49 protein-coding genes and 2 riboswitches are annotated in these 49,861 nt (G+C 37.5%); of the genes, 21 read left to right on the forward strand and 28 right to left on the reverse strand.

The genetic code is table 11. The annotated features are described in order from the left end of the window. The 3 genes from AC06OU_RS16645 to AC06OU_RS16655 all read right to left on the reverse strand — a co-directional run. A partial coding sequence (locus AC06OU_RS16645) for a cation-translocating P-type ATPase (RefSeq protein ID WP_475857271.1) occupies positions 1-2,488 on the reverse strand: 2,488 nt, incomplete at its 3' end. A gap of 151 nt (positions 2,489-2,639) precedes the next feature. After that, a complete protein-coding gene (locus AC06OU_RS16650) occupies positions 2,640-3,296 on the reverse strand; it encodes a hypothetical protein (protein WP_475857272.1) in 657 nt (218 codons plus the stop codon). 14 nt (positions 3,297-3,310) lie between these two features. Next, positions 3,311-3,754 carry an ASCH domain-containing protein gene (locus AC06OU_RS16655; protein ID WP_475857273.1) on the reverse strand — a complete coding sequence of 148 codons (444 nt, stop codon included), beginning with the start codon at positions 3,752-3,754 and terminating at the stop codon, positions 3,311-3,313. A 225-nt stretch (positions 3,755-3,979) separates the two neighbouring features. On the opposite strand from AC06OU_RS16655, the gene AC06OU_RS16660 reads away from it, so the two are divergent. The 6 genes from AC06OU_RS16660 to AC06OU_RS16685 all read left to right on the forward strand — a co-directional run bounded on the left by AC06OU_RS16660 (position 3,980) and on the right by AC06OU_RS16685 (position 9,250). Further along, the gene (locus tag AC06OU_RS16660) at positions 3,980-5,152 is read left to right on the forward strand and encodes an alanyl-tRNA editing protein (protein ID WP_475857274.1); all 1,173 of its coding nucleotides are present in this window, start codon (positions 3,980-3,982) and stop codon (positions 5,150-5,152) included. 61 nt (positions 5,153-5,213) lie between these two features. After that, positions 5,214-5,732: a hypothetical protein gene (locus tag AC06OU_RS16665; protein ID WP_475857276.1), complete on the forward strand. Its 519-nt coding sequence runs from the start codon at positions 5,214-5,216 to the stop codon at positions 5,730-5,732. A gap of 121 nt (positions 5,733-5,853) precedes the next feature. Continuing rightward, positions 5,854-6,258 (forward strand): MarR family winged helix-turn-helix transcriptional regulator, encoded by a 405-nt coding sequence (locus AC06OU_RS16670; protein ID WP_475857277.1) that lies wholly within the window; start codon positions 5,854-5,856, stop codon positions 6,256-6,258. 6 nt (positions 6,259-6,264) lie between these two features. Continuing rightward, the gene (locus AC06OU_RS16675; protein WP_475857278.1) at positions 6,265-7,440 is read left to right on the forward strand and encodes an MFS transporter; all 1,176 of its coding nucleotides are present in this window, start codon (positions 6,265-6,267) and stop codon (positions 7,438-7,440) included. A gap of 173 nt (positions 7,441-7,613) precedes the next feature. After that, positions 7,614-8,150 (forward strand): superoxide dismutase family protein, encoded by a 537-nt coding sequence (locus AC06OU_RS16680; protein ID WP_251555631.1) that lies wholly within the window; start codon positions 7,614-7,616, stop codon positions 8,148-8,150. Positions 8,151-8,167: 17 nt separating this feature from the next. Beyond that, entirely contained in the window at positions 8,168-9,250 is a 1,083-nt protein-coding gene (locus tag AC06OU_RS16685) for a CAP domain-containing protein (protein WP_475857280.1), read from the forward strand. Positions 9,251-9,303: 53 nt separating this feature from the next. On the opposite strand, the gene nfsA is transcribed toward AC06OU_RS16685, so the two are convergent. The 3 genes from nfsA to adh form a co-directional block, all read right to left on the reverse strand. Continuing rightward, positions 9,304-10,035, reverse strand: coding sequence for an oxygen-insensitive NADPH nitroreductase (gene nfsA, locus AC06OU_RS16690; protein WP_475857281.1), 732 nt, complete (start codon positions 10,033-10,035; stop codon positions 9,304-9,306). A 193-nt stretch (positions 10,036-10,228) separates the two neighbouring features. Then, positions 10,229-10,591 carry a DUF779 domain-containing protein gene (locus AC06OU_RS16695; protein ID WP_475857282.1) on the reverse strand — a complete coding sequence of 121 codons (363 nt, stop codon included), beginning with the start codon at positions 10,589-10,591 and terminating at the stop codon, positions 10,229-10,231. 22 nt (positions 10,592-10,613) lie between these two features. Next, the gene (adh, locus tag AC06OU_RS16700) at positions 10,614-12,134 is read right to left on the reverse strand and encodes an aldehyde dehydrogenase (RefSeq protein ID WP_475857283.1); all 1,521 of its coding nucleotides are present in this window, start codon (positions 12,132-12,134) and stop codon (positions 10,614-10,616) included. Positions 12,135-12,623: 489 nt separating this feature from the next. Between adh and AC06OU_RS16705 the strand changes: the two genes are divergently transcribed. Further along, a complete protein-coding gene (locus tag AC06OU_RS16705; RefSeq protein ID WP_251555656.1) occupies positions 12,624-13,442 on the forward strand; it encodes a YitT family protein in 819 nt (272 codons plus the stop codon). Positions 13,443-13,785: 343 nt separating this feature from the next. Here AC06OU_RS16705 and AC06OU_RS16710 read toward each other — a convergent pair whose 3' ends face one another. The 3 genes from AC06OU_RS16710 to AC06OU_RS16720 form a co-directional block, all read right to left on the reverse strand. After that, positions 13,786-15,303, reverse strand: coding sequence for an acetyl-CoA hydrolase/transferase family protein (locus AC06OU_RS16710; protein ID WP_475857284.1), 1,518 nt, complete (start codon positions 15,301-15,303; stop codon positions 13,786-13,788). 223 nt (positions 15,304-15,526) lie between these two features. Then, positions 15,527-16,171 carry a LytTR family DNA-binding domain-containing protein gene (locus AC06OU_RS16715; protein ID WP_169361267.1) on the reverse strand — a complete coding sequence of 215 codons (645 nt, stop codon included), beginning with the start codon at positions 16,169-16,171 and terminating at the stop codon, positions 15,527-15,529. A gap of 18 nt (positions 16,172-16,189) precedes the next feature. Beyond that, positions 16,190-17,149 carry a TRM11 family SAM-dependent methyltransferase gene (locus AC06OU_RS16720; protein WP_475857286.1) on the reverse strand — a complete coding sequence of 320 codons (960 nt, stop codon included), beginning with the start codon at positions 17,147-17,149 and terminating at the stop codon, positions 16,190-16,192. 152 nt (positions 17,150-17,301) lie between these two features. Here AC06OU_RS16720 and AC06OU_RS16725 point away from each other — a divergent pair, with 152 nt between their 5' ends. Next, positions 17,302-18,960 (forward strand): FAD-binding dehydrogenase, encoded by a 1,659-nt coding sequence (locus AC06OU_RS16725; protein WP_475857287.1) that lies wholly within the window; start codon positions 17,302-17,304, stop codon positions 18,958-18,960. Between the two features lie 60 nt (positions 18,961-19,020). Here the strand turns inward: AC06OU_RS16725 and AC06OU_RS16730 are convergent, their stop codons facing one another. Next, a complete protein-coding gene (locus tag AC06OU_RS16730; RefSeq protein ID WP_475857288.1) occupies positions 19,021-19,830 on the reverse strand; it encodes a serine hydrolase in 810 nt (269 codons plus the stop codon). A gap of 90 nt (positions 19,831-19,920) precedes the next feature. Here AC06OU_RS16730 and AC06OU_RS16735 point away from each other — a divergent pair, with 90 nt between their 5' ends. Further along, positions 19,921-20,823: an AraC family transcriptional regulator gene (locus AC06OU_RS16735; protein ID WP_475857290.1), complete on the forward strand. Its 903-nt coding sequence runs from the start codon at positions 19,921-19,923 to the stop codon at positions 20,821-20,823. A 22-nt stretch (positions 20,824-20,845) separates the two neighbouring features. Here the strand turns inward: AC06OU_RS16735 and AC06OU_RS16740 are convergent, their stop codons facing one another. Next, positions 20,846-22,072: an MFS transporter gene (locus AC06OU_RS16740; protein ID WP_475857291.1), complete on the reverse strand. Its 1,227-nt coding sequence runs from the start codon at positions 22,070-22,072 to the stop codon at positions 20,846-20,848. Between the two features lie 103 nt (positions 22,073-22,175). Beyond that, positions 22,176-22,368, forward strand: a riboswitch (cobalamin riboswitch). 228 nt (positions 22,369-22,596) lie between these two features. On the opposite strand from AC06OU_RS16740, the gene AC06OU_RS16745 reads away from it, so the two are divergent. Then, positions 22,597-22,815, forward strand: coding sequence for a hypothetical protein (locus AC06OU_RS16745; RefSeq protein WP_169361272.1), 219 nt, complete (start codon positions 22,597-22,599; stop codon positions 22,813-22,815). A 346-nt stretch (positions 22,816-23,161) separates the two neighbouring features. On the opposite strand, the gene AC06OU_RS16750 is transcribed toward AC06OU_RS16745, so the two are convergent. Then, on the reverse strand, positions 23,162-23,338 hold the full coding sequence (locus tag AC06OU_RS16750; RefSeq protein ID WP_169361273.1) for a hypothetical protein: 177 nt from the start codon (positions 23,336-23,338) through the stop codon (positions 23,162-23,164). A 290-nt stretch (positions 23,339-23,628) separates the two neighbouring features. On the opposite strand from AC06OU_RS16750, the gene AC06OU_RS16755 reads away from it, so the two are divergent. The 5 genes from AC06OU_RS16755 to AC06OU_RS16775 all read left to right on the forward strand — a co-directional run bounded on the left by AC06OU_RS16755 (position 23,629) and on the right by AC06OU_RS16775 (position 29,088). Further along, complete coding sequence (locus AC06OU_RS16755; RefSeq protein WP_475857293.1) at positions 23,629-24,546, forward strand: metal ABC transporter solute-binding protein, Zn/Mn family; 918 nt, start codon at positions 23,629-23,631, stop codon at positions 24,544-24,546. Positions 24,547-24,557: 11 nt separating this feature from the next. Further along, on the forward strand, positions 24,558-25,319 hold the full coding sequence (locus AC06OU_RS16760; protein ID WP_475857295.1) for a metal ABC transporter ATP-binding protein: 762 nt from the start codon (positions 24,558-24,560) through the stop codon (positions 25,317-25,319). Next, positions 25,319-26,212 carry a metal ABC transporter permease gene (locus AC06OU_RS16765; protein ID WP_475857297.1) on the forward strand — a complete coding sequence of 298 codons (894 nt, stop codon included), beginning with the start codon at positions 25,319-25,321 and terminating at the stop codon, positions 26,210-26,212. Before AC06OU_RS16760 ends, AC06OU_RS16765 begins: the two co-directional genes overlap by 1 nt. Continuing rightward, positions 26,205-27,092 carry a metal ABC transporter permease gene (locus AC06OU_RS16770; protein WP_475857298.1) on the forward strand — a complete coding sequence of 296 codons (888 nt, stop codon included), beginning with the start codon at positions 26,205-26,207 and terminating at the stop codon, positions 27,090-27,092. Before AC06OU_RS16765 ends, AC06OU_RS16770 begins: the two co-directional genes overlap by 8 nt. A 70-nt stretch (positions 27,093-27,162) precedes the next feature. Then, on the forward strand, positions 27,163-29,088 hold the full coding sequence (locus tag AC06OU_RS16775; RefSeq protein WP_475857299.1) for a GTP-binding protein: 1,926 nt from the start codon (positions 27,163-27,165) through the stop codon (positions 29,086-29,088). A gap of 155 nt (positions 29,089-29,243) precedes the next feature. Here AC06OU_RS16775 and AC06OU_RS16780 read toward each other — a convergent pair whose 3' ends face one another. From AC06OU_RS16780 to AC06OU_RS16790, 3 genes are read right to left on the reverse strand one after another with little or no spacing between them, the layout of a single operon-like run. Beyond that, positions 29,244-29,852: a class I SAM-dependent methyltransferase gene (locus AC06OU_RS16780; RefSeq protein WP_475857301.1), complete on the reverse strand. Its 609-nt coding sequence runs from the start codon at positions 29,850-29,852 to the stop codon at positions 29,244-29,246. A gap of 19 nt (positions 29,853-29,871) precedes the next feature. Continuing rightward, the gene (locus AC06OU_RS16785; RefSeq protein WP_342567315.1) at positions 29,872-30,933 is read right to left on the reverse strand and encodes a CapA family protein; all 1,062 of its coding nucleotides are present in this window, start codon (positions 30,931-30,933) and stop codon (positions 29,872-29,874) included. Between the two features lie 24 nt (positions 30,934-30,957). Continuing rightward, positions 30,958-32,157, reverse strand: a complete 1,200-nt coding sequence (locus AC06OU_RS16790; RefSeq protein ID WP_475857303.1) for an MFS transporter — start codon at positions 32,155-32,157, stop codon at positions 30,958-30,960. A gap of 395 nt (positions 32,158-32,552) precedes the next feature. Between AC06OU_RS16790 and tatC the strand changes: the two genes are divergently transcribed. After that, positions 32,553-33,326, forward strand: coding sequence for a twin-arginine translocase subunit TatC (tatC, locus tag AC06OU_RS16795; RefSeq protein WP_169361282.1), 774 nt, complete (start codon positions 32,553-32,555; stop codon positions 33,324-33,326). Positions 33,327-33,408: 82 nt separating this feature from the next. Then, a complete protein-coding gene (gene tatA / locus AC06OU_RS16800; RefSeq protein WP_251555642.1) occupies positions 33,409-33,612 on the forward strand; it encodes a twin-arginine translocase TatA/TatE family subunit in 204 nt (67 codons plus the stop codon). Between the two features lie 45 nt (positions 33,613-33,657). On the opposite strand, the gene AC06OU_RS16805 is transcribed toward tatA, so the two are convergent. Beyond that, complete coding sequence (locus AC06OU_RS16805) at positions 33,658-34,650, reverse strand: EAL domain-containing protein (RefSeq protein WP_475857305.1); 993 nt, start codon at positions 34,648-34,650, stop codon at positions 33,658-33,660. Positions 34,651-34,749: 99 nt separating this feature from the next. Between AC06OU_RS16805 and AC06OU_RS16810 the strand changes: the two genes are divergently transcribed. Next, positions 34,750-35,055 carry a hypothetical protein gene (locus AC06OU_RS16810; RefSeq protein WP_475857306.1) on the forward strand — a complete coding sequence of 102 codons (306 nt, stop codon included), beginning with the start codon at positions 34,750-34,752 and terminating at the stop codon, positions 35,053-35,055. Here the strand turns inward: AC06OU_RS16810 and AC06OU_RS16815 are convergent. Next, the gene (locus tag AC06OU_RS16815) at positions 35,042-36,208 is read right to left on the reverse strand and encodes a TraB/GumN family protein (protein ID WP_342567317.1); all 1,167 of its coding nucleotides are present in this window, start codon (positions 36,206-36,208) and stop codon (positions 35,042-35,044) included. The two genes, AC06OU_RS16810 and AC06OU_RS16815, sit on opposite strands and share 14 nt — an antisense overlap. Before the next feature lie 261 nt (positions 36,209-36,469). On the opposite strand from AC06OU_RS16815, the gene AC06OU_RS16820 reads away from it, so the two are divergent. Then, on the forward strand, positions 36,470-36,805 hold the full coding sequence (locus tag AC06OU_RS16820) for a heme oxygenase (protein ID WP_342567318.1): 336 nt from the start codon (positions 36,470-36,472) through the stop codon (positions 36,803-36,805). 50 nt (positions 36,806-36,855) lie between these two features. Here AC06OU_RS16820 and AC06OU_RS16825 read toward each other — a convergent pair whose 3' ends face one another. From AC06OU_RS16825 to safA, 8 genes are all read right to left on the reverse strand, one after another. Continuing rightward, a complete protein-coding gene (locus tag AC06OU_RS16825; RefSeq protein ID WP_169359776.1) occupies positions 36,856-37,563 on the reverse strand; it encodes a GNAT family N-acetyltransferase in 708 nt (235 codons plus the stop codon). Between the two features lie 13 nt (positions 37,564-37,576). After that, positions 37,577-38,551: a sensor domain-containing diguanylate cyclase gene (locus tag AC06OU_RS16830; protein WP_298468748.1), complete on the reverse strand. Its 975-nt coding sequence runs from the start codon at positions 38,549-38,551 to the stop codon at positions 37,577-37,579. A gap of 18 nt (positions 38,552-38,569) precedes the next feature. Then, complete coding sequence (locus AC06OU_RS16835) at positions 38,570-39,370, reverse strand: alpha/beta fold hydrolase (protein ID WP_298468745.1); 801 nt, start codon at positions 39,368-39,370, stop codon at positions 38,570-38,572. 168 nt (positions 39,371-39,538) lie between these two features. After that, a complete protein-coding gene (locus AC06OU_RS16840) occupies positions 39,539-40,273 on the reverse strand; it encodes an amino acid ABC transporter ATP-binding protein (protein WP_475857308.1) in 735 nt (244 codons plus the stop codon). Positions 40,274-40,290: 17 nt separating this feature from the next. Continuing rightward, positions 40,291-41,052 (reverse strand): amino acid ABC transporter permease, encoded by a 762-nt coding sequence (locus AC06OU_RS16845; RefSeq protein WP_475857310.1) that lies wholly within the window; start codon positions 41,050-41,052, stop codon positions 40,291-40,293. A gap of 105 nt (positions 41,053-41,157) precedes the next feature. Further along, entirely contained in the window at positions 41,158-41,994 is an 837-nt protein-coding gene (locus AC06OU_RS16850; RefSeq protein WP_298468736.1) for a transporter substrate-binding domain-containing protein, read from the reverse strand. Positions 41,995-42,121: 127 nt separating this feature from the next. After that, a riboswitch (Lysine riboswitch) is annotated at positions 42,122-42,304 on the reverse strand. A 135-nt stretch (positions 42,305-42,439) separates the two neighbouring features. Continuing rightward, positions 42,440-43,417 (reverse strand): M23 family metallopeptidase, encoded by a 978-nt coding sequence (locus tag AC06OU_RS16855; protein ID WP_475857312.1) that lies wholly within the window; start codon positions 43,415-43,417, stop codon positions 42,440-42,442. A 294-nt stretch (positions 43,418-43,711) separates the two neighbouring features. Continuing rightward, on the reverse strand, positions 43,712-44,320 hold the full coding sequence (gene safA / locus AC06OU_RS16860) for a SafA/ExsA family spore coat assembly protein (protein ID WP_475857314.1): 609 nt from the start codon (positions 44,318-44,320) through the stop codon (positions 43,712-43,714). A 302-nt stretch (positions 44,321-44,622) separates the two neighbouring features. On the opposite strand from safA, the gene pgeF reads away from it, so the two are divergent. Then, positions 44,623-45,384: a peptidoglycan editing factor PgeF gene (pgeF, locus tag AC06OU_RS16865; RefSeq protein ID WP_475857316.1), complete on the forward strand. Its 762-nt coding sequence runs from the start codon at positions 44,623-44,625 to the stop codon at positions 45,382-45,384. Positions 45,385-45,498: 114 nt separating this feature from the next. Here pgeF and splB read toward each other — a convergent pair whose 3' ends face one another. Beyond that, positions 45,499-46,527, reverse strand: coding sequence for a spore photoproduct lyase (gene splB / locus AC06OU_RS16870; RefSeq protein WP_251555649.1), 1,029 nt, complete (start codon positions 46,525-46,527; stop codon positions 45,499-45,501). Between the two features lie 12 nt (positions 46,528-46,539). Further along, positions 46,540-46,761 carry a transcriptional regulator SplA domain-containing protein gene (locus tag AC06OU_RS16875; RefSeq protein ID WP_475857318.1) on the reverse strand — a complete coding sequence of 74 codons (222 nt, stop codon included), beginning with the start codon at positions 46,759-46,761 and terminating at the stop codon, positions 46,540-46,542. A 348-nt stretch (positions 46,762-47,109) separates the two neighbouring features. On the opposite strand from AC06OU_RS16875, the gene AC06OU_RS16880 reads away from it, so the two are divergent. Beyond that, positions 47,110-48,519 carry a glycoside hydrolase family 18 protein gene (locus AC06OU_RS16880; protein ID WP_475857319.1) on the forward strand — a complete coding sequence of 470 codons (1,410 nt, stop codon included), beginning with the start codon at positions 47,110-47,112 and terminating at the stop codon, positions 48,517-48,519. A gap of 93 nt (positions 48,520-48,612) precedes the next feature. On the opposite strand, the gene mqo is transcribed toward AC06OU_RS16880, so the two are convergent. Beyond that, the coding region (mqo, locus tag AC06OU_RS16885; RefSeq protein WP_475857320.1) for a malate dehydrogenase (quinone) at positions 48,613-49,861 on the reverse strand (1,249 nt) is incomplete at its 5' end.

Below are 49,861 nucleotides of genomic sequence, written 5' to 3' on the forward strand. Positions count from 1 at the left end.
CAATGAGCACCTGTAAGACAACACCTAACAAAATCGAATATATTAATAACTTGTTTTTAAACAACCCCGCTTTAAACACTGACTGGTTCATAGATCGGAAATTTAAGGAATGAACTAGCTGAGAAAAGCTTAAAGTGATAAAGGCCATCGTCTGAGCATGTGTCAATACTTCATCGGAAACATTCTTTGTAACTCCCTCTAGTCCAATTAAAAAGGCAACTAAAGTTGCAACACCTATTAATAGACCGTTTAGCAATAAGAAAGGAATCATTCCATGAAATAATTGTTCCTTTTTAGGTCTTGGCTTTTCCTTCATCACTCCTGGTTCCTCAGGATCCATACCAAGAGCCAGAGCTGGGAAAGTATCCGTCACCAGGTTAATCCATAAAATATGAATAGAACGTAAAGGAGTGGGCCATCCAGCAATAATCGCAAAAAACAATGCAATGATTTCCCCGAGATTACAGGACAAAAGGAAGATAATAGATTTTTTAATATTTTTATAAATATTTCTACCTTCTTCAACCGCTTTTACGATGGAAGAAAAATTATCATCTGTAAGTACCATGTCTGAGGCACCTTTTGCTACATCCGTTCCGGTTATACCCATAGCAACTCCTATATCTGCCTCTTTTAAGGATGGTGCATCATTCACTCCATCTCCTGTCATCGAAACCGTGTTACCAGCGGCCTTCATAGCTTGGACAATTTTCACCTTGTGCTCTGGAGAAACACGAGCAAACACATTGATGTTTTGGCAGGTCTTAACCAATTGTTCTTGGTCTAAGGAGTCCAATTCAACGCCCTCCATAACCTCTGCATCAGAAGAAGCAATTCCAAGATCCTTGGCAATAGCAAATGCCGTATCCTTGTGATCTCCCGTAATCATTACAGTACGGATACCTGCACTCTTACATAGTGCAATAGAGTCTTTAACTTCTAATCTAGGAGGGTCAATCATTCCAACGAATCCAACGAAAATAAGGTCATTTTCAGCCTGCTCCAGTATTATCTCCGTATCCACCTTATATGCTGCAGCTAACACTCGCAGTGCCTCACTAGACATAGAGTGAGATGCATTTAAAATGATTACTTTATCCTCTTCCGTTAATGGTTTAACCTCTCCATTACTCCAAATTCTATTACATCGACCAAGTAATCGATCTATTGCCCCTTTGGTCATATAGTAATAGCCGTCTTCAGACTCGTGGAACGTCGTCATCAACTTTCGTTCCGAGTCAAATGGAATCTCTGCGACTCTTTTTAGCTCAGCTTCGAGGACATTTTTGTCTATCCCATGGCTTGCTCCTGCAGCGATTAACGCAATTTCAGTTGGGTCACCTGTTGCAGCACCCTTCGTATAGGTAGCATCATTACACAAAACGAAAATTCTCATTAAACGTTCATGCCCAGTACTAGCCTTTTTTAGATTAGCAATTTCCTGGGTCTCTCCATTTAAGAAAAACTTTGTTACGGTCATTTTGTTTTGCGTAAGCGTGCCCGTCTTATCAGAACAGATTACATTTACGGATCCTAAAGCCTCAACCGCTGGGAGCTTACGAATGATTACATGTTGTTTAATCATTCTTTGTACACCAATTGCCAACACAATAGAAACTATAGCCGGCATACCTTCAGGAATAGCAGCAACTGCAAGACTGATCGCAATCATGAACATTTCTAGTAAATCTCTTCCTTGAATCATTCCGATTAAGAAAATCAGCAAGGATATCCCCATTGCTGCAAAACCTAAATACTTACCTACTTGAGCTAGGCTTTTTTGTAAGGGAGTTTGCTCATCCCCTGTATGTAGCATGCCTGCTATTTTACCAATTTGGGTGTTCATACCTGTTCCTACCGCTACGCCTGTTCCTCTACCAGCTGTAACTAGGGTGGACATGAATAACATATTTTTTTGATCGCCTAGAGGAATTGTCTTTTCCTCTGTATTAAGCTTTACATGTGCATCCTTTTCAACGGGAACAGATTCTCCAGTTAAAGCTGCTTCCTCTACTTTAAGGTTGGCGGATTCAATTAACCTAATATCACATGGTATATACGACCCCGCACCTACCACAATAATGTCACCCGTTACTACCTCAACCGAATCTATCTCTTTGGATTGACCATCCCTTTTGACTACAGCCTTTGGAGTGGACATATTTTTTAGTGCTTCTAATGCTTCCTCTGCTTTTGACTCTTGAATGACACCTACAACTGCATTGATAATAACTACTATCCCAATAATAATTGCGTCTGCCACTTCTCCTACAAAAGCTGAAACTGCCGCAGCAACAATAAGTACATAAATAAGTACATTATTAATCTGGGCAAAAATTCTTTCTAGCCATGACTTCTTTTTAGCAGCTGCTAAACGGTTTGGACCATTTTTCTCTAATCTCTGTCTTGCTTCATCTGTGGTTAGACCAGCTTGTACATTAACTTGAAGCTCTGTTGCTATATCTTCCGTCTTTTTTTTATACCACATGAGTTTTCGTGCCTCCTTTTTATGTATATATCTTTCCCCTAGAAAAAATTATAATGTAAATAATTTTAAATATCAGTCGTACTTTAGGGTCTAAAAAAGCGACATTCTAAAAAAAAGCGACTGTAACACTAGAAGTGTTAACTAGCCGCTCTCATCCTTCCTCTGATATTTCCCCATTTTCATTAATTGCAACTCTTTTACCATTCGTAAAATGAATATCTATTTGAGAGGTAACACTCATCTTTCTAGAGAAATACCATCTGCGATGTGGAGGAACCAATAATATAAATGTATCCTTTCTACCTATAAAATTTAGCTCCTCCGGTTCAATACGAACGTGACCTGAAACGGCAATGCCTAGTTTTTGAAGCTGTTCACCTACTTGTTTCACGAAAGGAGTGGTTATACTTACTTCACTTATATTCAGCAAGGATTCAATACTGAAGTCACTCCATTTATCTACATGTCTTCTAGCGATAAACTCAATTACGTTACCAGCTGGATCCTCGAAGTAAAATGCGTCTGCGTCGAATCGGCTGTAATATATATCATCCAACCCATCCTCTCTATTTAGCAATACTCTTTCCTTTGCCCAGAGCTTAGCAAGTGTGTACTGGTTACCCGGAATGTTAATAGCAAAATGATATAATGAAGGATGTTCTGATTCTTGAAAAACAAGAGTAGACTCACCAATTTCCACTTGAAAGTAATGGTCATCTGCTTCCGTAATATTGAGCTCTAACACATTCCCATAAAATCCTCGCAGTTCCTGCAACTTATTTGTATACATGGTTACTCTTTTAAACATACTCGCACCCCTTTTTATTTAACATCAATTACTTCAAATCGTTCACAGACTAACAATAAATCTTCTTCAAACTTCAACCCAACTTTGTCTAATTCATTTGTGAAAAAATTTATGTGCGTTTTTTTCCAATAATCATAACTTCTGTCTCCTTCACCCTCTGCATGCGCAAATTCTTCAGAAATTCTATTCATTGGTTTAATGGTGACATCCTTTGTTTTTATAATACAAACTGGTTCATCCTTTGTATTTAAGATAATATTATACTCACCAACCTGTGGAAGTGGCTCATTTTCTATTTCATATAGTATATGAGCGGAACAAGTAGCAGTTTTTATTCTGTTTACAACTAGTTGTGCCAAAGTGTCCGCATCTTCTCCAAATTGCCAAGCGGAGACCTTGGGCTCATACTCTTTATCTTTCCAAAAACTGTCCCAATATTCTCTAACAGCTACATTCATGTTGATTACCTCTTTTATTTAATATTTCGTTAATTTTAGTATAGAGAAGGGTTTTTAAAAATACTATTGATATTTTCACTATTTCATTCAAGTTACCAGAACTAACTAGTAGTAATGCAGGATTTATAAGAGATGAGTGTATACAGTAAGACAAGAAGAACAATCATACAGGGATGCTATCGTTAATAAAGCGATCAGGACATCCTACATAAGGGAGCTAATGAAATGACTAAAAAATTATATTACGAAGATCCTCACCTAACTACTTTTACTGCCTCTATCATAAAAAAAGAACCTGAATATGTAATAATTTCAGAAACAGCTTTCTATCCTACTGGAGGTGGGCAACCATGTGATACTGGAAGCCTAAATGATATTTCCGTAGTCAACGTAGAGATTATAGATGGAGAACTAAGACATTTTCTAGCTGAGCCATTAGATTCTCAGTCCACAGAAGTGAAAGGGAATATCAACTGGATGAGACGTTTCGATCATATGCAGCAGCATGCAGGTCAGCACATCTTATCCGCGGCCTTTGCGGAGCTTTTCCAAATGCAAACAGTAAGCTTCCACCTTGGTAAAGAAACTGCAACAATAGATTTAGATACAACTGAAGTTACGACGGAGCAATTAAAAAAAGTTGAAGAATTAGCTAATCAAATAATTCTGGAAAACCGCTCTATTGAAACAAAGTGGGTAACAGAAGATGAGCTCGTTCAATACAAATTACGTAAGGCAACCAGTATTAAGGAAGACATCCGTTTAGTCATTATTCCTGATTTCGATTACAACGCTTGCGGCGGCACTCATCCATCCTCGACTGGACAAGTAGGTTCCATTAAAATCCTGCAGACAGAGAAACAAAAACGGCATATTCGAGTGGAATTTGTCTGTGGTAAAAGAGTGTTAACACAACTTGACCGTAAGCAGGATGTATTACTTAGCCTAATTAGCAAGCTGAGTTCACCAGAGGAAAAGCTAGTCGATGCTGCAAATAACCTATTGCATACTAACAAAACCTTAGAAAAACTATTAAATGAGCACAAACAGGAGCTTTTAAAGTTCGAAGCCAAGGAGTTATTAAAACAATCTTTTAACGATATAGTAGGTGTTACTTTTGAAAATAGAACTATTCAGGATCTACAAAGGCTTGCTCGCTTCCTTGTAGAGGAATCCCCTTCCTCCCTATGTGTATTAGTTTCACACAATGAAGAAAAGCTTCAAATCGTAACTGCCCGAGGTACAAATAGAGAAGAGAGTATGAAAGCATTGCTTTTACAGCTACTTCCTCTAATTAATGGTAAGGGTGGAGGAAACGATACACTTGCCCAAGGTGGAGGCGAAGCAGCGCTCTCTAGTACAGAGCTCTTAAATAAGGCTTTAACTTACATTAACTAGCCGTGCCATAAAAGCTCCTTCTACATATACTAACTCGACTAAGTAGAAGGAGGATATTATTTTGACGAATCAATTTAATTTTCCGGGTTTATTTCCCGGCGGATTTCCGGGAAGACCACCGGGAGGACCTGGAAGCACAGGAAGACCGCCTGGAGGGCCAGGTGGCTTTCCTGGTATACCAGGTTTTCCAGGATCACCGGGTTCGCCAGGTTTTCCAGGGTCTCCGGGTTTTCCGGGCTCGCCAGGGATGCCTGGATTTCCAAATAGACCTCCAGGTGGCGGCCCAGGTACACCAGGTAGGCCTCCTGGACAAAATACACAAGGAGGCCCTCCAACTAGCCCTCCACCCTCGTTTATTCCTCAACAAAGACAGGATGTAGGCGTGTTTGCGGTTGACCCTGGCGCTATTAGAAGTTGCTTGTTCCGAAACACCTATATTTGGTTAAACAATGGTAGAGGATTTTGGATTTTCCCAACCTATGTAGGAAGAAATTCAGTCTCTGGTTTTCGCTGGAATGGTTTTCGTTGGACCTTCTATGGTACAGATCTTGGAAGAATAACATCTTTTCAATGCTTCTAAAAAGCCGAGTCTTCTCGGCTTTTTTTTATTTTTTATAACATGTATTCCTTTACAGACTATGTAAGGAGTATTAAAATAAAACTTAGCTAGTTAAATAATTTTCCATGTTAGGGGCAATAAGATGACAAATCCACTTATTCACGAGCTTTTCCAAAAGACTCGTTATTTATCCTATGAGGTAAACAAAACGTTAAAGGATTATAATCTTTATTCATCACAATGGTCTGTCTTAAATTGTGTCTATCGACATAATGAAATGACACTGACTCAAATTTGGAAGTATTTAAATGTGGAAGCCCCTACAATCACTCGTACAGTCAATCGATTGGCCGTTTTAGGTTGGCTAGACATAAAGGCTGGAAAAGACCGTCGTGAAAAAATAGTAAGACTTTCAACTAAAGCGCTAGAAACCTTTCCTACTATTGAAAACTCTATGAATGTTTTCGAAAACGAAATGATTTCTGCCCTGTCTAAGGAAGACCAACAGCTTTTAATGGAGTTGTTAAAAAAAATTAATAAGGAGTAATGATTTTTGACTAACAAGGAACCAATATGGACTAAACCTTTTATCAGTTTGTTCAGTACAAACTTCTCCATATTTATCATCTTCTATGGCTTAGTAACTGTTCTTCCTCTTTACGCTACAGATGTATTAGAGCGTTCGGATGAAGATGCCGGTTTACTAATGACCATTTTTTTAATTTCTGCAATTGTTATGCGTCCGTTTACCGGTAAGCTTTTAGATTTAGCTGGTAAGAGAAAGATGCTTTGGATCAGTTTATTTTTATACTTAATTTGCACAGTTATGTATTACTTCATAGAACCCTTTAGTATCTTGCTTATTTTGCGCTTTGTCCAAGGTATTTGGTTTAGTATCGTTACAACCGCCAGTGGCTCCCTTGCTGCAGACAATATTCCACCATCTAGACGTGGTGCAGGATTAGGATACTTTACTATGTCTACAAACTTAGCTGTTGTAGTAGGTCCCTTCATCGCTTTGACGATTGTTCAGTACTTCTCATATGATATTTTCTTTATAGCTATGAGTCTACTTTTATTAATTGGTGCTGTAACGGCATTATCCATTCCACCGGAGAAACAACCAGCCGTGCCACCTGTCAGAGCAAAAATGACTTTAAACGATCTTTTTGAAAAGAAATCTTTACCAATCGCATTAATCGGGAGCTTAGTCGCTTTTTCGTATGCAAGTATTCTATCTTATCTTTCTATATACTCCCAACAAAAAGATTTGTTGTATCTAACTAGTAGCTTCTTTGCAGTTTTTGCTATTGTGATGCTTGTAAGTAGACCATTTACCGGAAGAATTTTTGATGAAAAAGGACCACGATACATAATAATACCGGGATTAGTCTTCTTTATGTTTGGACTTATTTTGTTAGCATATATGGATAGTCCCTTTACATTCTTATTGTCTGGCGCTTTAATTGGTTTAGGATATGGAGCTATTGTACCTAGCTTCCAAACACTGGCTATACAGTCTACTACTCATGAGAGAAGTGGCTATGCAACAGCTACCTTCTTTACATTGTTCGATACCGGTATTGCTATAGGTTCTTTTATCCTCGGAATTGTTGCATCAAAACTTGGGTATCAAGGGCTTTATCTGCTATCTAGCGGTATTGTTGCCTTGACCTTGATTGTATTCTTAATGCAAATGAAGCGATTGAGAGCAAACCTTAATCGGTAAGCTTAATACCTTTTGTGGGACAAACACTTTGTTCCGAGTTAATCCGTTTATATTATAAAAAGCACAATGCAGAAGTCGACTGCATTGTGCTTTTTATTTAAATAGATGTATATAAACCCTATATTTGGTAAGACTTATGTGGACTTAAAAATGTAAAATTAGGAGGGATATAAGTGTATAAACATATTACAGTTACTTTAGTAATTACTAGCGTTTTATTGGCAGGGTGTAGCTTTTCTTCAGTTGATGCAGATAAAGGTGAGATGGTGGATGTTTCATTGATGAATTCGGAAGGTAAACAAGTAGGAACTGCAACGCTTTCAGAAACCTCCAAGGGTACCCACATTTTGTTAAAAGCAGAGGGGTTAGCTCCTGGAATTAAGGCCATTCATTTTCATGAGAAGGCTAGCTGTGAAAAACCAACATTTGAATCCGCTGGAGGTCATTTTAATCCTACTGGAAAAGAGCATGGATTTCAAAATCATAAAGGGTATCACGCCGGAGATCTACCCAATATTGAAATAGACAAGGATGGAACTGTTGAGTTAGAAACTATTTCACCCGCTGTAGTGTTAACTCAAGGGAAAAGTAATTCTTTGTTAGATGCTGATGGTAGTGCTATTGTTATTCATGAAAGTGCTGATGATTATAAAACCGATCCTGCAGGTAATTCTGGCAAAAGAATTGTATGCGGAGAAATTAAGAAATAAGTTGGAGTGTGAAACACGTGAGAAAAGTAGGCTGGTTTCTTCTTTTGTTAGTAGCCATTTTCTTCTCCAGACCTTTGTGGGAGGAATATACAACTGAATATGTTGATCTTTCTTTTCTTCAGCCTGTAGATGAATGGATAGAGTCTATGGAGGTTGGTCAGTATCTAAATGAAGCGAAGGCTTACTGGCAAGAGATGAAATCTAATCCTACTTCCTCCCCAACTAAAACGAACATTCCTCTTTCTGATGCAGGCATTGAGCTAGATCAGATTAAGATGGGTATGAAAAAAAGCGAGATTGAAACGATATATGGAAAAGCTCAAAGAGTTAGTCTAAACGAATATGGATTAGTTTGGCATACTCACCATGAAAACTATCAAAATTTCATGATGGTTTCTTATGATTCTCAAAATAAGGTAAATGCCATGTTTACTAATCAGCCCTCTAACTCCATGTTTCTAGGGATGACTATGGATAGTAATAGAGATCAGGTGCTTGCTGCTTTAGGAGAACCTATTAAACGTTTAAAAAAGGGTAACATCGTCTATATACTCCCAGACTCGGGGGAATATGATTTGTTTTTGGTCAATAACAACTATGTTACTTTTTTTTATGATATACATGAGAGCAGTACTATTACAGCAATACAAATTGTAGAGGAATCCGTAGAAAAAAATCATAAAAAAACATTTGGTGAGCCTTCTGAGGAATTGAAAAAAGGATTTGAATATCAGCTTTTCGATTTAACAAATGCTGCTCGTGCGATTCGTGGTTTACCTATCCTCACGTACGATGAATCAGTAAGTGACACCGCTCGGAAGCATAGTGAGGATATGGCTGTCCATAATTATTTTAGTCATGATAACTTACAGGGGCTAACTCCTTTTGACCGAATGGAGCAGGATGGTCTTAGCTTTACCTATGCTGGTGAAAATTTAGCATACGGACAAAGCAGCAGTATTTTTGCCCATGAGGGATTGATGAACTCACTTGGTCACCGTAAAAATATCCTAAGTCCAAATTATAGGAACTTAGGAGTCGGAACAGCTTTTAATGATACTGCTACACCTTACTACACCGAAAACTTTTTTACCCAGTAATAGTTAAAAAGAGGATCACGACTAAATGTCGGAACCCTCTTTTTTTATTTCACTTATTTTAAGTTAAATCCTTTACTTGCTAAGAAATCTTTTACATGGGGTCTGCGAGGACTTTCTAGGAAATCTGCCATTTGACTTGTCCAAGTAGATACCTTTTGGTTAGATCCACGACTCAAGTAATATTCCTTCATCGTTTCATCATACTCTTTCAGAAGCTCTCCGTACTTACCAGAATTATAATCATTTTCATGGAGAATAGCCTCCACTGGTAGACGTGGCTTCACCTCATTTTGTTGGTCAGGCACACCTAGTGTAATTGCGAAGAGTGGAAATACCCCTTCTGGCAGATTAAACAAAGCACTGATTTCATCTAACGCGTTTCTTACCCCACCTATGTAGCAGATGCCATAGCCTTTGTCTTCGGCAGCAATAACAAGGTTTTGCGCGAACAGGGCCACGTCTACCGTCCCTACAATTACATTTTCAACCGTATCAATTGTTATTTCTTTTTCTTGAATTTTGCCGGCTGCCTGTAATCGATTGAAGTCTGCACACATTAGGAGAGCTGCTCCTGCAGTAGCAAATTGAGTAGGGTTTTTGGATAGTCTACCTAGTTCTTCTTTTTTCTCCTCGTCGGAAACCCATATCACACTATAAGCTTGTACAAAGTGGGAGCTGGCTGCATGCTGAGCAGTTTCTATAAGCTCAACTACTTCTTCTCTCGACAGCTTATAATCTTTATATTTTCTCACGGAAGCATGTGCTCGTAACAGTTCTTGAACCATTAGTATTCCTTCTTTCGTTGTTTTTTCTAAAGTAAGTATAGCCTAATTTATTTTAAGAATGAAACAAATCACTCTCTAAGGAAACTGAATGGTTATTAAATACTGTAACTACTAAGCTATGGGCTTTGCTCAGTTTGTTAAATTAATTAAAAATAAGCACAGAAAGGGGATACCATTACTGTGCTTATTTCCATTATTCGTAACTACTAAGCTGAGTGTTCTCGTCAGAGGTAAATGCCCGAGACCTTGTTAGGAATCGTTTGCCCTCTACTCCTTCTAAAGAAAACATTCCTCCTCTTCCCTCTACCACATCAATGATTAGCTGGGTATGCTTCCAGTATTCAAACTGATTCTTGTGCATGTAAAAAGGAACATCCTCAATATGTCCTAAGAGTATATCCTGATCTCCGACAATTAGCTCCCCATTGGGATAGCACATAGGAGAAGATCCTTCACAGCACCCTCCTGATTGATGAAACATTAGGGGACCGTGCTTACTTTTCAATTGCTCGATTAGCTCTAGTGAAGCATCTGTTGCGATGACCCTTTCGACCATCTACACTCATCCTCTCTGTTGCTTAAAAGAATCCTAATTTGTTTTCACTATAGCTCACTAATAGGTTTTTGGTTTGTTGATAGTGACTGAGCATCATCAAATGATTTTCTCTGCCTATTCCAGACATTTTGTAGCCTCCGAAAGCAGCATGGGCCGGGTACTGATGATAACAATTTGTCCATACACGTCCTGCTTGAATAGCACGTCCAAAACGATATGCTGTATTCATATTGCGCGTCCAGATTCCAGAACCTAAGCCGTATAACGTGTCATTTGCTATCTCCAGAGCCTCTTCTTTCGTCTTAAATGTGGTAACAGACACCACTGGACCAAAAATTTCTTCCTGGAATATACGCATTTTGTTATGCCCCTTAAAGACGGTCGGCTTAATGTAATAGCCTTCTGCCAATTCACCTTCTAATGTATTCCGTTCGCCACCGATCAGGCACTCTGCTCCCTCTTGTTTTCCAATATCCAAGTAGGATAGAATTTTCTCCATTTGCTCTGTGGAAGCCTGTGCTCCCATCATGACATTAGGGTCTAAAGGATTTCCTATGTTAATAGACTCTACTCGAGCAATTACTCGTTCCATAAACTTATCGTAAATAGACTCTTGAATAAGCACCCTTGAAGGGCATGTACACACCTCTCCTTGATTTAAAGCGAACAATACAAAGCCCTCTATTGCTTTGTCTAAAAATGCATCATCTTCATCCATTATGTCCTCAAAGAAGATATTTGGTGATTTCCCACCAAGCTCTAGCGTTACTGGAATAAGGTTTTGAGAAGCATACTGCATGATTAAACGGCCAGTGGTAGTTTCTCCGGTAAAGGCAATTTTACTAATTCTAGGACTAGAGGCTAAAGGTTTACCAGCTTCTAAGCCAAATCCATTTACAATATTCACCACGCCAGCAGGGAGTAAATCCTCAATTAGCTCCATTAGCACTAATATAGAGGCTGGCGTTTGCTCTGCTGGTTTTAGCACGACACAGTTACCAGCTGCTAAGGCTGGGGCTAGCTTCCATACTGCCATTAGGATAGGGAAATTCCAAGGAATAATTTGTCCCACTACACCAAGAGGTTCATGGAAATGATATGCAACTGTATCATTGTCTATTTGGCTAAGCCGACCTTCCTGTGCTCTAATAGCTCCAGCAAAATAACGAAAGTGGTCAATAGCTAAAGGTAAATCAGCATTTAAAGTCTCCCGTACCGCTTTACCGTTGTCCCAAGTCTCTGCAATTGCCAACATCTCTAGATTTTCTTCTAAACGGTTAGCAATTTTGTTTAAAATATTTGATCGCTCAGTTACCGATGTCAATCCCCAAGCTTCCTTGGCTGCATGAGCTGCATCTAAAGCCAATTCAATATCCTCCGATGTGGAACGAGCAACCTTTGTAAATACCTTTCCTGTCACAGGTGTGACATTCTCAAAGTACTGTCCATTTACCGGTGGTGTCCACTCTCCGTTGATATAATTATCATACTTGTCCTTAAAAGAAACCTTTGCCCCTTCAGTATTAGGAAATGCATAAACCATCCCAATTCCTCCCCCACATTTTTTTGCGCATTTAAATAATATGCAAAAGAATAATTATGTATGCGCTTACAATTTTACTTTTCTTGAAGATGAATCTTATATCCCTCCTCTACTAATATCAATCTCACAATAATATTAACAGATTAAAATGAATATTCAAACTATATAATTTGATAGACTTATTTAAAGGTGGGCTCTGTTATTTTCATAATTCCTCTATACAGACACGTGCAAATATAAAGCCTTCATTATACTTTTCAGACAGGACCACATAAATTTAAATAGATAGATTAAAACCATCGGTAACATTTTTTGGATAATTTTATTAATATATAGAAAACACTCTTTTAATTATTTGAATTATTTTATAAAATAGAAGAATGGCTATTTTTTAGAAAAGAGGAGATTAAATTGAGTGATATAGCGATTGAGCTAGCAAAAGTTAAAATACCTCACAGAAAAACCCCCAAAAAAGTTGTTGCTGGGCGCATGATCATGATAGCAATTGGAGCTATCCTGATGGCGGTCGGTCTAGAACTTTTCTTAGTTCCCAATCAAATTCTCGATGGTGGAGTAGTAGGAGTTTCTATTATTATTTCACATTTAACTGGAGTAAGATTAGGAGTTTTTATCTTCATACTAAACATCCCATTCTTTTTCCTAGGATACAAGCAAATCGGAAAAACCTTTGCCCTATCCACTCTTTTTGGAATTACTATACTGTCACTCTGTACATCTTATTTGCACCATATTGATGCTTTTACAAAGGATTTACTCCTATCAACTGTATTTGGAGGCATCGTCCTAGGAGTCGGAGTAGGATTAGTTATTCGTCATGGAGGTTCCTTGGATGGCTCTGAAATTTTAGCTATTCTTTTTAATAAAGCATTACCTTTTTCAGTTGGCGAGATTATTATGATTATAAATCTAGTCATATTCTCTGTTGCCGGTTTCGTCTTCACTTGGGAGCAAGCTATGTATTCCTTTTTAGCCTACTTTGTAGCATTTAAAACTATTGATATCGTTATTCAAGGTTTAGATGAATCTAAATCCGTCTTTATTATTAGTGATAAAGTTGAGATTATTGGTGATACTGTCATGGACCGTCTTGGTCGGGGAGTAACATATCTTCATGGTGAAGGTGCCTATACAGGAGATAGTAAGAAGGTAATCTTTACAGTTGTTACTCGATTAGAGGAAGCCAAGCTAAAATCTATTGTGGAAGAAATAGATTCCCATGCATTTTTAGCAGTCGGCAACATAGCCGAGGTACAAGGCGGCAGATTTAAGAAAAAAGACATTCATTAACAAGAAAAGCGTAATCGCCTATCTCTGCCCCGACAGGCAAATGGGGAAAAGCGAGGAGGCAGCTCCTCAGCCACCGCAGCTTTTATCCATTTGACCCGAGGGGCAAGGCGATGAAGCTAGACAACAAGAAAAGCGTAATCGCCTGTCTCTGCCCCGACAGGCAAATGGAAAAAAGCGAGGAGGCAGTTCCTCAGCCACCGGAGCTTTTAGCCATTTGACCCCGAGGGGCAAGGCGATGAAGCTAGACAACAAGAAAAGCGCAATCGCCTGTTATTAACACTACTTTTTATTTTGCATATTTAAAACCCCGTACCTTGTAGAAGGATACGGGGTTTTATTGGTTTTAAGCTAATGATTCTTCTTTATCTAACATAGTTCCAGTTTCAGCAAATTTCGTGTGGAAAGAAAATGCTTTTTCTAATACATGAGGAGTTTGTCCACCTCTAGTTAGGGCCTCCACAAAATAACTGCTTAACTGGTCTCTATACATTGGATGCACACAATTATTAATAATTAAAGATGCGCGCTCTCGAGGAGCTAAACCGCGTAAATCAGCATAGCCTTGCTCTGTCACTACTACATCAACGTCATGCTCGGTATGATCTACATGAGATACAAAAGGAACGATACTAGAGATATTTCCACCCTTAGCAATAGACTTGGTTACAAATATAGCCAGTTTGGCATTGCGTGCAAAGTCTCCAGAACCTCCGATACCATTCATCATCTTTGTACCACATACGTGAGTAGAGTTTACATTTCCGTAAATATCAAACTCTAACGCTGTATTAATAGAGATTAGTCCAAGACGACGGATTATTTCTGGATGATTTGTAATCTCCTGTGGTCTTAGTACAAGCTTTTCACGATATTGATCGAAGTTACCGAATACCTGGTTCATCTTTTCTTCTGATAGTGTAATCGAACATCCAGAAGCAAAGTCGACCTTTCCTGCATCGATCAAATCAAAAACAGAGTCCTGCAATACTTCGGAGTAAACCTCAAGGTTCTCAAATTCCGAATCGATCATTCCGTGTAATACGGCATTAGCAACAGAGCCTATACCAGCTTGAATAGGCGCTAGCTTCTCTGTGAATCTTCCAGCCTTTACTTCCTCACGAAGGAAAGAGATTAGGTGATCTGCCATTTCCTTTGTTTCCTCATCTGGAGGAACAATTGTAGATGGAGAATCTAAATACTTAGTAAAAACGATTCCTTTAACCTTAGATGCATCAAAAGGAATACCAATGGTACCAATTCGTTCACCTACGGAGGTTACAGGGATTGGTTGTCTATTGTCTCCTTGTGCGACTGGCTCATAAACATCATGTAAGCCTTCGAATTCCTCAAGTTGCGCTAAGTTTATTTCAATAATAATGTTATTTGCATGAGTAACAAAGGTTGCAGAGTTACCAACTGAAGTAGTTGGTATAATCATTCCATCCTCTGTGATTGAAACCGCTTCCACAATAGCGAAGTCAATTGTAGGTAAAACACCGTTACGAATTAATTCGGATGTATGAGATAAGTGTTGGTCAACAAATAGATGATCACCTGCATTAATATGCTTTCTCATAGTTGCATCCGCCTGGAATGGTAAACGTTTATTAATAATTCCTGCTTCTGATAGAAGCTTATCTATGTCAGAGCCTACTGAAGCTCCTGTAAATACGTTAACTTTAAAAGTATCTTTCTTAGCTCTATCTACTAATGCTAATGGCACCGCTTTCGCATCACCCGCACGTGTAAATCCGCTTAATCCTAAAGTCATTCCGTCTTGAATCCACGAAGCCGCTTCTTCTGCGCTTACTATTAAGCTATGTAATTTAGTATTTTTAATACGATTAAGTTCTTTTAACATACAGACATCCCCCTCATTAGTTGCCTTGTCTAATTATTTTACTTCGTATCGTCACAAATTTGATAAAAACAGTCAAAGACACTTATAAAATGGATGAAGCAGAAAAAATAATGACTAAAACAGAATGGATTTTAAAAAAATTCATATTTTGCTATATCAAAAAAAGGAATAAATAAAAAAAGCTTGAATAAAAAGAGATTAACCCCTTATCCATGCCTTCTTTTTAAAAACCTAATAATTTCCTAAAATAGCTAGAATACGACTGGCTAACGGATACCTTTTCTCCGGTTTGCATAGCTAATACAAAGGTAGAATGTGTATCCGGGTATATTTCTTTAATCTGATGCACATTGACGATAAAAGAACGGTGACACCGTATAAAGGATTCTCTTGGTAGTCTATATTCAAAATCCTGGAGTGAGCCAGCATGTGTACCAGTAAAATTTTTAGTCACGATTCTCGTTTTTCGATCTCTTGCTTCCAGATAGATAACATCTGAAAAAGGAACAGGCATCCAGCCGTCTAGTGTTTTGACTGTAATAACTGATTTTCCATCCGTCAGAGCAGGATAGATGGCTAAAACAGTTCCTTCTACCTCACCGTTGTGCTGCAAGGGTACAGCCATCCCATGATAAGGAATCCCAAACATTTCTCGATTGATAAATTCAGAGACCTTTTGGTTACTATGCAGCGCTTTATATGCTAGAGTTCCTTCCTTTATAGGGTCCCCTGGTTTTATCTTTAAATCAATGCGTGTGCTTGGTCTATAGTATATATACTTTTCTTTGTCTGAAACGGCTATGGATATTTCGTCCGAAAATAACTGGCCAACTACATCTAAAAGTCCACCTAAAGAGAGCTCGTGCACCCTTTTTTCCCCCTTTCACTACTTTGATTCACATACTAAAATCTCTCGCTCAAACTGTTGTTTCGTTGTAATACAGCGATCCTTTATGTGAAGACCAATCGATTCTAACCGATCATCCATAGATTCGATTGTGACAATGACTACCCGCTTAGCAATTCTTTTCGCATGCTTTAAGATGGTCAGTTGTTCCTCCCAGGACGCATGAGTATATAGATTATAAGGTAAATCGATAATCGCTACGTCATAATTTTCCTCTATGTCTTGAATAGCACCCTTCTCTACCTGTCCGGTTAGCCCAAAATAAGCCAGATTTTCTCTGGATCCTATACAAACTAATGGATTAATATCTCTTCCTACAATATCAATATCCATAGATCTCGCTTCTACTAGGACAGTTCCAATTCCACAGCACGGGTCGATTGCTCGTACGCCTGAAGGATGAGGAACTGCTATATTAGCTACAGCTCTAGCTACTCTCGTACTTAGGGCAGTAGAATATTCTTTTGGTTTTTTTATATGATTAAACCAAATAGGTTCACTCTTTGCATAAGTACCAAAATACCATCGCTGTTGGTATGGAGCTATTGCAAAGAATTGTTCTGGATTATGAAGGTCAAAATCTCCCTTCATCTCTGACCCAATAGCTCTTTCAATATGGAGACGCTCCTTGTTTTCAATCTTATCCTCACCTTGCCTATCATTTATCTTAAGAAAGATCACTTTGTTGGTTTCTCCTTCTTTACCAAATAAATGGGCTGCAGCAATAATTTCTTCTACAGTGTCCCCCTCCGCTAAGATATCCATTCTTCCCTTCATGAATGGACTTCTACTTGGATCTATCTTTGTATCACTTTTAAGTATTTTCATGTCTGTATCGTACCCAAAAAAAGAGCGCATCTCTAGATGACAAAGAGAGCGTTCTGCATCGTTATAAGCAAATGTATAAATAAATGACGGATGATCGTTTAAATTTTTCAACGTATTACCTCCAATAATATCTTCATTATAACATGTGGTACTTTTTAAAGTCCGTTATCATAACCCAATAGTTCATTAGCATAAAAAGGAAGTATAATAAGAATAGACTGTAATTTTCAGAACTATTAGATATTTAAAAAGGGGATAAGCGAATGGACTTTGATGTAATCGTTGTAGGAGCCGGCTTAGCAGGGCTCGTGGCAACAGCAGAGTTAGTAGATGCGAGAAAGCGAGTTTTGTTAGTGGATCAAGAACCGGAAAGTTCCCTAGGCGGTCAAGCCTGGTGGTCGTTTGGAGGGTTATTTCTTGTAGATTCTCCTGAACAAAGAAGGATGGGTATTAAGGACTCCTATGAGCTCGCATGGCAGGACTGGTTGGGGACAGCGGGGTTTGATGGAGATAACGAGGAAGAATACTGGGCAAAAAAATGGGCAGAGGCTTATGTACGTTTCGCTCATGAAGAAAAAAGAGACTGGTTGCACGGAAAAGGTATTCGTTTCTTCCCTGTTGTAGGATGGGCAGAGCGTGGTGGATATTTAGCACAAGGACATGGCAATTCAGTTCCTCGCTTCCATATCGTGTGGGGGACTGGTCCTGCCATTATCTCCCCTTTCGAAAAACATGTGCGAAAAGCTATTTCCGATGGATTAGTTACTTATAAGCCACGACATCAAGTAGAGCATTTGATAACTAATAACGGTACGGTCACCGGAGTTAGTGGCTCCATTTTAGTACCGAGTAACATAGAACGAGGACAACCTAGCTCCAGAGAAGTGATGGGCAAATTTGACTACAACTCTAAAGCTGTAATAGTAACAAGTGGAGGTATAGGTGCTAATCTTGAACTAGTACGGCAAAATTGGCCTGCACGTCTTGGGACCCCTCCTACTAATATGATTTCTGGGGTTCCAGAGTATGTAGACGGTCGAATGATGGGAATTACAGAAAAAGCAGGCGGTCGTTTAGTCAATAAAGATAGAATGTGGCACTACACGGAAGGCATTAAAAATTGGAACCCAATCTGGAAAAACCATGGAATTCGTATACTACCAGGTCCCTCTTCTATTTGGTTAGATGCAGAGGGTAATCGCTTTCCTGCTCCTAACTTTCCAGGCTTTGATACATTAGGTACATTAAAGGCCATCCAGGACACTGGATATGATTACTCTTGGTTTATACTTACCGAAAAAATTATCGAGAAGGAGTTTGCACTATCGGGCTCAGAACAAAATCCTGACCTTACTGAAAAAAGCATTAAACAAGTGCTAAAACGAGTTTTACCAGGTCCAACAGCTCCCGTTAAGGCTTTTATGGATAAGGGTGAGGACTTTGTCGTTGCTACTAATTTGAAAGACCTTGTAGATGGAATGAATAAAATTGTCGGCAATAGCTTATTAAACTACGAACATATAGAAAAGCAAATTTTAGCTCGTGACCGTGAAATGGATAATAAGTTTACAAAGGACTTACAAATCACTGCACTAAGGGGAGCCCGTCATTATCTTGGAGACAAGCTCATACGTGTAGCAGCACCACATAAAATGTTAGATGAAAAAAATGGTCCGTTGATTGCAGTTCGTTTGAATATCCTAACTCGTAAAACATTAGGGGGACTTCAAACAGATTTAGGTGGTCGTGTACTGAGTTCAGAAGGAAATCCAGTCCCCGGACTCTATGCCGCTGGAGAGGTCACCGGCTTTGGAGGTGGAGGAATGCATGGATATCGAGCCTTAGAGGGAACTTTTTTAGGGGGATGTCTGTTCACCGGTAGAGAAACAGGCAGGGCTTTGGCCAAGGACTTATCCAAGTAATATAGAAAAAACTTTGACTACCGTCTGTCAAAGTTTTTCTTTCGGAAAAGAATATGCTCTTTATACTTCCTTACATAAGTATTGATATATTTCGTAGCCTATTTGAGAAAGGATCCTTTTGGATAAGACATCATCCTCCTTCTCCGATAGTACCGTTGCAACTAGTTTTCTATTCCCTACATAAAATATTCCTACATCATGACGAGTGCCTGGTATCCAGCCAGTCTTATTTGCAAATTCCCAAGCGGGCATTCCATTGTCAAAATTGGCATATGGAGAAGGAAGCTTTTCAGGCAAACAATCTCGTACTTGCTGCTTTTTCATCATGTCTATCATTTGCTCACTTGCTTCTTGACTAACCAATTCTCCTTGAGCCATTTTAGATAGTAAGATACCAACATCTTTTGCAGCAATTCTATTAGAGCCAAGTGGATTTGGCTTACTCAGCATAAGCTTGTTATAAAATGTACTATATTCCATACCAGCTTCCTTCATTGTCTGCTGTATACTTTCTGCTCCAACTAAATCTATTAAAAGGTTTGTAGCTGTATTGTCACTTTGAATAATCATCAGAAGTATAATATCTGATAGTGGTAGTGATATACCAGGGGTTAAATGCTGGAGCACTCCCGATCCTCCTACATACTCATCCTTTTCCAGTATGATCAAATCAGACAATGACATTTGTTGACGTTCCACTGCCTGAAAAACGGCAGCCATAATCGGAACCTTAATTACACTAGCTGCATAAAACAGCTCTTGTTCATTGTGCTCCCACTTTTCACCTGTATTCAAATCCTCTAATACAATTCCCCAAGTCCCCTTGGACGGCGCAATCAACTTTTGAACCTTGCTTCTAAGCTCCTCCACTACCCAGCCTCCTCTAGTCATTCTATTTCTTTTATTATAGACTAAAGTATATTATATTTTTCGAAAATTTAATCTACAAGGAGGATTTACATGACTCAATTATTACTATTACAAAAAGTAATTGACTATATAGATGATCACATAAAGGAGGATATGAAAACTGATAACCTAGCACAGCTTAGCGGTTATTCCCCCTACCATTTTTCTCGTATTTTTCATCAAACTACTGGTTATACACCCATGGATTATGTACAAAAAAGGAAGCTACAATTCGCTTTGGGAGATCTCTTACAGGGGAAAAGAATTATTGACATAGCAGTTGAATATGGATTTGAAACACATGCTGGATTTACTAAATCGTTTAAACGCTGCTTTGGTAGTCCCCCAAGCTTGTATAGAATGCATTGCCCTATATCATTTCCACAAAAGTTGTGTTTAGAAAGTCTTCTACAAAAGAAAACAGGTGGAATTGTTCTTCAGCCTAAGATTATATCTGTCCCTCCTTTTACGGTTGCAGGAAAGACATTTGAAAGCCAGTTAAAGAATATAACTTATACCAGAGATGCTCCTGCATTTTGGGATCAAAGAATACCTTCTGAAGAATCTATTGAGACTACTTTATATAATCTTCTGTCCCCTAAAATACATGGTGAGTATTGCTTTAATCTTAGCGGACCAGAGCTTGAAGATCACTTCACCTATCTTTTTGCTGTAAATTATGACGAAGGAACAACCATACCAGAAGGAATCATTAAGTTACATGTGAAAGCAGCAACATATGCAGTATTTAAAACTCCTTTGGTACTAGAAAAGCAATTTGTTTCCTCTATCAAAGGAACTTGGCAATATATTTTAGAGGATTGGCTCCCGAACTCACATTATGAAGTAGATGAAGATAGTTACGATTTTGAATACTATGATGAACACTGCCATGATTGGGAATATGACAAAATCTATATGGAAATTTACCTGCCGATTATAGAGAAACTATAAGGTTTGCAGGAAATTTGAAACACTAGTCCTTAGCTTTCTTCAAAAGAATACGATATAAGAACAGGACTGGGCTTAAAATTATTGCACTTACTATAATAGCCGTCCTTATAGTAAAGCTTATGGCAATATAGCCAACAAACGGTCCTCCACTTATTTGCCCTATTGCATCGACTTGCCCTTTAACAGAGAAAAATGTTGCTCGAGTCGAAGAGTCTGGAATGATTTTATTTAACCAAATGTCCTCTAATGGGTACATTACCTTTCGACTAACTTGTATGATTACATAGCAAATAAACAAACCAATAAAATAGTTCGAAAATGCAAAGCCTATTAATGCTACCACTATACTGGAGCAGCCGATAAAAAGAGCGATATATATTCGTTGCAATTCTTGATAAACTGTACTTTTATTTAAAAAGTGAAGCAGCATAAATGATAGCAGTACTACCACTAATTGAATTCCTCCAGTCAATAGCACCAGTTGTTCCATGGGCAAGGTAGTTATTTTAGCCATTTCTAATAGATGAGGAAGCCACAAACGATCAAAACCTTCACTATAAAAACCTACAAACAGAGCGATTAGAAATAGCATACGAAGTATAAAGCTAGTTCTAGAGAAAAGAATAATTTTCTCTAAATTCTCTTTCATTGTCTCCCATGCACTAATTCTTTCGCTTCTTTTCAAAGGTTTAAAATGATCCTCCTGCATAAAAATTATTAGAATAACAGCCAAACTGATCATACATAATCCTCCAACAATAATTGGGAGATTTATCATGTAGTAGCCGATTAATATGCTTAATGGAATGGCAACTAATTGACCTAGGTTCCCAACCTTAGCTCCTCTCATATATGCCAAGGAGGCTTTTTCTTCTCCTACTTCATCAGCTATCCATGCTTGCAAAGACCCGCTAGTAAAGGTATACCCTATCCCCCATACCACTTGAGCCAATATAACCGTCAAAAAATATGGAAACAAGCCTTCTAATAAAAAGCCAGCTCCTATTAGAAAATAACCAATGATAATGGATAATTTTCGACTCTTTAAGTCAGACACGATACCAGTTGGAATCTCAAAGAGAAATACGGTTATCTCCAACACAGTTCCCACTAAAACAAGTTGCAACGGATCCAGCTTAACAACACTTACTTGATACAACAAACTGACTGTAAATATAAAAGTAAAAAATAATTGCGATAGAAAGCAAATATAAATATACAGCCGATATGGATTCTTCAAACTACTCATTTACCTCACCTCTCCACTTGATTATAAAAAGAGAAGCAGTCCACGACTTATCCAAATTTGCTATATTGACTAACTTTTTTTATGTTATAGTGAAAGAACAATTAAATAATGTGTAGATTTAGGTGTTCTTTTAATTGCAAAAGAACTTAAAAGGGAAGTTCGGTGGAAGACCGACGCTGTCCCGCAACTGTAAATGTGAGCAATACTTTATAAACCACTGTATGTATGGATACTACGGGAAGGAAGGTAACGCGATGACCCTGAGCCTGGAGTCCTGCCTATTTCAAGAACACACCACGACCCTACGAGGATAGGAGGTGTTAAGTGCAGCTATGACCAAGCAAAGCTTGAAAATACTGTCGTACGAAAAAACATAATAAAATCCACTGGAGTGAATAGACTCCTTATTTAATCGTGGTTTTTATTTGTTTCCTAGCGTACTGACTATTAAATCATACTAACTAAGCATCCTCTTTTATAAAAAAGAGGATGCTTTTTATGTTAAAAATGAAAGGATTTTGGAAATGAGAAAAGAGATTTTTATGGAGCAATTTAAGCAAGTATTAATGACAAACCAGGTTGCAAGTACCTCGATATCTCTACAGTCTACCTTTGAGGAAATGAAAAAAGAAATTGAGCTTAACTCAGTATGGAGTATAGAAGAAAGAAATCTTTTTCTTCACCACTTAAATGTTGCCCACCGTCAGATTAAACAAGAGATTGCTGGAATAGAGCAGGAATAAATAAAATACATATGTCAGTCAATTTCATAAATAGAGCTTTACCGATTAACACGAGCATTTTATCCGTATTGATTGTAGCGACAGACGGCGACTCCTACGGGATAAGTGAGACAGATAGACATCACAACCACGCGCGTAAGCGATGGGTGATGGCTTATCGCTCACCCCGCGGAAAGCATCCGTCAGAGCGGAAGTCAATTATGCTTCTACACATATAAAAGCATATATAAATCATTGTTTTCTACTATTTGTTCGTGTTTTGCTTTTTAAATATGAATTATGAAATTGACACTTAAAATAATTAAAAAAGCGAACCAATGACGTTAGTCATTTGGTTCGCTAATTACTATAGATCTTGATAATCCCTTTGATATTTACCGCCATCTTTAACCTCTGAATGATACAAAGCCTTTAGAGCAAAGCTTTTTTCTAAATCATGCTCCTTCATTACTTCCTTCAATCTTTTAGCTAAATCAGGACTGAACTTAACAAGCTCTTCCATTTTAGATTTTGAATATTGCATTACATTACCTCCCCACTATCATTGTTTATACAGTATAGCACTTTGTATTAAAGACATACGAAAATTTCAGTTTAGGCTAATTAAAATTGGCTCACTCCAACTCCTAAAATAGACAATCACATTTTTTCCATTTTCGCATAAATTAATTTGACAATTCAAATAATATGAGTTAACCTATTGAACAAATGTTTCCTTAAGGAAAATAATTATCCCGCATGTAATTTATATTTTTTTATTCTAAAAGGTTCCTTTAGGAAATTATTTATAACAAAGGAAAAGGAGTGTAGTAAATGAAAAAAATATTTTTATTATTTTTTGCTATGGCTTTATTGGTTGGATGTAATGACAAAAACAATGGAAAGGCTGAAGTTGATAAGCCACTAGTAGTTACAACTACAGGTCAAGTTGCTGATGCCGTAAAGAGGATTGCCGGGGATATGGTAGAAGTTAAATCCTTGATGGGACCAGGAGTAGACCCGCATCTTTACAAGGCGACTCAAGGGGATTTACAAGTATTAGAGGACGCGGATATCATTTTTTACAATGGGCTAGAGCTTGAAGGAAAAATGAGTGATATTTTTGAGAAGATGAAAAAAGAGAAATCGGTAGTTGCCATTGGAGAAGTAGTTCCAAAGGAGAGAATTTTAAATGACGAAGCTCATCCTGAACTATTTGATCCCCATATTTGGTTTGATATAGATGTGTGGAAGATTGCAACTCAGGAAATCACCAAAACACTTACAAAAGAATTCTCTACTAACGAAGAGCAATTTAAGGAAAATGAAATTAAGTTTTTTCAAGAACTAGATGAGCTAAATGAATGGTCGAAAGAACGTATTAGTGAAATACCAAAGGAGCAGCGAGTGCTTGTTACTGCCCATGATGCATTTAACTACTTTGGTGAAAGTAATGGAATGGAAGTCAGAGGTTTACAAGGTCTTAGCACAGATGCCGAGTATGGATTAAAGGATATACAGAACGTCGTAAACTTCTTAGTAGAGCAAAATATTAAAGCAGTATTTATTGAATCCAGCGTTTCTGATAAAGCCATGAATGCTGTCATTGAAGGTGCAAAGGAAAAAGGACACACGATACAAATTGGAGGAGAGCTTTACTCGGATGCCATGGGTGCTGAAGGAACAGAGGAAGGAACTTATATAGGAATGTATAAGCATAATGTCAACACAATAGTTGATTCACTTAAATAGGAGGTAGCAAAATGAACGCATTACAGGTAAAGGATTTATCTGTAGCTTATGAGGAAAAGATAGTTTTAAGCGAAATTAACCTAACTATTCCCAAGGGACAGATTACTGGGATTATTGGACCAAACGGAGCTGGTAAATCTACACTGATTAAAGCAGTGTTAAATCAGCTTCCCAATAAAACAGGTACCGTTTCTATATTAGAGCAACCACTTAATCCAAAAGATCTCCTTGTAGGGTATGTCCCTCAAAGAAATGCAGTAGATTGGGACTTCCCAACTAATGCTTTAGACGTTGTCTTAATGGGAAGATACGGTCATATTGGATCTATTAAAAGACCATCTGCTAAGGATAAGGAAATAGCTTTAAGCTGCTTAAAGAATGTGGGAATGGAAGCTTTCGCAGATCGTTCCATCGGCCAACTATCTGGCGGACAACAACAGCGTGTCTTCCTCGCTAGGGCTCTCGCACAAGAAGCAGAGGTTTACTTTATGGATGAACCATTTGTGGGAGTAGATGCAGCCACAGAGCGAACTATTATTTCCATTTTAAAAAAGTTAAAATCTCAAGGAAAATCAGTCTTTGTAGTTCATCACGACCTCCAGACAGCAGCTGACTATTTTGATTGGATTGTTTTACTAAATCAAACAATTATAGCCTCAGGTCCTACCGTTCTTACGTTTACACCAGATAATCTGCAGGAAGCATATGGTGGTAAATTATTCTTCATGGACCAAGCAAGCTCGGGTAAAACTGCTGAAGAGGTGAAAAACTAATGTTGACAGGTAACCTTCTTTGGGTACTCGCAGGAGCTATTCTTTTAGGGATAGCAGCAGGTTTAAATGGAACGTTTGCCTTTCTCCAAAAGCAAAGCTTGGTCGGAGATGCTGCAGCGCATGCAGCACTCCCTGGCATTGCGCTTGCCTATCTTATTTTTGAAAAAAAAGATTTGCCTATTCTCATGTTAGGTGCTGCTATTACAGCTGCCCTTTCTGTCTATCTAATTCAATGGATCGTCAATCATTCTAAGCTAAAAGCTGATGCTGCAATTGGGTTAATACTCTCTGTATTTTTTGGAGTTGGTATAGTTTTAATAACTATTGTTAACCAAAGTGGTACTGGAAACCAAAGTGGGTTAAATGACTTTATCTTTGGAAAGGCTGCAACAATGGCTAAAAGTGACCTCATTTGGTTATCTAGCAGCGCTATATTAATCATCCTAATGTGCTTGCTTTTCTTTAAGGAATGGAAGCTCATGATTTTTGATCCTATTTTTGCAAAGGGTATTGGCTTACCAGTGGAGCGTCTGCGCATTCTATTGACGGCTTTAACAGTTCTGACAATCGTAACTGGTATTCAGGCAGTAGGAGTTATTTTAATGGCAGCCATGCTAATCATACCTGCAGCTGCTGCAAGATTTTGGTCTAGCCATCTAGGAATAATTTTGGTGACTAGTGCTTTTTTTGGAGCACTGTCTGGAGCATTAGGCACTATGATAAGCTCTCTTCGCACTGGTTTATCTACTGGTCCTATTATTGTCTTAGTAGCCGCTACCTTCTTTCTACTATCCTACTTTTTTGCACCTACTAGGGGCCTTATTTCTAAGCTTCATAAAAAGCGTACGTTTAAAAGGCAGCGCATTGTAAATGAGGTGACTAGCCATGAATGAGTTTTGGGTTTTATTAACCGGATCGCTTGTAGGAATAACGTGTGGCTTAACAGGCGTTTTTCTCATACTTAGAAAGACAGCCATGATAGCTGATGCCATAAGTCATACAGTATTATTTGGTATTGTAGTGGCCTTTATGGTTACCCAATCCTTAAACGGGGCTTGGATGCTAATTGGGGCTGCCCTTGCTGGTTTACTTACTACTTTTCTAGTGCAGCTCCTTCAATCAGGTGGATTGCAAGAGGATGCTGCTATTGGAGTAGTCTTTACTTCTCTTTTTGCCTTAGGCGTATTACTAATCACCTTATTCGCTGGCAATGTACATTTAGATGTGGAACATGTGCTGATGGGGGAAATTGCATTTGTCCCTTGGGATACATGGAGTATTTTAGGCATTGAAATGCCTAAAGCAGTTTGGATGCTAATGTTTGTACTATTACTTAATATCGCTTTCCTTGTTTTATTTTATAAAGAGATTAAATTGTCTACGTTTGATCCTGTTTTCGCTTTGTCAATAGGCGTGCCTATTATTGGTATGCATTACTCTTACATGACTCTTGTCTCCCTTACTACTGTCGCTGCATTTGATAGTGTGGGTGCAGTTCTAGTAGTTGCTATGCTTATTGGACCTCCTGCTACAGCCTATTTAATGAGTAAAAGTGTACAAGGAATGATTATTTGGAGTATGACATTCGGTATCACTGCAGCTATTACTGGATACTACTTAGCAAAGCTTTGGAACACCTCCATCGCTGGTATGATGGCAGCGATGATTGGTGTGCTATTCATGCTTGTATTTTTATTTAAGCCTCATGATGGCTTGGTTTCAAAAGCTGTTAAGCGACGCCGAGGAAATGGTTTAAAAGCATTTTCTAGATAGTACTCTCTCACCTTTTGTTTCACCTTTCGTTTGTTATAATACAAGGAAGGACAAAACAAAAGGTGATCATATGCATAAAACAATTGGAATTTTAGCACATGTTGATGCAGGGAAAACTACATTTTCGGAGCAATTGCTCTTTCATACAAACTCAATAAGACAACAGGGTAGGGTCGATCATAAAGACTCCTTCCTTGATAGTCATACGATAGAAAAAGATAGAGGCATCACCATTTTTGCTGACCAGGGTGTCTTCTCCTATAATAATTCTACTTATTATATTATCGACACCCCTGGTCACGTTGATTTTTCTCCGGAAATGGAACGTGCTATTCAGGTCATGGACTATGCCATTGTATTAATAAGTGCTGTAGATGGAGTCGAAGGACATACTGAGACAGTTTGGCAGCTGCTCCGCAAGCATAAAATACCTACCTTCTTTTTTATCAACAAAATCGATTACGAAGATAGTGATCCTACTGCAGTTCTCCAGGAGATTAAAGCAAGTCTAAGTAAGGATGTTTGCCACCTAACTACTGGCTATACGGAGGAATTGATTGAATTTATTGCTGAGCGAGATGAGGCTCTTATAGAAGCCTACATGGATAATAGGTTCACTGAACAGCTATGGACAACAAAGTTCAAGCAAATGATTAAGGAATGTGACGTATTTCCTTGTGCATTCGGATCAGCCTTAAAGGATATTGGAGTATCAGAGTTTTTGGAAGCTATTGATAAACTTACGGAAACAAACTATAACTCCAGCCCAAATTTTACCGCTCAGGTATACAGGATTCGTCACGACGAAAGTGGAAATCGCGTAACCTTTCTAAAGTTGTTAAGTGGAAAGCTGAAAGTAAGAGATGAGGTAACTATCGGAGACGCATTAGAGAAAATAACTCAGATACGTCAATATAGTGGTAGCAAATTTAAAACAATAGATGAGGTAAAAGCAGGTGAACTAGTGGCTGTGACAGGATTAACAGTTGCCTCTATTGGAGATACAATTGGTGCTATTCATCATAAGACCCATTTCGATTTAATACCTACCTTAAAATCAAAGGTCGTCTTTGATCCTTCTATACATGTTAAAGAAGTACTAAAATCTTTTAGACTTTTAGACGCGGAGGACCCTTCTCTACAAGTTTTTTGGGATGAGTATTTTCAAGAGGTACACGTACACGTTATGGGGGTCATTCAGCTCGAGGTGCTCGCTCAAATCGTTAAAGAGCGTTTCCAAATGAATGTGACGTTTGGGGAGCCTAAAATTTTATATAAAGAAACGATTGAGGAGTCTGTCAAAGGCTACGGTCATTTTGAGCCATTGAAGCATTATGCTGAGGTACACCTTTTAATCGAACCTGCAGAGCGGGGTTCTGGAGTTACCTTCCACAATGTGTGCCATGCCAATGATTTGTCTATAGGTAACCAAAACCTAGTAAGGCATCACCTTTTAGAAAAAGATCATCATGGACTACTGACTGGCTCTGCATTGACAGACGTAAAGATTACTTTGCTGACAGGACGCGGACATAATGAACATACCTCTGGTGGTGACTTTAGAGAAGCTACATACCGAGCATTACGACAAGGATTAGAGAAGGCAAAAAATGTTCTCTTAGAGCCTTTTTATGATTTCAAAATTAAAGTGGAGATGGATTTAATCGGAAGAGTTTTATCGGATATTCAGCAGGCACATGGGACATTTGAGTCGCCTGAAAATATTGGCGATAAGGTTATCATAAAGGGAAGAGTGCCTGTTGCTACTTTTATGAATTATAGTACTACCTTTGCATCCTATACTCACGGGAAAGGAACGTTGAACCTATTGTTTAGTGGATATGACCGTTGTCATAACCAAGAACATATAGTTGAAAGAATCGGATACAACAAAGACGCGGATCCGGAATACACCTCAACCTCTATCTTTTGTGCCAAGGGTACTGGATATAAGGTACACTGGGATGAAGCAGAAAAGGCAATGCATTGCTTATAAAAGGAAAGGGTGCATGAAATTTAATTCCATGCACCTTTAATAGGGAATTATTGATAAAATGATGCGTTATCTCGTTAGAAGATGTCCCTTCAGAAATTATTTCGATATAACTTCTCCAATTCCCTAAAAGAAGCCTGATTTCCCGTAGGCTTCTTTTATAATTCAGAACGATATATCATCAAACGCTCATTGCTGTTTTCTTCATAATGCTTAGGAATATGTATTTCCTTCCATAACTCGAAAACAGTCTCCCGCTCCAAAAATTCAATATAGTCTGAGGTTGGATAGTAGAGAATAATATCCATGGTCCTCGGATGTTCTTCCAACGACTCTAAAATATTATGAACTACCTTTTGAAATATAGGAGTGGAGAAAGGATTAAAGAAATAGAAACAGTCTTCCTGTGGCCCTATCTTGTACTCCTCTGCTAAACAACATTCAAAGCTAATAGAAGCTCGCGTTGGCTTTGCTCTTTCCGTATACTTCATGAGGTTTTCCATTGACTGCTGGTAAAGCTGCCCACTCATCTCTATCCCTGTTACAGAAATGTGATGGAAATGATGAACGTAAAAAGGGACTCTTCCCTTACCACAACCGAAATCAACCAGCCCCTTCACCCTCTGCCATTCATACGCTTCAAACAATACTTTTAAAGCATCGTACGGGGTTGCCTCGTAACGATTATAATGGGAGGATTGATATTTCCATTCTCTCATTCCAACTGTCTGTATTCTTAATAATCGTTCATAATCAGATTCGTTCATTGCAACCTCCTTGATTCTTTTATTCGCCCAAAATATGCTGCTGGACCCAGTCATTTTTTTGACTATTAACCTCTTCTAGCAAGGATACTTTATACGGATTTCCTTTTGATACAATTGTCCCTGTAAAAGAAGGGTTTTCAATACGAATCATCACCTTGTCCTGTACTTCTCTTTTCGTGATTTGCAGCTTGGCTATACCACCGATATTTGTACTATCAAATTGCTGAGCAGAAAAAAAGTTACCTAGTGAGAAGAATACATGGCTTTCTCCCTTACTCGTTGTAATTTTTTCATAGGGCTGAATGACATGTGGATGATGACCAAAAATGATATCTGCTCCTGCATTAGCTAACAAATGGGCAAGCTCTCTTTGGTTCTGATTGGGCTCTAATGTATACTCTTCTCCCCAATGGATACTAACTACTACCACATCTACCTTTTTCCTTAAAGATTGGATGTCTTGCTCCATCTGCACATTGTTTATTATGTTCACTAAATATTCTTTGCCTTCTGGCACTCTATGTCCATTTAATCCGTAAGTATAACTTAAAAATCCTAGTTTAATATCCTTCACTTCAACTATTCGTTCCGTTTGTTGATCTTCTAGTGATTTATGAGCACCGATATAAGGAAGTTCATTTGCCTCCAATGTTTCTATAGCAGCTAATAAGCCCTCCTCCTTTTTATCCAACGTATGATTGTTGGCTAAGGATATTAAATCGAAGCCAACTGCTTTCAGATCACGAATAATATGGGATGGACTAGAAAAGTTAGGGTATCCAGATAATCCGAATGTTGTTCCTGCCGGTATGGATTCCTGGTTTGCAAGCAAAAAGTCCAGATTAGTAAGTTCTTCCTCCACATTTGCAAAGGATGGGAGAAAGCTAGAATAGTTATAGAGAGGACTATGCAATAATATATCTCCAACCATCCCTATTTCTATCTGATTTTCTTTATAAATCTGTTGAAAATTGGTTACTTGTTTTCCTGTAAAGTTTTCTTTCATAGGACTAACGATTTGTGCATTAAAAAAAGATAATACGATGATAAATACTAATAGAAAAGGGAGTAAAATTTTCAAAATGTTAACCTCCTCCTATCATCTTTATCTATTTCTTTGTCTAATATACACATATAAAAAACCGCCAGCACTTAGCAACCGCAAACAGGAATTAATAGTCATAGCAGACTCCATACCAACCATCTCTAATAAAACAATACCCATTTGAGGTGCTATAAACGCGACTAATGCCAATAATATATTATAAGTAGTAATACAATAAGTCCTTGACTGTTCAGGTGACTTCTCCAAAAGTAAATTAAACAGAATGAGTACAGTACCAGAAAGAAAGAAGCCCGATGTCGTTTGAATTATAGTTAAGTAATATAAATTGGTCGATAATACAACAAGAAAGGGTGTGGTAGCCATCCCGGCTGCTGCCCAAATGAACATTCGAAGATTGCTATATTTCTCTGCCCAGCGCCTCCATAAAGGAAAGGTAAAAAATTGCATGAGCATACTGCCCACCGAGAACATACTTATCCAAAAAATCGTAGCTCCTGCTATTCTAACATTATAAATATTGAATAGACCCCACGCCATCTGCCATGCAAAGTTAAAAAAGAGAGCTGCTGCTAAGAAAGAAACATATTTGGAATCTTTAAATATAGACCAATCCATTGATTTCTTTTTTTCAACGCTTTCATCTATTTGAACAGGTTCTTCTTCATGCTTCATAACAAAGTACACTTCTAATATTCCAAATAATAAGGCTACCAAAAACAAAATTTGATATGCACTTACACTTGCAGAAGCCTCTCTCATTACGATACCGATCATTAACGTGGCTACAAGACCAACTAAAGTCAACAATCGATTTCGATCACTAAAAAATTGACCTCTTCGCTCTTCTGCAATCATCCCACTGATAAACGTTTGCCAACCTATATTGGCAACGGTATTGGGTACACTGATAAGGGCAATAATAATTAAAAAAGACCAGGCCTGCATAGATGGCGAAGGCAAATAAATCACTAATACAATAAATAAGAAACATAATCTTGCAAGTAAAATTGACCCTGCGACTAGCTTCTTTTGAGTATAAGCTTTGTTCAAAAGGATAGCTGCAGGCACTGTCATTAGCAATGCGATTAGAGGAGGAAGTGAACTGATTAATCCAACCTGGTAGTTAGTTGCCCCTAATATAGTGATCGCAAAGATCGGGAAAAAATTATTAGAAAAATTTAAAGCAATAGTAGAAGCCATGCCATGATATATACTGACTTTCTCGTTATACGTTCTCAAAATTCATTCCGTCCATTTCATGTGAGATAGATAGAATTATATACCTCATTTCCAGGAAAACAAGAGTATTATTTACAAATATTCCCCTTATAAGTCTAACGAAAAAAATGCAATTTTAAACCAACTGTTAATAAAGCAATGTGTTAGACAATATTTCTTCATAGAAAGTACACAAAAGGGCAGCTTTAAATATTTCATTTTATTCGTTAAACCCTTAGAATATAAGGAGTTATCAGTTTTATCCTGATATGACAATTATAAAGTTTTCTAGTTTACAAATTGACTGGAAAGAGTATAATGGGTAGTTGGTACAGGACATTCATGTAACAATATGCTAACTTTAGCACTAATATAAACTGCTTCCCTTTTGTTTAAAGAAGATGGGGTGAACAAAAATGGCAATTACACAAGAGCCGGAGCTTACACTAGTTGAACATTTAGCTGAGCTTAGAAAACGCCTAATAATTATAGCAGCTACCTTTATCCTATCTCTTGCAGCAGGATTTTGGTTTGCTCCTAAAACATTAAACTTTCTTAAGCAACAGCCCACAGCAGCACATGTAGAATGGAACATATTCGGTTACACGGATGGTTTATTGATCTATGTAAAATGTGCTTTAGTCTTGGCTATTCTTGTAACCTTACCAATTGCTATGCATCAATTATGGTTATTCGTAAGACCTGGGCTATTGGACAAGGAAGCTAGAGGGACTATTTACTTTATACCAGTTTCTTTTTTCTTATTTTTAGCTGGTATTAGCTTTAGCTACTTTATTTTATTTCCTTTGATGTTAGATTTCATGTCTAATATTAATGAATCTATAGGTGCCACAGAAACCTATGGAATGCAGCAATACTTTACATTTATGTTTAATTTAATTATTCCTGTTGGAATAGTGTTTGAACTGCCTGTAATTATTTTATTCCTTACGAAGCTGGGAATTATCACGCCAGATCGACTGCGTAAGATGAGAAAAGTTTCATACTTCGTATTAGTAGTTGTAGGGGTTTCCATTACACCTCCAGACTTTATCTCAGATTTCATCATTATCATACCTTTATTGTTATTATTTGAAATAAGCATTTTAGTATCATCTTGGTCTTATAAGCGTCGGTTAGCCAAAGAGGCTCTTTTAGAAAAAGAACTCGAGGACAGCCAAAGTGAATAAGCATGATATAATAACGATACACTTGACTAATACTTAAGCCATTTGAATAGATAGACAATTATATTCATTAGGAGGAAACACCATGCCAAACATCGGCGTACCAGGTTTAATCATTATTCTAATCATTGCTTTAATCGTCTTCGGACCTTCTAAATTACCTCAACTAGGTAGAGCAGTTGGACAAACATTAAAAGAATTTAAAAAGTCTACAAAAGACATCGTTGACGATGTAGCTGAAGAATTCAAGTTAGAAGACAATGATACAAACGCTAAAAAGAAAGCATAATAAAAAAAACCGAGCATATATTTTGCTCGGTTTTTTTGTTCTTGATCACTTATATTCCAAGGGATGCGGGAGAGGTTTTCCAAAGTAGTATCCTTGAAATAATTGATAGCCTGCGTCTTTCAGCCATTCAAAATCCTCTTTTTGCTCTACCCCTTCTGCTAATGGGATGGAATGGATTTCTAATGCTTTTTGTAAAAATTGCAATGCAACTCTTTGTTTCTCTTTATCAGAGGTCACCCCTTGAACATATTTCATGTCCAGCTTCATATAATGGGGCTTAATATCCTCTAGCATTTGCAGAGTGCTATGTCCTTCTCCTACATCGTCTAAGGCATATTGGTAGCCCCTTGCTTTATAAAAGGCCAGAATCTTTTTTAAGTGGTTAACATCTTCTATTTTTTCGGTTTCTACAACTTCAAAAACCAAGTTTCTAGGATTAACACCTAGACGATCGGCTACCTCGTTGGTAGATTTAAGACAATGCTCAGGCGAATAGATAGAGGTCGGTATAAAATTTATGAACGCTTTTTTATTGTCTAGCTTTGCAGCATATTTTACAGCTGTCATTCTACAAATCCGGTCTAACGCATACAGTCTTCCTCTCTCTTTAGCAGCGCTAAAAACCTGGCCAGGATATAAGATTTCCCCATCCTCATTTAAAAATCTAGAAAGAATTTCATAGGCATATATCTTGTTATTTTTATCTACAATTGGCTGATAATAGCAAATTACTTGTTCGTTCCTAATTACACTGTCCACCCACTCTACCTTAAATAATTCCTCTATCTTATAGAAAGGTTGCCAATCCTTATTAGGAATCTTATAGGACATCTTCGTAATATCTAAATGATCTATACTATAGTCAACAAAGTCCTTCGCATCATTCTCGCGAAGAGTAAAATAACGATTATTCTCTTCTAACTTTAATGTCCTACTTTGAATAAACTCTATTATATCCGGGAACACCTGATTATTCAGGTCACCGTCCATTTTGAACTCAACTATCAAATCTCTTACTGCACAACCGCTACATTCCAATATAATCCCTCCTACCTATACCCATAATTATGTATTTTTTCCTATTATAATGATTATATTAAATCTTTTGTTACATGCATAATCAGAAGTCTTTGATTTATGAAAATAAAAAAACATGGGAGGATAGGTGTAGCAACAAGAAGTAATTTCAAAATTTACAAACACATTCAACGGCTGTTGGATAAGGAAACACAAGAAAAGCGCAAGCGCCTATGTCTGCCCCGACAGGCAAAAGGAGAAAAGCGAGGAGGCAGTTCCTCAGCCACCGGAGCTTTTATCCATTTGACCCCGAGGGGCAAGGCGGTGGAGCTAGACATCAATTTATCCACAGGTTCCGAGTTTTATAATTTCCTAAACAACAAAAAAGAGAAGCGCATCACACGCTCCTCCTTTACAGGTTTTTAAAGAATACTCTGATGACATCAGCACCACCGATAATTGTACCGAGAGAACCAAACAGGTTAGTTAACACTAAAACTAGCAAGACTCTGGTCACCTTATTTTTCCAGAACCCTTTTATCGTAAATACATCTTCTGACAGCCTTTCAAAATCCCCTATTGTTGGTCGTTTCATATAAGCCTGCACTAATCCTGAAAACCAACCAGAGGCTAATATAGGGTGCAGTGCGGTTATTGGTGCCACGATAAATGCTGTAACTATAGCTAAAGGATGACCTAATGCTACAATTGCTCCTATTGCCGCCATGGATCCCGTCCAAATAATCCAGCTCCATGCCTGGTCCCATCCTGCCGTAGGATTAGCTATAAAAGTATAAGCAACCAAAGCGATTAAAAGGATAGGCAAGGACCATCCAATGATTTTAGGTAAAATAGATTTCGGAGGGACAGCTGATAGTCCTTCTAAATCTTGATGCTTGTAGATTTCTTTTGTAATCCCTGGAACATGAGCTGCCCCTAAAACTGCTACAACTTTTTTCCCTGGAGCTTCCTTAATCTTTTGAGCTAAAAACTGGTCTCTTTCATCGATTAATGGTGTTTTCAACCTTGGAAATGACTCTGTGAATTCTGCAAGCACTGCATTTAGAGTGTCTTGTGACTTCATATTCTCTAGCTCTTCTTCTGAAATGGTATCTTTACTAAAAATGCTATAAAATACTGACGTTAAGAGCTGAGACTTACCAAGCCAACCAAGATTATGCCAGATACGTGAAAATGTTATTTGGATATTACGATCCGCTAGTACAAGTTCTGCCCCATTTTCTTTTGCACTCTCTATCCCTTGTATCATTTCCTGACCGGGTTTAATATCAAACTGCTTCGCCATACGGTTTTGAAAGGAAGAAATAGCTAAGTTCATCAATAGCAATGTCGCTTTCTTCTCTTTTATGATTTTAAAAATATCTGTCTCTTTCCATTTGTTATTATCTGTAATAGATTGATATCTCTGTTCGTCCAACTCTATACACACGGAATCCGGTTTTTCTTTTTCGATCACTTCTTTTACCTGCTCAGCACTTAACCTTGAAACGTGAGCAGTACCAATCAAAATAATTTCCTTGCCATCGACCTCTAAACGAGTTATATTTGCTTCCGACATAAACTACTTCCTTCGTGTAAATGTATTTCTTTACATATCGACTGAGCATGTAAAGACTTGTACCTATAATAATGAAGTACTTGGGCATAAAATTCAATTTGTTTATACAAAAAAATAGGAGATTTAATCATAACCTAATCTGTTTATTTTTAGTTTTTTCCTTCGATTATGTGATTCTTCTTAGTACATGAAACGTTTAAATTTGAGGCTAAAATGTTATACTTACATTGATTCAAATAAGTTAAAAGAGGAGAATGGCTAATGATTATCGTTACGAATCGTATTAAAACAAAACCAGGATTTGCAGAAAGAATGGCTCCAAACTTTACAAAACCAAGTCCACTACAAGAAATGGAAGGCTTCGTAAAAGTTGAGGTTACTATTACACAGGGTACCACTGAATATGATGAAATGAATGTCAATATGTATTGGGAAAACGAAGAAAGTTTCCAAGCATGGAAAAATAGCGACCTCTTCAAGGCAGCACATAAACGACCAGAACCAGGTTCTGAAGAAGCATCGAAAGAATCTCCACTATTAGGTAGTGAGTTAATCATTTCTAAAGTTGCTTCTACTGTTGGAGCAATTTCCAACTAAATAAATTATTAAAAGGAGCAAGTGATGTTAATTCGCTTGCTCCTTTGCTTTTATTTATCGATACGATAGATTCCTTTTTTATCCCTTAATAAGCATCCATTGGCTTTAAAAATCCGAATCATGTATTCATTGTTCTCATCTGTACTACCTACGTAATATGTAGCATGCATATTCTTTAAAAGCTCTAATGAATATAAGTGAAGTACCTTACCGAAACCTTTACCTCTATGCTCTGGAGTTACTCCAAAGTAAAACAACCTACCTTCCTCAGTTGTTCCGTCTTCTATATGAGGAATGCTGATACCCAAAGGTTCTTTTGCTTTATAGAAGATATGACAATGGTTACGCCAGTTAGGACCTAACTCATTTAAGAAGGCTTCCATGATTTGATCAATAGAGAACAAATTATTTTTGTTCGCCGATCCGCTTCGACATTCATCATATAGTTTGGCGAATTCCTCATCTGTCATTAAGCTATCCGAAAGAGATTGCACAAAAATAGAGCTATCTAAAATAAAGCGTTCCTCTAGTGTTCTTGTATATTCCACCACGGAAGAAACCTTATGAAAACCTTCATTTAATAATTGTTCCTCATACTCCGCATCCATCAGAAGCGACAGATAATTTACCTGATTGCTTTCCCAAGCTGCTAAAAGGGTTTTTAGTTCTGCCCAATATACTTCTTTAGATTGATTCATTTTTATTTGATCGGCAAGCCAGTATTCCTGGTCTTTTTTTATGACGTTAAAAGCAACCATTTGTGCGCCCCCCTTATAAATCGTCTATATGCGTAATTCTGTTTCTACCATTTCTCTTGGAATAATATAACGCTTGGTCAGCCTTCTCTACCACGCTTGCATGCGTGTCTTCGGATGTATATGTTGCTATCCCCATACTTATCGTCACTTCACCTATGACCCAATCTGCTGCTTCTATTTCCTGCCTTAAACGTTCTCCCTGGTTTTTAGCCTGTTGTGCATTCGTAAACGGTAGAAGAACGATAAACTCCTCTCCTCCGTATCTAAGTAATGTATCCACTGGACGTACTGTTAAGTCTGCTATTTTTGCTAGTTGCTCTAGCACTTGATCTCCCATTGTATGACCCCAAGTATCGTTCACTTGCTTAAAATGATCGATATCAATTAAGCATAAGGAAAAAGCCTGTCCTTTTTGCTCGTATTGAATGATCATCTCTTCTAGCTTGATATGAAAATAACGACGGTTTTTTAAACCAGTCAATTTATCAGTTATAGCTAATTTCTCTAGCTTGCTATTGAGTTCAAGTAGCTTTTCTTGCTTTTCCTCTATTTCCTCATGAAGCTCTTCTAATTTAGAAAGAGCCAGTTCTTTTTCTCGAAATGCTTCCTCTAATTGCTTTTTTGCTAACCTAATTTCCTGTTCATATCCTATTCTTTTTCCCATTGAAACTAATACACAGTCAATTACATCTGCACCCTCTCGAGTAGCTTTTTTCCCGTTTAACAACACAGGAATGCTCTGCCCATCCTTATGCTGTAGACTAAGAAATAACTCTTCCATATGCCCATATAATCGTATATAAGGATAAAAATAAGTATGGAATATAAACTGATTCGTTTTAGACATGATTGTTTCTATATGTTTTTGAGAAAGATCGTCAAAGGAAAACCCTATCATTTGAAGAAAGGTTTTATTCATATCAATTAGCATACCTTCTTGACTAATAGTGACATAGCCACAAGGTGCCAAATCCAAACGTTCCTCCATAAAATGTCATTCCCTTCCCTACACCTGGTATAGATACCCTTTAATGAGCTCCGCTGTTTCACACGGGTGACTTAGGTGAGGATAATGCCCCTTTACATCCATTATCTTAAATTCACTATTCTCTATATGATGGTGTAAATATTCTCCTACCTGAATAGGAACAATACTGTCTTCTGAGCATTGAATGATTAGCACCGGAATAGATGATTTCTCTAAATCTTTACGATGGTCAGAAAAGAAGGTCACCTCTGCAAATTGCTTTGTTATCTTCGGATTTGTTGAACTAAAACTTTTTTCTACTTCCTTTGCTACCGCGGGGTGTTTTTCAGTGGCAGCCACTATTGGAGCCATATAGCTTGCCCACCCTATAAAATTCATCTCCATCATATCTAGCATCTCGTGGATGTCTCTTTCATCGAATCCACCGTAATACTCATGATCATTAAGATATCTCGGAGATGGTCCAATCATAACCAACTTCTGAAAAACATCCGGCTTTTGAATCGCTGCTAACATACCAATCATGGAGCTTACCGAATGACCTACAAATATAACGTCTCTCAATTCCAATGCCTCTACTATGTCTAAGACGTCTCGGACATAGCCTTTAAGCGAGGCGTATTTCTCTGCATTATAAACACTTAAATCCGATTCACCGGAACCAACATAATCAAATAATACAATTTTATAGTCATCCAAAAATGAAGGAATAATATGCCTCCACATCGTTTGGTCACATCCAAAGCCATGCGCAAACATGATTACTTTTTCCTTATTTCCAATTACTTTTACATTATTACGTTTTAATACTTCACTCATAGGAACACCTCTAGTTTATTTCGTACCTTATATAAAAGGCTTCCTTTTCTTTTGAAAGGGAAGCCTTACATAGATTTGATAATTTATCCAATGTATATATTACCAATATACTATTTTATTGAATTTTATTCTAGATAAAAAGATGAAATGCTACTAACATCCTAGAGTCTACTTTCGCGTTCTTTTTAGGAATTCTCTCGTCCGTTCCTGTAAAGGATGATTAAAAATTTGATCCGGGGGACCTTCCTCTGCAATGACCCCCTTGTCCATGAAGACTATACGATCAGAGACTTCCTTGGCAAATTCCATTTCATGCGTAACGATCAACATAGTAAGACCAGTATGCGCAAGCTCTTTCATAACTTTTAATACCTCGCCGACCATTTCTGGATCAAGTGCCGATGTAGGCTCATCAAACAACATTACATCAGGCTCCATAGACAAAGCTCGTGCAATAGCTACTCTTTGCTTTTGTCCACCAGATAATTGCTTTGGCTTAGCATTGACGTAGCCATCCATGCCCACCACCTTTAAATATCTCATCGCAATTTTTTCGGCATCTTCCTTTGAACGCTTTAATACCTTTACCTGTCCGACTGAACAGTTGCTTAATACATTATGATTATTAAACAAATTAAACTGCTGAAATACCATGCCAAGCTTTGTCCTATAGGAATTGATATCATGCTTATTGTCTAAAATATTTTTTCCTTTATAAATAATTTGTCCTCCACTAGGCTTTTCCAATAAATTAACACATCGCAGAAGTGTTGATTTACCCGATCCTGAAGAGCCTATGATACATACAACCTCGCCTTTTTTTACAGAGAAATTTATATCTTTTAAAACTTCATGTGCTCCAAAGGATTTACTTAAATGTTGAATATCAATTACGTGTTCCATATTTGCTCCTCCTTTGTTTACTTTTTTTCATAAGGACCTTTTGGCAGTACAGCCATTTGCATAGGCTGACCAATGACTGTGTAGTTTTCGGGTCCATCTAGTTTCTTTTCAAAATGTCGTAAGATTAATGTAACAGCAAACGTCATGATGAAGTATAAAATACAAGCTACAAAGAATGACTCAAAATATCTGAAGTTGTTTCCAGCTACAGACTTCGTTTGGAAATATAATTCCGTTACCCCTATCACATTTAAAACAGAGGTATCTTTAATATTAATGATGAATTGGTTGCCGGTTGCTGGAAGTATGTTACGGATAACCTGGGGTAACACAACATATAGCATAGTTTGAATGTGATTCATCCCTATCGCTTGTGATGCCTCAAATTGTCCCTTATCAATTGAAATGACTCCCCCACGAACAATTTCAGCCATATATGCTCCCGTATTAATAGATACAATAAAAATTGCTGCTAGTAAACGATCCATATCTAACCCAAAGGCCAGTGATGATCCATAAAAGATGACCATGGCTTGGACGATCATTGGTGTCCCTCGGAAGAATTCTATATAGATGGATAGGATAAGATTAACCAGCTTTAAAAAATATCTACTTACCCTCTTTTCAGGTAGTGGGATGGTCCTAATAACGCCTGCTAATAATCCAATGATTGCTCCTACAATAGTTCCTATAATAGAAATCAACAGGGTTACTCCTGCTCCACGCAAAAACATTGGCCAGTTATTGGTAATAATGGAGATAATCCATTCTAAACTCATTGTCTTCCTCCTTACACATTCTGTTGCCTCGAACATCCACTAACCAATGAAGTAAGTACTTTAAAAAAACGAAACGGCTGCTTTTATTAGCAGCCGTTAGTATACTTATTCTGCAGCTGGTTGATTGGAAATAGCATTATCCATAATTTCTTGACGCTCTTCTTCTGAAATTCCTGCTAATATTTCATTTATTTTATCTGTTAAATCGCTACCTTTTTTCAATCCTACTGCAACAGCTGTTTCTTCTTCATCTGCAACAAATCCTTCTTCGAATTCAACCATGCTGAAGTTATCATTTGCAGAGGAAGCACTAATTCCTTCTGGACGTTCAGATACATAACCGTCGATCATGCCGGATTCCAGTGCTACACGCATTGCTGGAAAGTTATCTGATGCAGGCTGTTTTTTTACACCTTTAATTTGGTCTATCACTCCGTAGTGGGAAGTATTTAATTGGCCTGTAACTTTTGCTCCATTAAAGTCTTGAATGGAAGTGGCATCCTCAAATTTTCCGCCCTTTTTTACAACCATAACAAAGTTGGAAGTATAATAGTTTTCAGAGAAATCGATTGTTTTTTTACGCTCTGCTGTTGGTGACATTCCAGCAATAATTGCATCAATCTTACCCGAAGTTAAAGCTGGAACTAGACCGTCCCATTCGGTTTTAACGATTACCAGTTCTTTACCTAAGCCTTCTGCAATTTTTTTAGCAATTTCTACATCGTATCCACCAGCATACTCTGCGTTACCGTCCAATTTCACTCCACCGTTTTTGTCATCCATTTGAGTCCAGTTAAAGGGTGCATATCCTGCCTCTAGTCCTACTGTAAATGTATCTTGGGCAGATGCTGATCCAACGCTTCCTTCCTCTTTCGTTCCACAAGCAGCAAGCAATAAAAAAATGGATAGTAAAAATGTGAATGTAAATAGTCTCTTTTTCATCTCTAGTAATCTCCTTTTTTAAAGTTATTATATGTATGCAACCATACAAAAAGGACAACCGTACAAAAAAAGACTTGAGGTAGACTCAGGTCATAATGTATGGTTGCCCTAAATCCTCTACTTTTCCCCATGAGATAGCACACCATTATAAACCGGGACGTTTATAACGGACAGTCCTGCAATTCTTCACTGCAGACCCAGCATGTAATAATGAGTTTATTACAAGCTTCGGCGACATTTCCTTCTCCTTAGTATCTAAGCTTCTCAAGCTCCTCTAAGGACTGTTAAATATCGCGCCTCTACCTCACTTATAAAAGCGAGGTTATATTCAATTAGTTGTTCATAGTCTACAATAGAGATTTTCATCTGTCAACAAACATTCTATTGATTAATCAAAATATTACTATTTTTTAAACTTCATCATTCTAAATAGAAACGAACAGTCTTATTTAAAAAATGAACCTATAATACGGGGAATAAATAAGAAAAAATCTGCTAAAGTAAATGTATTTTCCACTTTGTCAAAGACATCCATTTTCGACTTTTCGTTCGGTTTGTAGGTCGTTACTGTATCGCCTTGAATTGGCTCAATCCCATCATAGAAGCTTATACGTATAGAGTGGCAGTTCACATAATCAGACGAATCCATCACCTGAAAATGTATATGAGGCTCAGAGGAGTTTCCAGAATTTCCACAAAGGCCAATTGTTTGTCCCTGCTTCACCGCGTCTCCTTCTTTTACTACTATAGAATATTGTTTGAAATGCGCAAGCAAGCTATATTCTCTATTTTCATGCTCCAAAATGACATAGTTTCCGGCTGGTTCTTTTTCATTCATTTCTCCGGGAATATTATCTACAATATCATTCATAACCTTTACTACCTTACCGTCTGCTGGCGCAACTACCTCTTTATCAAAAGCATAGTAACTTTCATTAAGTAATCTATTACCCTTATACGTCTGACCATTCTTCATCTTCACTAAATCATATGCATAGCGCTGAGATTCATAAACGTAATGATAGTTAAGAAATTCATTCGTCCCACCCCAGAAAACAAACCATTCTTCTTTAATAGGCATCATATATTTATTTTTGGTGTAACGTTGATCGCTTTTGGGGAAGGTTACATAAGGTTTTAATACTATGCCCTGGATGTAGTTAGCCGTATCAAAGGTTACACTAACTATTCTCTCCTTATTGTTATCTAACCATAAATACTGAGTTGAATAACCAATCTCGGTCTTTTTAATCATTTGGTAGCTTTCAACCTCCTGATTAAAGGAAATGGCTAAATCAATAAATTGGTCCAGTGATACTAGCTCTTTAAATTCTTTGACGCATTGGTTATAAATTTCTTCATGCTTTCCATATAGGAATACTTCTCCAAAATTTTCGGGCGATATAAATTTCTCGACATTCATAGATCTGTTTACCTCCAATTTATAACATTGTAAGTATTTATCATCTAATACGGAAAAAGATAACTAAGGTTTCACTTAATATCAAAAAGAAAAGAAAACGAGAGTGTAGACCGTTTCCTTTTGCAGACTTTATTTATTTCTTTTTTGTATTGTTGATATCGAAGGAAAAGTTTCACATGGAACATAAACAGAAATGAAAATAGCCTACATCTACACTTTGAAGGGCAGACATAGGCCGTAAACTAAAAGAGTGGAAATGACAACACTTACGTCGTCATTCCCACCCTAAATCAATTATTTTTGTATAAACATTTGAGTCCAATAGTTTCCGTCTTTCACATAACCTACCCCAATATGAGTATAGTTTTTGTTTAAGATATTAGCTCTATGTCCTTCACTATTCATCCAAGCGTTAACTACTGCTTTTGCAGTCGTTTGACCTTGTGCAATATTTTCTCCTGCTGATTTATAGCTAATTCCAAAATTCTTCATCATTGTAAATGGAGTTCCATAAACAGGACTTGTATGGCTAAAATATTTTTGATCGTGCATATCTTGTGATTTATATTGTGCCACTCTTCCTAGCTCCCAGTCATAGCTTAATGGAGACAGGCCAGCATTTGCTCTTTCAACATTTACAAGTTTAATTACATCTTGTTCAATGTTATAAGAATCTTTTGTAGGAACATTTATTTTTTGTCCTGGATAAATAAGATTTGGATTTTCTAACTGAGGATTTTTCTCAATTAATTCTGAAACTCCAGTTTGTGTTTTTACTGCTATTTTCCATAGAGAATCTCCTGATACAACGGTATAGGTATTAGCTGCAAATGCAGTTAGTGGTAATAATAATAAAGAAATTGCGACTGCTACTGCAGCAACTTTTAATTTGTTTTTAAACAAGGTAATCTTCCTTTCTTTTTTTACTCTATTAATATAGTAAAATAGAAAAGCCCTATAAATCACCCCTTAATAATTGGATGTAATTTTACAGTTAGATTACAAAGAAGAACGAATAGAAGAGAAAGCTTGATAGTATGGGAAAAATAACTGGTTCAAAGGTAACACTTTTGAAATATTCAAGGAGGAAAATTCCTCTATAGACAAATTCTTTTTATAATTTTTCAGTTTTTTTAAAGGTTAGGTTAAGTCTACTGTCCTATACAACAATGAGTGTTTAAGATATATTAAAAACAGGTGATTATATGAATATTAAAAATTATTTAAACAACGAACGTTTTCTCTCTGGAACAACTAGGAAAGATCCTACTGCTTGGGAAGAGAACAATATGGCCTTACACATTTGCGAAAACCCAGGACACATATTGGAAAACAGAAAAAAATTAGCAGCCCAGCTCAATTGCAGTTTAGAAGATTTTGTTTGTGCCAATCAAACCCATAGTGCAAATTTCTATAAAGTGACAACGAATGATAAAGGGCATGGAGCAACGCTTTTGGAAACCGCTATTAAAGACACAGACGCTCTTTACACATTTGAACCAAACCTATTATTATGCAGTTTTACAGCAGATTGCGTGCCAGTCATTTTTTATAATGAAACTAATGGACTTATTGGAGTCATTCACTCTGGTTGGCAAGGAACCATCAAGGAAATTACAAGTCAGCTATTTGAGCATCTGAAAACACACGAACAATGTAACCCTGCTGATTTTCACGTACAAATAGGCACTGCACTAAGCCAAGAAAAGTTTGAAGTGGATGAGGATGTCTACACAAAATTTAAGAACCTAGGGTATGCAGATGACTTTATGTATTACAGAGAAGAAACAGGCAAATATCATATTGATAACCAATTGACCGTTCAAAAGCAGTGTGAACTGGCTGGTATACCGCTTGAACAGATTTCGATAGATCGCACATGTACTTTTTTAAGTCCAGATGGCTTCTCTTACCGAGAGGATAGAAATACTGGGAGACATTTAAGTTTTATAATGAGGAAGAAGTAACTTTCTAAAATAGGTTGTAATCTCTTTAATCAATTAATAGATGTCTCATTACTAAAAATGTTACTCAAGCTTCATTTAAACAGCCTGATTCTCTTGAGAACCAGGCTGTTTTTTTTAAGTAAAGTATTCAAATTTTGCATTCGGAAAGAACTTTTCCATATAACTATATAGATGCTCTTTGATGTCTTCCTCTTCTTCTTTTTGATAAATGTATTTTCCTATACCATACTTCCCCCATTTTATTCTTCGGGATTCTTCATCCAGTTCAAGCTTAGTCATTGGGTAGTTTTTTTCGATTACCTTTTTAGCAGGCTTTGTAAAACGATGCTGGATGAATTCAAAGGTAATATCATCTCTTGCATCCTTTGGAAGCTCTGCATCTAATCGTTCAAACATATGATAATATCCTTCTTTCCAGCCTTCATGAAGATATATAGGAGCGACAATAAATCCAAGTGGATATCCTGCTCTTGCAACCTTCCCTGCAGCCTCAATCCTCTTGTCTAATGGAGAAGTACCAGGCTCAAAATTTTTAATCACATAATCTGCATTTACACTAAAGCGAAATCTGGTCTTTCCATTATGCTTCGCATCCAATAAATGATCAACAAAATGAAATTTCGTCACGAATCGCAGTCTACCGAATTCCGATTTACCAAAATGCTCAATCGCTCTTTTTAAGGTATGAGTTAAATGGTCTATTCCCACGATGTCAGAGGTACAGGATGCTTCGAATCTTGTGATTTCCGGTGCACGTTCTTCCATATACTTATCAGCTGCTCCGAGAATTTCCTCTACATTCACATATGTACGGATATAAGGTTTGGTTCCCATGGTTGTTTGTAAATAGCAATAATGGCAATGCCCCATACAACCAGTAGCAAAAGGAATTGCATATTCCGCAGAAGGCTTAGAGGAATCAAATTTTAGGGTTTTTCTAATTCCTACAACCAACGTAGACTTAGCAATACGGTATTTTTGAAAGTCATTATCGCCAGGAAGGTTACGTATTTGGTTATGAGAGGTCGTATAATGAATTTCTTTCCCCATCTTCTCAAACTTTTCTTTAAGTTCTCTACCTAGTGGATAATCAAGTGCCTTTGGCTCAAAATACACAAGCTGAGGTGTAAATGGTTTTCTCATGTTCAACCTCCATTATTGAAAATAGTGACGATACGCTTGCTCTGCTTCAAAAGCACTTGTATATATAGCCAAATCAGCTGTTAAAGGATAATACGTTTCATAAACAAAAACAGCCAGTCCATTTGGATTATCTGGATCATTAACTACTGCAGCTGATTGAATGTTAGCTACACTTTGGATATGGGGGTTCCGATAAAAAATATAAACAATATCTCCTGCTGTATAATCTTCCATTTTGCTTCTCTCACACTCCTAGCTTTTTCACTAGCTTGGCTTTCCTAAAAGAATTTATGTAATAAATACAATTGAAAAAACCATATCCGCTAAATCGAATATGGTTTAGTTATTGAAATCAAAATCATAATTTCTTTAAAAGACCCTATAACATATTAAGTACAAAGAAATTTGTGATTCGCTACATATATTGCGGTAATCAAGAAATATTTTAATCCTTATTTCATTCAGACAGGCCATCCCTTAGAAAAAATAAATAGGAGAATTTTAAAAAAGTATAAGTTCTACATTTATATTCGGTTAACTAAACATATGCTTTAGTAAACCTAAGAAAAAAGGAGCTGCCCATTGATTATATATGTCGTTAATAATGGAGATACGCTTTGGGAAATTGCTAATCGGTACCAAATAGATATAAATGCGATTTTACAAGCGAACCAATTACCTGATCCAAATACTCTATTGGTTGGTCAATCGCTTATTATTCCTATTTATGGAGTCTATCATACAGTTCAAACTGGCGAAACTCTTTGGTCAATCGCACAACAGTATGGTATAACGGAACAAACTATTCTTCTTTCTAACAGACTAGCAAATCCAAATCTTTTATATCCTGGTGAGCGAATTTTTATTCCTCCTATCATTCATGTTGTGCAACCTGGTGAAACACTACGACAAATTGCTAGCCTTTATGGAACAACTATTCAAGCACTTATTAATCAAAATAAAATACAAACGCCTGGCCTCTTATATCCAGGAACACAACTAATCATTCCTAGAGTCAAGCCATTAGTCGAAGTGAACGCCTATACCTATCAGAAAGAAGAGGATGCCGTCCAGACGGTAAACAGTCTTCAATCTCTACTCACCTATATTAGTCCCTTTGCTTACAAGCTTACAGAAAGTGGAGATTTAGAGCCCTTACAGGACGAACTGTTAATAGAAGCAGCTGTTACCGACAATATTGTACCAATGATGGTGATCACCAATTTTTCATCTACTGAGGCTGGAACTAATCTCATGCATGTCATTTTCTCTAATCCAGATATATTAAAGAAATTGATGACAAACGTTCTTCAGATTATGGAGGATAAGGGTTATAGAGGATTGAATATTGACTTGGAAAACGTATTACCAGAAGACAGAGATGCTTATACCTCCTTTCTCCAGCTAACAGTCGATACACTTCATCCTAAAGGGTACTTTGTTTCTACTGCAGTTGCTCCTAAAGTTAGCGAGACTCAATCCGGCTTGCTATATGAAGCACATGATTATGAAGCACATGGAAGAATTGCAGACTTTGTGATCCTAATGACGTATGAATGGGGTTGGCGCGGTGCATCTCCTCAAGCGATTTCCCCCGTCAATCAAATGAAAAAGGTAGTAGAATATGCTTTAACTGTTATTCCTGCAGACAAACTATTTTTAGGCTTTCAAATATATGCAAGAGACTGGAGAATTCCTCATGAAGCTGGGCAAATTGCAGAGACCTTTAGCCCGCAGGATGCAATTACATTGGCTACCCAATACGGAGCAAGAATACAGTTTGATACAGTGGCTCAATCACCTTTTTTTAATTACACAGATGAGCAGGGACAAAAACATGAGGTTTGGTTTGAGGATGCTCGAAGTGCTCAGGCTAAATTTAATTTAGTCAAACAATATCGTTTGCGAGGTATTAGTTATTGGGTGTTAGGTTATTCCTTCCCTCAAAACTGGGTATTGTTAGATGACAACTTTGAAGTAAAGAAAAGCTGATCTCTCATTTGAATGTTGAGTAATCTATAAATAAAGAAAAGAACCTACCATCTATTGAAGATGGTAGGTTCTTGATGATTTATAAAATATCGCTTATACAATATCGTCTATAACTTCACTAACGTCTTCCAAAGGTTCCATGTTCTCTGCTACCTTTTGGTCTATTTTTAGTCGAAGTGTTTCTGCTGTTTCTGCATGTACATCCTTAAGTAGCTCTGGGTTGTTCATAAGAGACATACCGTAAGATGGAATCATCTCTTTGATCTTTGGCTCCCACTCCGTTATATGATCTGGGAAGCATCGTTTAAGAACGTCCAACATAACTGGTACTGCAGTAGAGGCACCTGGAGAAGCACCTAATAAGGCCGCAATGGAACCATCCTCTGCAGTGATAACTTCTGTACCAAATTGAAGAGTTCCTTTTCCTCCAGCTTCTGTGTCCTTAATCACTTGTACGCGTTGGCCTGCTACAACTAAGTCCCAATCCTCTGCTTTAGCATCTGGGATAAAGATTCGTAGCTCTTCCAAGCGTTGTTCTTTAGACAGCATTACCTGTTGGACCAAATATTTTGTTAGAGACATCTCTTTGGCACCTGCAGCTAGCATTGTAAAGAGATTATGTGGCTTAACAGAAGTTACTAAATCCATCATCGATCCAGTTTTTAGGAACTTCGGTGAGAAACCAGCGAAAGGTCCAAATAGTAGTGATTTTTTATTGTCAATAAAGCGAGTATCCAAATGAGGTACAGACATTGGTGGAGCCCCAACAGCAGCTTTACCATATACCTTAGCATGATGCTTCGCAACTATTTCAGGATTGTTACAAACCATGAATATTCCGCTTACTGGAAAGCCACCGATATGTTTTCCTTCAGGAATACCCGATTTTTGTAGGAGATGTAGACTTCCGCCTCCACCACCAACAAAGACGAATTTTGCTGTATGGTTCTCGATTTTTCCTTCTGCGAGGTTCTTCACTTTTACTTCCCATTTGCCATCTTGAGTACGGTTTAAATTCTCTACACTAGACTTATAATTGACCTTAACATTTTTAGTCTTTAAGTGATCGAACAACATACGAGTCAATGCCCCAAAGTTAACATCTGTACCAGTGTCAATTTTAGTTGCAGCAATCGCTTCATTAGCCGTACGGTTTTCCATAATTAACGGAATCCATTCCTTCAGCTGTGCTGGATCATCAGAGAATTCCATTCCTTCAAATAATGGATTTTGGGTCATCGCTTCAAAGCGCTTCTTCAAGAACTCCACGTTTTCTGTTCCTTGAACCATACTCATATGAGGTAAAGGCATAATAAAGTCCTGAGGATTCTCGATTAAATTA

It is taken from the genome of Psychrobacillus sp., from assembly GCF_056205495.1.

Excerpts from the sequence above, each read along its gene's own strand:
- AC06OU_RS16650 (WP_475857272.1), bottom strand. The coding sequence starts at position 3,296 with ATGTTTAAAAGAGTAACCATGTATACAAATAAGTTGCAGGAACTGCGA.
- AC06OU_RS16735 (WP_475857290.1), top strand. The coding sequence starts at position 19,921 with ATGACTCAATTATTACTATTACAAAAAGTAATTGACTATATAGATGAT.
- AC06OU_RS16710 (WP_475857284.1), bottom strand. The coding sequence starts at position 15,303 with ATGTTAAAAGAACTTAATCGTATTAAAAATACTAAATTACATAGCTTA.
- tatA (WP_251555642.1), top strand. The coding sequence starts at position 33,409 with ATGCCAAACATCGGCGTACCAGGTTTAATCATTATTCTAATCATTGCT.
- AC06OU_RS16745 (WP_169361272.1), top strand. The coding sequence starts at position 22,597 with ATGAGAAAAGAGATTTTTATGGAGCAATTTAAGCAAGTATTAATGACA.
- pgeF (WP_475857316.1), top strand. The coding sequence starts at position 44,623 with ATGAATATTAAAAATTATTTAAACAACGAACGTTTTCTCTCTGGAACA.
- AC06OU_RS16660 (WP_475857274.1), top strand. The coding sequence starts at position 3,980 with ATGACTAAAAAATTATATTACGAAGATCCTCACCTAACTACTTTTACT.
- AC06OU_RS16780 (WP_475857301.1), bottom strand. The coding sequence starts at position 29,852 with ATGAACGAATCTGATTATGAACGATTATTAAGAATACAGACAGTTGGA.
- AC06OU_RS16705 (WP_251555656.1), top strand. The coding sequence starts at position 12,624 with ATGATCATGATAGCAATTGGAGCTATCCTGATGGCGGTCGGTCTAGAA.
- AC06OU_RS16830 (WP_298468748.1), bottom strand. The coding sequence starts at position 38,551 with ATGGAGGAACGTTTGGATTTGGCACCTTGTGGCTATGTCACTATTAGT.
- AC06OU_RS16875 (WP_475857318.1), bottom strand. The coding sequence starts at position 46,761 with ATGGAAGATTATACAGCAGGAGATATTGTTTATATTTTTTATCGGAAC.
- AC06OU_RS16775 (WP_475857299.1), top strand. The coding sequence starts at position 27,163 with ATGCATAAAACAATTGGAATTTTAGCACATGTTGATGCAGGGAAAACT.
- AC06OU_RS16725 (WP_475857287.1), top strand. The coding sequence starts at position 17,302 with ATGGACTTTGATGTAATCGTTGTAGGAGCCGGCTTAGCAGGGCTCGTG.
- tatC (WP_169361282.1), top strand. The coding sequence starts at position 32,553 with ATGGCAATTACACAAGAGCCGGAGCTTACACTAGTTGAACATTTAGCT.
- AC06OU_RS16825 (WP_169359776.1), bottom strand. The coding sequence starts at position 37,563 with ATGGTTGCTTTTAACGTCATAAAAAAAGACCAGGAATACTGGCTTGCC.
- AC06OU_RS16840 (WP_475857308.1), bottom strand. The coding sequence starts at position 40,273 with ATGGAACACGTAATTGATATTCAACATTTAAGTAAATCCTTTGGAGCA.
- AC06OU_RS16750 (WP_169361273.1), bottom strand. The coding sequence starts at position 23,338 with ATGCAATATTCAAAATCTAAAATGGAAGAGCTTGTTAAGTTCAGTCCT.
- adh (WP_475857283.1), bottom strand. The coding sequence starts at position 12,134 with ATGGTTTATGCATTTCCTAATACTGAAGGGGCAAAGGTTTCTTTTAAG.
- AC06OU_RS16820 (WP_342567318.1), top strand. The coding sequence starts at position 36,470 with ATGATTATCGTTACGAATCGTATTAAAACAAAACCAGGATTTGCAGAA.
- AC06OU_RS16755 (WP_475857293.1), top strand. The coding sequence starts at position 23,629 with ATGAAAAAAATATTTTTATTATTTTTTGCTATGGCTTTATTGGTTGGA.
- splB (WP_251555649.1), bottom strand. The coding sequence starts at position 46,527 with ATGAGAAAACCATTTACACCTCAGCTTGTGTATTTTGAGCCAAAGGCA.
- AC06OU_RS16815 (WP_342567317.1), bottom strand. The coding sequence starts at position 36,208 with ATGTCGGAAGCAAATATAACTCGTTTAGAGGTCGATGGCAAGGAAATT.
- AC06OU_RS16845 (WP_475857310.1), bottom strand. The coding sequence starts at position 41,052 with ATGAGTTTAGAATGGATTATCTCCATTATTACCAATAACTGGCCAATG.
- AC06OU_RS16655 (WP_475857273.1), bottom strand. The coding sequence starts at position 3,754 with ATGAATGTAGCTGTTAGAGAATATTGGGACAGTTTTTGGAAAGATAAA.
- AC06OU_RS16765 (WP_475857297.1), top strand. The coding sequence starts at position 25,319 with ATGTTGACAGGTAACCTTCTTTGGGTACTCGCAGGAGCTATTCTTTTA.
- nfsA (WP_475857281.1), bottom strand. The coding sequence starts at position 10,035 with ATGGTTCAAGAACTGTTACGAGCACATGCTTCCGTGAGAAAATATAAA.
- AC06OU_RS16670 (WP_475857277.1), top strand. The coding sequence starts at position 5,854 with ATGACAAATCCACTTATTCACGAGCTTTTCCAAAAGACTCGTTATTTA.
- AC06OU_RS16740 (WP_475857291.1), bottom strand. The coding sequence starts at position 22,072 with ATGAGTAGTTTGAAGAATCCATATCGGCTGTATATTTATATTTGCTTT.
- AC06OU_RS16760 (WP_475857295.1), top strand. The coding sequence starts at position 24,558 with ATGAACGCATTACAGGTAAAGGATTTATCTGTAGCTTATGAGGAAAAG.
- AC06OU_RS16850 (WP_298468736.1), bottom strand. The coding sequence starts at position 41,994 with ATGAAAAAGAGACTATTTACATTCACATTTTTACTATCCATTTTTTTA.
- AC06OU_RS16855 (WP_475857312.1), bottom strand. The coding sequence starts at position 43,417 with ATGAATGTCGAGAAATTTATATCGCCCGAAAATTTTGGAGAAGTATTC.
- AC06OU_RS16770 (WP_475857298.1), top strand. The coding sequence starts at position 26,205 with ATGAATGAGTTTTGGGTTTTATTAACCGGATCGCTTGTAGGAATAACG.
- AC06OU_RS16835 (WP_298468745.1), bottom strand. The coding sequence starts at position 39,370 with ATGAGTGAAGTATTAAAACGTAATAATGTAAAAGTAATTGGAAATAAG.
- AC06OU_RS16695 (WP_475857282.1), bottom strand. The coding sequence starts at position 10,591 with ATGGTCGAAAGGGTCATCGCAACAGATGCTTCACTAGAGCTAATCGAG.
- AC06OU_RS16810 (WP_475857306.1), top strand. The coding sequence starts at position 34,750 with ATGAAAATAAAAAAACATGGGAGGATAGGTGTAGCAACAAGAAGTAAT.